The organism is Streptomyces sp. NPDC088252 (assembly GCF_044740965.1).
GTDB lineage: Bacteria > Actinomycetota > Actinomycetes > Streptomycetales > Streptomycetaceae > Streptomyces.
Window position 1 is genome coordinate 81,430 of record NZ_JBIURS010000004.1, and the last position, 57,671, is coordinate 139,100.

The following is a 57,671-nucleotide window of genomic DNA, read 5'->3' on the forward strand; positions in this document are numbered from 1 at the left end:
CTGAGCTGAGCTGCAGCGGAGGGTAGGGGTCGCCCGAGGAACGAAGGCGACACCTGCCCGCAGCGGAAGCGAAGCGAACGCGACCACAAGACCGAGCGGCTGAGCTGAGCTGCAGCGGAGGGTAGGGGTCGCCCGAGGAACGAAGGCGACACCTGCCCGCAGCGGAAGCGAAGCGAACGCGACCACAAGACCGAACGCACTCCGGCGCAACCACGAGATCGAGTGGCTGAGCAGTGGCCGGTTCCGAGCCCCGACCGTGACCGAATCTCCCCCAGGATGTGACCTATCTCCTGGGGGAGACTCATTCCCGCAGGTCACACCCGTAACAGGGTTAAACCCCAGGCCCAAAGACCTGTCCAATTCGTGACGTAATGCACTGACACCGGGCGCAGGTAGAGGACAAGCTGAGGTAGGAAGTCGGGGGATCGATTGAAACCGGGAGTATGTCAGTGAGCGCCATGTCTCTTGCCCTGTTGCTGACCACCGCTGCCGCCACGGCCGTGGGCGCCGCTGCTCTGCACGCTGCTCACGGGCTGCGCAAGCAGATCACGGCCCTTCGGACGGAGCTGGCCGTGGCCCGCGCCCACGATGTCGCCGTGCCCGCGCAGAGCCGCAACGACGTCACCCCGGCCGCCGAGATACGCGCGGCCGTCGCCGAGGCGCTCGCCGAGGAGCGGGAACGTGAGCTCGCCGAGGCCCGCGCCTTCTGGGCCTCCCAGGAAGCGCGCGATGCCGCCGATGCCCCGTCCCTGCTGGGTGGTCTGACCGGGATCGGTGAGGACGCGCCGTTCTTCCTGCCGCGCCAGGCCGATTTCGCGGGCCTGGAGGCCATGGACTTCGACGCCACCGAGGCGCTCGAAGAGCTGACGGAACTGACCGAGCTGGCGGACGTGACCGAACTGCCCGAGACGGCGGAGTTCGCCGAGGACTCCCCCGAGCTGGCCGCGGCCCGTCGCCGCCACCCCTCGCACCCCGACTTCGTACCGGTGCAGACCCCGGTCGTCACCGACCACGAGCGCACCGTGAACCGTCTGGAGGAGCTCGCCGACAGTGGCACGGAACTCGCGGATGTGCGCCCCGGCCCGCTCGGCACCCTCGATGTCTATGTCTTCGCCGACGGCACCACGCTCTGTATGACCCCCGGCCACCGCGAGACGGCCGAGCGGCTGGCCGAGGCACTGCTCGCGGGCGAGCACCCCGTTCTGCTGGGCGGCTCCGGTGTCTCCGGCGCGTACGCCCTGACGTTCTCCTGCGGCGAGGACAACGTCTACATCCTCGCCGACCGCGTCATCGCCTCGTTCTAGACCCCGGATCCTCCGGGCGGAGCGGCTCTCGCCTGCCGCCGCCTCCGGGCCACCGCCTGCCCGCCGCTACGCGAACGCCCGCGCAGCCGCCTCCACCACGAATTGCACGGCCTCGTCCAGCTCAGCCGACGGGGCCGTTTCCAGTGCCACCGCCAAGTCACGGCCCGCTACCGCGAGCTGGTCGCCGATCGCAAAGATCCCGGCGTCCGGCATGATCCGCGGTTCCCGGTCCGGCGCCTCGATGCGCTGGGCCCGCACAGCCAGCTCTCTGGCCGTGGCCAGCCCCTCGGCAGCCGCTCCACGCTGCAGCCGGCTCTGCGGGGCGGCGCGCAGCCGGTCGGCGAATCGGTCCACGGCGGTGATCAGCGGGGTCGTATCGAGCACTCCGCGACCCTACGCGCCCTTGCGGGACGGTTGCCAACGGGCCGACGCTCGGGCACGGCGTCGGGAAGGACCGGCCACGCGCCATGCGTCGGGGCGCCGATGTTCCGCTGCAGAGACGCGGAACGGCCCGCAGGCGGTGAGCCTGCGGGCCGTTCCGTATCGCGTCGCGGATCCGTACGTCAGTCGTCGCCGCTGAGGATGGAGAGCAGGCGCAGCATCTCCAGGTAGATCCACACCAGGGTCATGGTGAGGCCGAAGGCCGCCAGCCAGGACTCCTCGCGCGGAGCGCCGTACGCGATGCCGTCCTCGACCTGCTTGAAGTCCAGGGCCAGGAAGCACGCACCGAGCACGATCCCGATGACGCCGAAGAGGATGCCGAGGCCACCACTGCGGAAGCCCAGGCCGTCACCGCCGCCGAAGACGGCGAACAGCAGGTTGACCACCATCAGGAGCATGAAGCCCATGGCGGCGGCCATCACGAAGCCGTAGAAGCGGCGCGTGACGCGGATCCAGCGCATCTTGTACGCGAGCAGCACACCGGCGAAGACACACATGGTGCCCAGCACCGCCTGCATCACGACGCCCGGTCCGATGTACGTGCTGACCGCGCTGGAGATCACTCCGAGGAAGACACCCTCGAAGGCCGCGTACGAGACGATCAGCGCCGGGGACGGCCTGCGCTTGAAGGACTGGACGAGCGACAGGACGAACGCCACCAGGGCGGCGCCGATCGCGATGCCGTAGGACTTGCCGAGATTGGCCTCGTCGACCGGCAGCAGGGCCCAGGCGAGCGCGGCACCGAGCACCACGGTGCCCAGCGTGATCGCCGTGCGCGTGACGACGTCGTCGATCGTCATGGCACCGGAACGCGCCGGTGCCTGCGGAACGCCGTACTGGGTGTCCTGCTGGGCGTAGGGGTTGGTGGCGTACGGGTTGGCGGCGGTGCCCTGCGCGTACGGGTTGGCACCCGCGACGGGGGCCCCGGCCTGCGGCGCCGCGTTGAAGCCCGCATATCCGTTGTCGCGGCTGAAGCCCCGTCGCGAGAAGACCGGGTTGCTGCTCCTCATCTCACTCCTCCATGGCCACCCTGCGTGGCCTTCCCACAAGAGTAATAGGTAGGCAAAGGAATCAGACTAGTGCTTGGGGAGGATCTTTGCGGAAGCCGAACGGCACGAGGACGGGTGCGAGCCGACGGCCGACGCCCGCCGGATCCGGCCGGGTGGGTGGCCGCGGTGCGACCGGGACGGGAAGGGACCACACGCGTCCCGGGTCATTCCCACTGGTCGGACCTTGCGCGCTGGGTGGTGCCCGGAACCGGACTCGAACCGGTACGCCCCCGAGGGGCAGCGAGGTTTAAGCTCGCCGTGTCTGCATTCCACCATCCGGGCCTGGCGCGCGGCTCCGCGTTGGCACATGACCCTATCCGGGCGCTTCCTCCGATCAGCCGATCGGTGGCGCGATGTTGTCTTATTTTATTGACCGTTTGAGGGGTCGTCAGCACTCGCGGAAGGCCATCGTCACATGCCTGGGCGGGGTAACGAGCACCAAGACCGGTATTCCGGATTGACGTAAAGTCGCCGCACTCGGACGGCGCATTCGCCAGGCACGCGCCAGTGTTCGCCATGGGTGCACCACCCGGCCGGACGACGGTGCCTGCGGCGCACTGCGAACGGGGGCCGGCGACGGCCCCTCCCAAGGTCCGGGAACCCCTCGTCCGTGACGCGGAACACGACGCTGTCCCGGCAGCGGGTTGACGGGTGTACGGCGCCGGGCGAGGCGGCCGGAGGGAGTCGCGGGGCCCTCGGCCGGACGGATGGACCTCTCAGGGTCGGTGTCATACCGAAGGAGGACACCGGAACCCTTCGGTGCGACTCAAGACGGCCCCGGGAACGGGCACGGGGACTGACGATCCGCGGCGATACGGCGGTGACGATGGAGGGGTTCCGCACTCAAGCGGACGCAACCGAACGTACCCCCGGACGAAGCCCTCGGCCGGAGCCCGAATCAGGAGATTCCCGTGACCACTTCCACCGCACACCGCGTCACCACGGTGGCTGCCCGCGCCACGGATCTGTCGAAGGTCTACGGCGAGGGCGAGACCAGGGTGACGGCTCTGGACCGGGTCTCCGTGGACTTCCCGCGCGGCGAGTTCACCGCGATCATGGGCCCGTCCGGCTCAGGCAAGTCCACGCTGATGCACTGCGTGGCCGGCCTCGACAGCTTCAGCAGCGGTTCGGTGCGGATCGGCGAGACGGAGCTGGGCTCCCTCAAGGACAAGCAGCTCACCCAGCTCCGCCGGGACAAGATCGGCTTCATCTTCCAGGCGTTCAACCTGCTGCCGACACTGACGGCCGAGGAGAACATCACGCTCCCCATGGACATCGCGGGCCGCAAGCCCGACGCGGAGTGGGTGCGCAAGGTCATCGACATGGTGGGCCTCTCCGACCGGCTGACCCACCGTCCGACCGAGCTCTCCGGCGGCCAGCAGCAGCGCGTCGCGGTGGCCCGCGCCCTGGCCTCGCAGCCGGAGATCATCTTCGGTGACGAGCCGACCGGGAACCTGGACTCCCGCTCCGGCGCCGAGGTCCTCGGCTTCCTGCGCAACTCGGTGCGCGAGCTGGGGCAGACCGTGGTGATGGTGACCCACGACCCGGCGGCCGCCTCCTACGCGGACCGGGTCATCTTCCTCGCGGACGGCAGGATCGTCGACCAGATGATGCACCCCACCGCGGACGGTGTCCTCGACCGGATGAAGGCGTTCGACGCCAAGGGCCGTACCAGCTGACGCCCGCCCTTCCCCGCGCTCCTCGCCTGCATCCCTCCCCATCCCAGGACTGACAGACATGTTCCGTACCGCCCTGCGCAATGTGCTCGCGCACAAGGCCAGGCTGCTGATGACCGTGCTCGCCGTGATGCTCGGCGTGGCCTTCGTATCCGGCACCCTGGTCTTCACCGACACCCTCGGCAACGCCTTCCGCAACCAGTCGGCGAAGAGCTACGACGACGTCGCCGTAGCCGTCACCACCTACGCCGATCAGCGCGACGAGAAGACGTCCGGCATCACCACCGCCACCCTGAAGAAGATCCAGGGCCTGGACGGTGTGGACACCGCCACCGGCCGGGTCCGCGGCTTCGCCGGGGTCGCCGACCCCGACGGCAAGCTGATCGGCAACGGCTGGTCGAACACCGGCAGCAACTTCTCCCCCGGCAGGAACGGCAAGGACTCCGCGTACACCTTCGTCGACGGCAGGGGTCCGGACGCGGCCGACCGGATCGCGCTCGACGAGCAGACCGCGAAGAAGGGCAAGTACCACGTCGGTGACACGGTCCGGGTCGCCACGAACGGGCCGGTGAAGGAGTTCACCCTCGCCGGTGTCTTCACCACCGAGGACGGCACGGTCAACGCGGGCGGCAGCCTGGTCCTCTTCGACACCCCGGTCGCCCAGAAGCTCTACCTGAGGCCCGGCGAGTTCCAGGACGTCGACATCGCCGCCGCGGCCGGTGCCTCCGACGAGAAGCTGCTGGCCGACGTGAAGCCGTTGCTGCCCAAGAACGCCGAGGCCAAGACCGGCAAGGCGCTCGCCGACGAGCAGGCCAAGCAGATCCAGAAGGGGCTGAGCGGCCTCAACGGCATGCTGCTCGCCTTCGCGGCCATCGCGCTCTTCGTCGGTGTCTTCCTGATCGCCAACACCTTCACCATGCTGGTGGCCCAGCGCACCAAGGAACTGGCACTGATGCGCGCCGTCGGCGCCTCCCGCCGCCAGGTCAAGCGCTCCGTGCTCCTGGAAGCGGCCGTGGTCGGCGCGATCGCCTCGGTCATCGGGTTCGTGCTCGGCCTCGGACTCGCCACCGGTCTGCGCTCCGTGATGAGCCAGTTCGGCGGGAAGATCCCGGCCGGACCGCTGATCGTCTCGCCCACCGCGGTCGCGGCGGCGTTCGGCGTCGGCGTACTGATCACCGTCCTGGCCGCCTGGCTGCCCGCCCGCCGGGCCGCGAAGATCCCGCCGGTGGCCGCGATGAACAGCGTGCACGCGACGGCGACGGTCAAGTCCCTGGTACTGCGCAACTCGGTCGGTGGTGCGCTCACCCTGCTCGGCGGCGCCGGCATCGTGGCAGGTGCGGCGGACGGTTCGGGCGGACGGACGATCATCGGGGTCGGTGCGTTCTTCGCGCTGGTCGGTGTCATCGTGCTGATCCCGCTGCTGTCGCGGCCGGTCATCGCGCTGGTCCGCCCGCTGCTGAAGCGGCTGTTCGGGGTCTCCGGCAAGCTGGCCGCGCAGAACGCGGTCCGCAACCCGCGGCGTACCGGCGCCACCGCCTCCGCGCTGGCGATCGGCCTCACCCTGGTCACCGGCATCTCCGTGCTCGGCGTCACCCTCGGCCAGGCGGTCGACCGGATGACGACGGACAACATCAAGGCCGACTACATGGTGTCGATGGCGAGCGGTGGCTCGCTCGACACGTCGGCGCTCAAGGCTCTGGAGAAGGCCGACGGGGTCTCGGCGGTCTCCCCCCGGCAGGACGCCTGGCTGAGGGTCGGCGAAGACCACCTCGGAGCATCCGGGGTCACCCCCGACGCCCTGTCGAAGCTCTTCGTCATCAAGACGGTCTCCGGCTCGATCGACTCCCTCGGCAACGGTGAGATCGCCGTGTCCGAGGACACCGCGAAGTCGAACCACTGGAAGACCGGGGACACCCTCCCGGTCGTGTTCGACGACGACAAGAAGGAGAAGGTGAAGGTCGGCGCGGTCTACGAGGACAACGAGTTCCTCTCCTCGGCCCTGGTGTCGACCGACCTCCTGGCCTCGCACACCACGCACGCCGATATCCGCGAGGTCTGGCTGAAGATGGACGGCGGCGAGTCCGCCGCCAACGAGAAGGCCCTGGTCAAGGCGCTGGGCGACAACCCGGCGATGAGCATCATCGATCGTCAGGGCATCCGCGACATGTTCGGCGGCTTCATCAACACCGCCCTGAACATCATGTACGGCCTGCTGGCGATGGCCCTGATCATCGCGGTGCTCGGGGTCGTCAACACGCTGGCCATGTCGGTCTTCGAACGCCAGCAGGAGATCGGCATGCTGCGGGCGATCGGCCTGGACCGGCGCCGGGTGAAGCGCATGATCCGCCTGGAGGCCGTGGTCATCTCGCTCTTCGGCGCGGTGGTCGGCGTGGCGCTCGGTGTGTTCCTCGGCTGGGCGATCGGCGAGACCCTGAAGTCCGATGTCCCGGACTACGCCCTGGTTCTCCCGTGGGACCGGATCGGAATCTTCCTGGTGCTCGCCGCGCTGGTGGGCGTGCTGGCCTCGCTCTGGCCGGCCCGCAGCGCCGCGAAGCTGAACATGCTGACGGCGATCAAGACCGAGTAGTCGCCGGACGGCACCGGAGGGCACGGCCGAGGGCCGGTACCCGCAGCACGGAGCTGCGGGTACCGGCCCTCGGTGCGTCCCGTGCGGAGCCGGTTCTCCCCGTGCCGACGCGGGTGCCGGGGCACGTGCGGTACGGGTGTCAGCCGGTCGCCGGAGCCGTCCACTCACGGGCCCGCAGCGGCATGCGGGAGGCCCCGCCCGCCGCCGGGCGCACCACGAGGATCTGGTTGACACCGATCTTGTTGTGCTCGAAGGAGAGGGCGGAGGCGGCCATGTAGAGCCGCCAGACCCTGGCCCGTCCGGGCGAGGTCATCCGGACCGCGCGGTCCCAGTGCTTCTCCAGATTGGCGACCCAGCGCCGCAGGGTCAGTGCGTAGTGTTCGCGGATCGACTCGACGTCACGGGTTTCGAAGCCGGCTTCTTCGAGGGTGGTCACGGTCCGTCCCACCGGGGCCAGTTCGCCGTCCGGGAAGACATAGGCGTCGATGAACTCGTCCACGTGGTACGCGGACTCGTCCCTCTCGGGGCGGCGGGCGATCTGGTGGTTGAGCAGCCGGCCGCCGGGCTTGAGCAGTGCGTAGAGGTCGTCGGCGTATTCGCGGAAACGGACGGAGCCGACGTGCTCCGCCATGCCGATGGACGAGATGGCTTCGTACGGGCCGTCCCTGACGTCCCGGTAGTCCTGGACCCGGATCTCGATCCGGTCGGTGAGGCCCTCTTCCGCGATGCGCTTGCGGGCATAGGCGGCCTGCTCGACGGAGAGGGTGACTCCGGTGACCCGGGCGCCGTAGGCGCGGGCCGCGTGGATGGCCATGGAGCCCCAGCCGCAGCCGACGTCGAGGAGCCGGTCGCCCTCCTTCAGCCCGAGCTTGCGGCAGACGAGGTCGAGCTTGTCGCGCTGGGCGTCCTCAAGGCTTCCGTCGTCCTCCCAGTAGGCGCAGGAGTAGACCATGGACGGACCGAGGACCAGTTCGTAGAAGTCATTGCCCACGTCGTAGTGGTGGCTGATGGCCTCCTTGTCGCGGCGCTTGGTGTGGAGGGTGCCGGTGCGGCGGCGCACCTCCTCGGGCGGCGGCGCGGGCGGGAGCCAGGGGCCCGCGAGCTGCAACAGCCCCGTGGCGAAGGCCCGCACCTTCGGGTCACGGACCGGGTGGACGCCGGGCGTGGCCTTTGCGCCGCGGTCCCAGATCAGCGAGGCCAGCAGATCCAGAGCCTCGTACAGGTCGCCCTCGATGCCCAGCTCACCCGCCACCCAGGCACGTGCCAGGCCCAGTTCGCCCGGCTTCCAGAGCAGCCTGCGCAGCGCGCGGCGGTTCCGGATCACAAGAACGGGGGCACCGGGCGGTCCGGTTTCGCTGCCGTCCCAGGCCCGGATACGGACCGGCAGCTTTTCTCCCAGCAACTCCTCGGCGAGAGCGGTCAGCCGCAATGCGGCGTCTGCCATGGCGCACACCTCCGTGATGGTGTTCCCAATGTGCCCAAACATGCCCAAACATGCCTGCAACCACGCCGGGCACCCACGACGCCACGGCGAGGTACACCCTCCTCAACAGTCCACGGAACGCGGGCCATCCCGCTATGGCGCAACGGAACGGCAAAATACTTGCAGATCACATGTATTTGATGGTGCGTCGCCTCGCGCTCCGCGCACGGCGCCCAGCCGCGCGGCGGCCGAGTACGCCGAAGGGGCCGTCCGCACCACGGATGGCGGACGGCCCCTTCGGGCGCTGTGCACGTACTGCGCGGGCGAGTGGGACCCGCGCGCGGACCGAGATCCTTCGTCCGGATCAGGCCGGAGCCCGGCCCGGTCCGGACAAGAGGCCCTAGGCCTTGGCCTTCTCGCCCTCGGCCTTGGCGGCGGCCGGTGCCGGGGCCGGCTTGGCGGCCTCGTAGAACTCCTCGCGCGGCGTCTCCATGGCGCCGAGCGAGACGACCTCGCGCTTGAGGAACATCGCAAGGGTCCAGTCCGCGAAGATCCGGATCTTACGGTTCCAGGTCGGCATCGCCATGCCGTGGTAGCCACGGTGCATGTACCAGGCGAGACGGCCCTTGAGCTTGATCTTCATCTTGCCCATGACGATCATCGCCACGCCCTTGTGCAGCCCCAGACCGGCGACCGCACCCTTGTTGGCGTGGCTGTATTCCTTCTGCGGGAAGCCGCGCATCCCGGAGATGACGTTGTCGCCGAGGACCTTGGCCTGCCGCAGCGCGTGCTGGGCGTTCGGCGGGCACCAGGCGTTCGGGTTGCCGGCCCTGCGGCCGACCATGTCCGGGACCTGGGCGTTGTCGCCCGCGGCCCAGATGTAGTCGGTGCCCTGCACCTGGAGCTTCTCGGAGGTGTCCACGTGACCGCGCGGACCGAGCGGCAGACCGAAACGGGCCAGCGCCGGGTTCGGCTTCACACCGGCCGTCCACACGATCGTGTTGGAGTCGACCTCCAGGCCGTTCTTCAGCACGACGTGACCGTCGACGCAGGAGTCCATGGAGGTCGAGAGGAAGACCTCGACGCCACGGGACTCCAGGTGCTCCCGGCCCCAGGTGCCCAGCTTCGGGCCGACCTCGGGAAGGATCTTGTCTGCGGCGTCGACGAGGATGAAGCGCATGTCCTCGCGCTTCACGTTCGTGTAGTACTTCGCCGCGTCGCGGGCCATGTCCTCGACCTCGCCGATGGTCTCCGCACCGGCGAATCCACCGCCCACGAAGACGAACGTCAACGCCCTGCGGCGGACGTCCTCGTCGGTCGTCGAGTCGGCCTTGTCCAGCTGCTCGAGGACGTGGTTGCGCAGGCCGATGGCCTCCTCGATGCCCTTCATGCCGATGCCCTGCTCGGCGAGGCCGGGGATCGGGAAGGTGCGGGAGACCGCGCCCATCGCGATGACCAGGTAGTCGAAGGGCAGCTCGTAGGCCTCGCCGACGAGCGGCGCGACCGTGGCGACCTTGCGGTCCTGATCGATGGTCGTGACGCGACCGGTGAGCACCTCGGCCTTCGGCAGTACGCGTCGCAGCGGGACGACGACATGCCGAGGCGAGATGCTGCCGGCGGCGGCTTCGGGGAGGAAGGGCTGGTAGGTCATGTACGACCGGGGGTCGACGACCGTGACGGTCGCCTCGCCGTAGCGCATCTTCTTCAGAATGCGCCGAGCTGCGTACAGGCCTACGTACCCACCGCCTACTACGAGGATCCTGGGACGCTCCGTGGTGCTCATGCCATCGAGTATCCACCCCCCTCGGGGGGTGGGTTCGTGAGCCCCTTCACAAGGTATGACCGACCCTCTGCTACACTGCGCCGCCCACGTGACCGAGGTCATGGCGCCGACAGGGAACCGCGACCCGGGGGCGAACGTTGTTCACCGCCTGTGAGCTGGCCCTTGACCCCCGGAGCGGGGTGAACCACCGCCCCGATTCACACTCCGGCAACGCGCCCGGAACGGCCCCGTATCGACACGGAACGACCCCGCAGGCGACCCTGAGTGCCCATACGGACCAGAACCGCCTTCCGCAGGGCCGAATTCCTTGTGAAGAAGTTCACGAACTTCGTCGCGACATGTCTCGCGAGGTGCCCCCCGAGTGGCCCATGAAGACTCAAAAGTGCAGGCCGGAGTGCGCATGAGCATCTCTCGGGGCCCCGGAGGGCCCGCCGCGGCCCCTGAGGGCTGCCGTAACCCCTGAGGGGTGTCCCGTAATCCCTCAGGCGATCGACCAGCCGATTCCGTCGAGGATGTCGTGCTCGCTGACGACGATCTCCCGGGCCCCGGTCCGCTCCATCACGGCCAGCAGGATCAGCGCCCCGGAGGTGATCACATCGACCCGCCCCGGATGCATCGCACCGATCTCGGCGCGCTCGGCGTGGGTGGAGGCGAGGAGCCGTGCGGTGATCCCCTGAACCTGTTCGAGGGTGATCCGGGAGTGGTGGATCGCCTCGGAGTCGTACTCCTCAAGCCCCTGGGCGATCGCGGCGACCGTGGTGACCGTCCCGGCGAGACCGACGAGAGTGGCGGCCCCGGTCAGCGGAACGCTCTCCTCCGCGAGATCGAGGGCCGCATCGACGTCGGCGCGGATCGCGGCGATCCGGTCGGGGGCCGGCGGATCGCTCACGACACCGTCGTGCACGAGGTGCCGCTCGGTCATGCGGACGCAGCCGATGTCCACTGAGCGCGCGGCCCGCACGTGATCGTCGCCCAGGACGAACTCGGTGGAGCCGCCGCCGATGTCCACGACGAGATACGGCTTCGCGAGGTGATCGCGGCCCGCGAGCTCCTTGGTGGCGCCGGTGAAGGAGAACTCCGCCTCCTGGTCGCCGCTGATCACCTCGGGCTCGACGCCCAGGATGTCCAGCACACCACGGACGAAGTCCTCCCTGTTCTCCGCGTCGCGGGAGGCGGAGGTGGCGACGAAACGGATCTGCTGCGCCCCGTGCTCCTCGATCACCGCCGCGTACCGGCGGCAGGCGGCGAACGTGCGTTCCAGGGCCTCGGGCGCGAGCCTGCCGGTGCGGTCGACGCCCTGGCCGAGGCGGACGATCTCCATCCGCCGGTCGAGCTCGACGAGCTCGCCGGTGGCCGGGTCGGCGTCGGCGACGAGCAGTCGGATGGAGTTGGTACCGCAGTCGATGGCGGCCACGCGGGTCATGAAGTACTCCCGGATCAAGCCCCTACGACGATCGAGGAGCGGGGTCAGGGGCAGAGCCCCCATTCAAGCCCCTCCGACGATCGAGGGGCGGGTCCGGGGGCAGAGCCCCCGGAGGGGGAACGGTCAGTCCTCGTCCGGCACGCCGCACGGCGAAACGCACGGCCCCTTGCGCCACCACTCGGGCAGCATCGCGATCGCCTCGTCGCCCAGCGGGTTCACTCCGGGCCCGGCGGCCAGCGAGTGCCCGACCAGCACGTGCAGGCACTTCACCCGGTCCGGCATGCCGCCGGCGCTCGGGAAGCCCTCAAGGACCTCGATGGCGTCACGCCGGGCGATGTAGTCCTCGTGCGCGGCCCGGTACGCGGCGGCCAGCTCCGGGTCCGTGGCGAGGCGCTCGGTCATCTCCTTCATGACGCCGTTCGCCTCCAGCGTGCCGATCGCGGACGCGGCACGCGGGCACGTCAGGTAGTACGTCGTCGGGAACGGCGTACCGTCCTCCAGCCGGGGCTGCGTCTCGACCACGTCCGGATTGCCGCAGGGGCAGCGGTGCGCGATCGCGCGCAGCCCGCGCGGCGGGCGGCCCAGCTGCTGCTGGAACGCGGCGATGTCCGCCTCGGTGGGCGCGGTGGACTCGGTCTGCGGAGGGGGGGTTTCCATGCCTGCCTAGGTTCTGATCGGGCTGCTCGAACTGCGGTTCTGCAGAGGGGATGAAGGGAGTCAGTCGCGGTCGGCGCTGTCCACGCCGTCCCAGAGGTTGGAGTGCCACGGCCGGCCGGAATCGTCCGTCTCGCCGTTGCGCTCCTTGACCGCGTCGGGGTCGATCACCGTATAACCGGTCTCTCCGGGGAGAAGGTAGTGCAGGTGCTTGCGGGCCAGCTGCCTGATGTACGCGTCGTCCTGGAGGCGCGCCTTCTCGTCGCGCAGCTCCTCGGTGCGGGCTCGGGCCTCCTGCGCCCGGCGCTCCTGGTCGGCGATCTCGTCGCGCTGCGACACGTACTGCCGCATCGGGTAGGCGAGCGCGACCACCAGGGAGCAGACGACGAGGGCGAGGAAGGCCGCCCGGCCGGTGAGCCGGGAGCGACGGGCCTGACGGCGGTTCTGCGACCGGTAGACGCGGGCGGCGGTCTGCTCACCGAGCAGCCGCAGTCGGGTCGCGGTGGAGAACCGGTCCCGGTCCTTCGCGGCCATGTCTCCGCCTCCCCATTACGCACGTCCGTCCCCGCACACGGTACGGGACCGAGTGCGGGGACGGACGGAGGCCGGTGCCTTCGGCCCGTGAGGGCCTGCGGTCAGCCCTTGCCGCGCCTGACGATTCGCGGAGCGTCGCGCTCACCGGTTCGCGGAGCGCTGTGCCGATCAGTTCGCGGAGTGCTGCCCCGGTCAGCTCTCGGAGCGGAACCGCGGGAACGCCGAGCGGCCCGCGTACACCGCGGCGTCGTCGAGGATCTCCTCGATGCGCAGCAGCTGGTTGTACTTGGCGACGCGGTCCGAGCGGGCCGGGGCGCCGGTCTTGATCTGACCGCAGTTCACCGCGACGGCGAGGTCGGCGATGGTGACGTCCTCGGTCTCGCCGGAGCGGTGGGACATCATGCACTTGAAGCCGTTGCGCTGGGCCAGCTCGACGGCGTCCAGCGTCTCGGTCAGCGAACCGATCTGGTTGACCTTGACGAGCAGGGCGTTGGCGGAGCCCTCCTCGATGCCGCGGGCCAGACGCTCCGGGTTGGTGACGAACAGGTCGTCGCCGACGATCTGCACCTTGGCGCCGAGCTTGTCGGTGATGACCTTCCAACCGGCCCAGTCGTCCTCGTACAGCGGGTCCTCGATGGAGACCAGCGGGTACGCGGAGACGAGCTCCTCGTAGTACTCGGTCATCTCGGCGGCGGAGCGGGACTTGCCCTCGAACTCGTACTTGCCGTCCTTGTAGAACTCCGAGGCGGCGACGTCGAGCGCGAGCGCGATGTCCTTGCCCGGGACGTAGCCGGCTTCCTTGATGGCCTCGACGATCAGGTCCAGGGCGGCGCGGTTCGACTCCAGGTTCGGCGCGAAGCCGCCCTCGTCACCGAGACCGGTCGAAAGACCCTTGGTCTTCAGGACCTTCTTCAGCGTGTGGTAGACCTCGGCGCCCCAGCGCAGGGCCTCGGAGAAGGACTCCGCGCCGATCGGGGCGATCATGAACTCCTGGATGTCCACGTTGGAGTCGGCGTGCGACCCACCGTTGAGGATGTTCATCATCGGAACGGGCAGCAGGTGTGCGTTCGGGCCGCCGAGGTAGCGGAACAGCGGCAGGTCCGAGGCCTCGGAGGCGGCGTGGGCGACGGCCAGGGAGACACCGAGGATGGCGTTCGCGCCGAGCGAGCCCTTGTTCTCCGTGGCGTCCAGGTCGAACATCGCCTGGTCGATCAACCGCTGCTCGGTCGCGTCGTACCCCACGAGCTCCGGGCCGATCTGCTCGATCACGGCGAGGACGGCCTTCTCCACGCCCTTGCCCTGGTAGCGGTTGGGGTCACCGTCGCGAAGCTCAATGGCCTCGAACGCACCGGTGGAGGCGCCGGACGGCACGGCAGCACGGCCCGTGCTGCCGTCGTCGAGGCCAACCTCGACCTCGACCGTGGGGTTCCCCCGGGAGTCGAGGATTTCCCGGGCTACGACGACGTCGATGGACGGCACGAGGCATCTCCTTCTGGGATATGACACTGGTTGTGCAGGGTCACTTTGGCCTTGCGACAAGAGCCTAACCGGCCCGGCCCGCTCAGTCGGACGACCGCCCGTCCCCTGGGACGAAAAAGGACCCAAGAGCGAGTATTGCGGGGCAAACAGCCAGAATTTTACTGGCCAGTAACTATAGAAGTTGAACGATCACGCACCGCCGGGGCCGCCCCCGGGACCCAGGCCGGCCCCGCCCGTACGGACGCGATACGGGCCCGCCCTCAGGGATGCGATACGGGGACGACGCGCCCCGCCGGGACGGAGCCGCCGCACATACAGAGGTGACGCGCCCCGCAGAAGCAGGGGGCCACACGGAAACCCCGGCCCGGCGCGTACGGGGGAATGCGCGCCGGGCCGGGGTGCTCAGGGAGGAGAGGCCCCGGACTACTTCGTCAGGTGCAGCTGCTGACCCGGGTAGATCAGGTCGGCGTCCTTGACGATGTCCTTGTTCAGCTCGAACAGGTGCTGCCAGCCGCCCTTGACCTTGTGGTCGGCGGCGATCCGGCTCAGGGAGTCGCCGGAGACGACCTTGTACTCGCCGTCGCCCTTCTCGACCTTCTCGCCGGTCGGGGTGGTGACGGTCTTCTTCGACTCGGCCTGCGGGGCGGTGGAGCGGTCCGAGCGGTTGGTGGCGGGGGCCTCGGTGCGCTCGGCCTTCTTCGGCTGGGCCGGCTGCGACTGCCGCTCGGGCGCGGCCGGGGCGCTCTGCTGCTGCGTGGCGCCGGAGTTGGTCTTCGAGGAGGAGCCGGTGTCGACGCCCGGGTCCACACCGTCGTTGCGCAGGTTGCCGGCGCCGGCGCAGCCCCAGGCACCCGGGCCCTGCATGGCGAGGAGCTTCTCGGCGGTGGCGATCTGCTGAGCCTTGGTGGCCAGGTCGGCACGGGGGGCGTACTGCGTACCGCCGGCGGCGGCCCAGCTGGACTGCGAGAACTGCAGCCCGCCGTAGTAGCCGTTGCCGGTGTTGATGGACCAGTTGCCACCGGACTCGCACTGCGCGACGGCGTCCCAGGTCGCGACGGAGGCTGCGGAGGCACCGGTCGCACCCATCAGCGGGACGGCGACGGCGGTACCGGCGACACCGGCGAGCGTGGCGACACGGACGGCCTTGGACGGGCGGCGGTGCTTGCCCTTGCTGGAAAACAGCATGGAACTTCTCCTCACCGACGCCTACGAGGTGAGCTGTCGGGTTCGGGCCAAGTGAGTTGCCCGGTCGCACGTCCTAGCACGCGACTTCACCCCAAGCCGCCCCTGATCCACCTTTCGGCGATCGGGCCGGCGCCTACCTGGGTCCCCCGCTCCTGCCTACGGCGCTTTACGCGTCTGTTCCCTTCGACCGACGGCAGGATTCGGCGTGACGGTCGACGGGGCCCGCGGTGCGAGCGGTTCCGACCGTAAACACAGGCAACCCCCACATTCAACGATGGACACATCGGACAATCAGCCCTTACTTGCATCTGAGGAACCGTCGTTTTCGCAGGTCGGAGGCGATGCGGAAGGGCTCCCCGGGCGCGACACGCCAGTTGACGCAAAGAGACCCATGTCTCACTTACGCATAAGTGGACATAGGTCCCCTAACTACCCCGATTTTTGAGGCTCTATTAGCCGATTTTCAGACTGCCCTCAGTCGGCCTTCACGTCGAGACGGAGGCTCTGGCCAGGGAGGATGAGGTCCGGGTCGGAGCCGACCGTCCCCCTGTTGGCCTCATAGAGTGCGGGCCAGCCGCCGGGAACCTTCTGTGCGTCAGCAATCGCCCAGAGGTTGTCGCCGGAACGGACGGTGTACGCGCCGTCGGCAGCCGCCGCGCCCGCGTCGCGGGCGTCGCCGCCACCGCGGGAGGCATGGCGACCCGACTCGCGGTCGACGCCGCCGTTCGCGTCCGGGCTCCCTTCGGGCGCCGGGGCGCCGCGGTGCTTGCCGCTCACACCATTGGACGAGTCGGACGTACGGGGTGAATCGGACGCATCGTCGGACGGGCCCGAGGACGGGGCGGCCGACTCGGTGGCCGAAGGCTTCGCGGAGTGGCCCTTCCTGCCCGCCGACTTGCCGTGGGCACCCGAGGCGCCAGCCCTGTCCGACGGCGTGGCGGCATCGGACGGGGTGGCCGACTCGCCGTCAGCCGGCTCCGCACCGCTCGTCGGCTCGCCGGAGGGCGCGATCCCCGGGTCGACACCCGGCAGCGCCCCGTCCGCCGCGAGACCGGAGATGACCGCACAGCTGGGCCACGCCCCCGGACCCTTGTCGGCCAGGACCTTCTGGGCCACGGCTATCTGCTGCGCGCGGCTGGCGAGGTCGGCACGCGGGGCGTACGACTCGCCGCCGTACGCCTTCCAGGTCTCCGGCGAGAACTGCAGGCCGCCGTAGAAGCCATTGCCGAGGTCGGCGCTCCACATGCCGCCGCTCTCGCACTCGGCCACCCGGTCCCAGGTCGTGGCGTCGGCCGCGTGCGCACCGGCCGCGCCGAGCAGCGGGATGGCGATGGCCGAGCCGGTCACGCCCGCGGCGACGACGATGGCGGGTGCCTGACGAGGGCGACGGTGTCTGCCGTTCGCGGAGCCCATGGGGTTGCCTTCCGTGTGACTGACGAGTGACTGGTGAGTCGAACGGTGAACCTAGCGGGACTCGAACGCGTGTCACAAGTCGATGCAGCGCAGATCACGTGAAAGTCACAGAGTTGACAGTGTGTCACCTTGCGTCGTGGGGACCCCCGGCTCGAACTCCACCGGCAACGTGCGCAGTCCGCGCATGATGAGCCCGCCACGCCACCGCAAATCGGCAGGTTCCACCGCAAGCCGCAGGTCCGGAAGGCGCCTCAGGAGCGTGGAGAGCGCGGTCTGTCCCTCCAGCCGGGCGAGTGGTGCTCCCAGGCAGTAGTGGATGCCGTGCCCGTATCCGAGGTGCTGATTGTCACGCCGTGCGAGGTCGAGCGTGTCGGGGTTCTCGAAGCGTTCCGGGTCGCGGTCGGCGGCGGCGAGCACGACGAGCACGGGGTCACCGGCCGCGATGTCCTGCCCGCCGAGTGTCAGAGGCTCGGTGGCGAACCGCCAGGTCGCCAGCTCCACCGGGCCGTCGTAGCGCAGCAGTTCCTCGATGCCGGTCTCCAGCAGTTCGCTCTCCCCCGCATCGAGGGAGAGATGCAGCCGCTCACGCTGCACGGGGTTGCGCAGCAGGGCGTACACCCCGTTGCCGATGAGATTGACCGTCGTCTCGAAGCCGGCGAAGAGGAGGATGAAGGCCATGGCCGCGGCCTCGTTCTCGGTGAGGTGCTCGCCGTGGTCGCTGGCCCGGATCAGCCCCGAGATCAGATCGCCCCCCGGGTTCTCCCGCTTGCGGTGGATCAGCTCGGCGAGATAGCCGCGCATCTTCTTCACCGACCTGGCCACCCCGCCGCGCGGACCGCCGCCGTGGCGGATCATCATGCCCGCCCAGTCCCGGAAGTCGTCCTGGTCCTCGCGCGGCACGCCGAGCAGATCGCAGATCGCGTAGATGGGGAGCGGGAACGCGAAGTCGTGGATGAGGTCCGCCTCCCCCTCCGCGATGAAACGGTCGATGAGGCGGTCCGTCAGTTCCTGCACGCGGGGCGCGAACTCGGCGACCCGTCGCGGGGTGAACGCCTTGGAGACGAGACGGCGCAGCCGGGTGTGGTCGGGCGGGTCGATGTTCAGCAGATGCGTCATCAGCTCCGCCTTGCGCTCGCCCGGGATGCCCGTCTTCCCCTTGGCGTGCGCCGGCTCGGCGTGGTGCGCCGGGTTCTTGGAGAGCCGGCCGTCGGCGAGCGCCTGCCGGGCGTCCGCGTACCGGGTCACGAGCCACGCCTCGACGCCGCTGGGCAGCGCGGTGCGGTGCACCGGGCTGTGCTCGCGCAGCCAGGCGTAGGCCGGATACGGATCGGTGGCGAACTCCCAGGTGAAGAGTTCGGGCGCACCGACGGGGCAGACGGCGGGGTGATCGCCGGGGTCACCGGCGGGGCCGTCGACAGGGCGGGAGCCGGGGTGGTCCGCCGGGCCGTCGGCGGGGCGGTCACCGAAATCACCGGCGGGGCCGTCGGCGGGCAGATCGGCGGGGCGGTCGGCGGGGCTGTGGTTCACCCCCCGACGTTATCCGTTGCCCTCCGCCGCTCGGATGGCGTCCCGGTAGGCGCGGCCCGCGGCCCTCAGCGCGGCCTCGGGGTCGATGCCGTCCTGTTCGGCGCGCACGGCGAGCGCGAGGAGCTCGTACCCGATGCCGTCGCCCGTGGGGAGTGCCACGTCGAGCCCCGCGGTACGGACCCGGCCGGCCAGTTTCGCGGCCAGCGCCAGGCCGGGCTGGCCGAGCGGCACTCCGTCGGTGACCGAGTCGCGCCGCTTCTCGGTGGCCTTGGTCCGCAGCCAGTGCGCGTGCACGTCCTGGGGGGTCTCGGCGGTCTCGTCGCCGAAGACGTGCGGGTGGCGGTGGATCAGCTTCTCGACGAGGGTCGCGGCCACGTCGTCGACGGAGAACGGTTCCTCCCCGTCCTCGGCGATCCGGGCGTGGAGGACGACCTGGAGCAGCACGTCCCCGAGCTCCTCGCGCAGCTCGTCGCGGTCGCCGTCCTCGATCGCCTCGACGAGTTCATACGCCTCCTCGATGGCGTACTTGGCGAGGCCCTTGTGGGTCTTCTGCGAGGTCCAGGGGCACTCGATCCGGATCCGGTCCATGATCTGGACCAGATCGAGGAACCTGGCCCCCGGCAGATCGTACGAACCGGGCAGCAGCTCCAGGTCCGGCATCCGCACCCGACCCGATCCCGCGAGCCTCGCGAGCCCGTCGGTCAGCGACGGGCTGCCTTCGCCGCTCGTCAGGACGACGACGCTCCGGCCGCCCGCGCAGGCGTCGACGAGCTCCTGCGCGGTGGGCCCCGAGTGCTCGACGGTGACGCCCGCCTCGCGCAGATACGGCAGCTGCGGATTGTCCGGCTCGGCGCAGAGCACCCGGTCGGCGGCGTGCAGCGTCTGCCAGGCGGGCCAGGACAGAAGACCGGGCGCGACGCGGTGGCTGGCGGTGAGCAGGACGATACGGCCGGGGGCTTCAGCGTTCACCGTTCGAATCTACCCCGGTCGCTCCGGTCGCCATCGTCAGGCGCCGGACTCGGCACCCGCCTCGGCTTCCTTGGTGACCTGGGTGATCCAGGGGGCCTTGTAGTTGGCGAGCTGGGTCTGCTTGTCGTCCCAGGCGCCGTACCGCGGATTCACGTCGACCTTCAGCGCCTTCGACGCCTTGCTCAGCGCGTCACCGACGGCCTTCTGCCCCGCGGGCTGCTGCAGGTCGGCGCCGAGCGCCTGGGCCAGCTTCGTCAGCTGGACCTGCTCGCGCAGGACGGCGTCGATCTGGTCGGGGGCGACCCAGCTCTGCTGGAGCATCGCCGTCCGCAGCTGTGCCTCTCCCCCGGACTGGGCGGCGGCCGCGCTGCGCATCTGCTGGATCTCGTTGCGACTGACGGTCACGCCGGCGTCCCGCGCGGCCCGGTCGAGGACCCGGTCGAAGATCATGCCGTGCAGTTTGGCCCGGCTGAGCTGCCCGGACTTGTCGATGAGCTGGGAGGCGTCCTTCGAATCACGCTGGGCCTCGCGTACCGCCGCCACCTGGCCCTGCAGCGTGGACACCTCGATCCGGTCCCCTCCGACGAGGGCCGCGGCGCCCGGGTGGGCCTGGCTGCCGCAAGCGGTCAGGAGTGGGGCGCCGGCGAGCAGGGCGGCGGAGACGACGAGCGCGGTGCGACGGCGGCGGTGCAAAGGAAACCTCCCGGGGAGAGTTTGTGCATCAGTGCACAAGACCTTGCGTTGATCGATGTTAGGCAGTGGATGTGGTTGGGGCCACTGGTTCGACCAACGATTCGGAAGGAGTTGGGGATGTGGTCCCTCTCCGGGGCCCTGCCCGGGGCGCTCGGCGGCCTCAGGAGACGCGTTCGGCCGCCGGGACGCCGCGGTCCGGGCGCAGCATGATCGTGCGCGAGACGACGAAGGTGATCGGGATGGCCGCCGCGGCCGCGACCAGTGGCGCGTACCGGCTGCTGAACCCGGAGAGGTCGACCAGCAGATAGACGCCGCCCGTCGTGATGACGAAGTTGGCGGCGTTGGTGAGCGGGAAGAGCAGGAATTTCCGCCAGGTCGGCCGGGTCCGGTAGGTGAAGTACGAGTTCAGGAAGAAGGAGCCGGTCATGCTCAGCGCGAACGCGGCCACATGGGCGGCGATGTACGGCAGCCGGCCCAGCAGGACGAGGTAACAGCCGTAGTACGTACCGGTGTTCACGATACCCACCAGGGCGAATCGGGCCATCTGCGCCTTGACCGTCATCGGCGTGCGAACTCCTGGCGTTCCCGTATCGGCTCAGTCGTCGCCGCGGCGTTCGTGGCCTTCACCAGGAAGTGCGGGCGGCGCTTCACCTCGTAGTAGATACGGCCGACGTACTCGCCGACCACTGCGACCATCACCATCTGGACCCCGGCGAGGGCGGTGACCACGACGAGGAGGGTGACATAGCCGGGGGTGTCGACCCCTCTCACCAGCGCGACGCCGACGATCCAGGCGGCATAGGCGAGGGCGACGGACAGCAGCAGCATGCCCAGGTAGAGCGCGGCGCGCAGCGGTTTGTTGTTGAAGGAGAGAAGCCCGTCGAGACCGTAATTGAGGAGCTTTCCGAAGGTCCAGGCGGAACGGCCCTGTTCGCGGACGGCATTCTCGTAGCTGAAGGTCGTGGTGCGGAATCCCACCCAGGCGAAAAGGCCCTTGGAGAACCGGTTGTACTCGGTGAGTTCCAGGACGGCGTCGACCGTACGGCGGGACAGCAGTCTGAAGTCGCCGACGCCGTCGACCAGTTCCACGTCGACCAGCCGGTTGATCAGCCAGTAGTAGGCGCGGGCGCTGACCGTGCGGGTGACGCGGTCGCCCTTGCGGGTGCGGCGGGCGATCACCTGGTCGTAGCCGTCCGCGTGCTCCTGGAGCATCCGGCCCACGAGCTCCGGCGGGTGCTGGAGGTCGGCGTCCATGATGACGACCGCGTCGCCCTCGGCATGCTGGAGACCGGCCAGCATGGCGGCCTCCTTGCCGAAGTTGCGGCTGAAGGAGACGTAGCGGGCCCGAGGATCGGCGGCGGCCAGCTCCTGGAGGATCACCAGGGTCCGGTCCTTGCTGCCGTCGTCGACATAGACCAGTTGGAATTCATGCCCCAGCCGCGTCATTTCTTCCGTGACACGTTCATGGAAGCGTTCGAGGATCTCTTCCTCGTTGAAACAAGGCACCACCAGCGAGATCAGCACGGATGTACACCAACCCGCGCACGTGTCGGAATTTGACGCTCCATATGACTGAGGGGCGTCCATCAAGTGAATTGCCTTACTCCGGCCGCGGTTTATCCGTTCGAGGCTGGCATATTCCTGCGTATGCCGACTTTCCGCCTCCGTTCGTACGCGGGTTCGCTCGCCGCGCTGCTCACCGTCGCCGCCGTCTGCGCGGGTGACGCCTGGGCGCGGAGCTTTCCGTTCGGACCGCGCACCCGGAGCGTCAACGACCTCGGCAATCAGTTCGTGCCGTTCCACTCCCGGCTGTGGGACCTGCTGCACGGGAACGCGGACGGCGGCATCCTGCTCAACTGGTCGTCCGGGTACGGAACCAGCTTCCTGCCGGATCTCGGCACCTATCTGACCAGCCCGTTCGCCCTGCTCGTCGGAGTCTTTCCGCGCGACCGGATCGATCTCGCGGTCTATGTGGTGACGGTCCTGAAGATGGCGTCGGCCGCGGCGCTCATGGCCCTGCTGCTGCTGACGCTGCGCGCTGGGCGCTGGTGGGCGGCGGGGGTGCTGGGCGGTTCGTACGCACTGTGCGGCTGGTCGGTCGTCGAGGCCTCGTACAACCCGATGTGGCTGGACGGACTGGTCGCGCTGCCGCTGCTCTGTCTGGCCGCCGAGTGGGCCAGGACGGGACGGCACCGCATCGCCGCGCCGTTGCTCGTCGCGGTGGTGTGGGCGGCCAACTTCTACACGGCCTACATGGCGACGCTCGGTGCCGCGCTGGTGCTGGCGGTGCGGCTCTTCACGGAGCGGGACGACCGGCGGGCGGTGGTACGGGGACTGGCGCGGGCGGTCTGCACGGTCGGGGTGGGGGTCGGACTGGCGGCGCCCGTCCTGATCCCCGTCTACCTGGGGACGAAGCACGCCTACCCGGGCTGGGACCGCGCGTTCGCGCCCGCCGCCTGGCCCGATGTGCTCGCCCGGCTGCTGCCCGGCACGTACAGCTTCTTCACCCCGGCCCTCTTCCTCGGCACGGGCACCCTGCTCCTGGCCTGTGCGCTGGCCTTCCAGCGGTCCGTGCCCCGGCGCGAGCGGGGGGCGTGGGCGGGGCTGGTGGCGGGGGTGGCGCTGTCGTTGCAGTGGGGGCCGACGCATCTGCTCTGGCATGCCTTCGCCACCCCCAACGGCAGTCCGTACCGGCAGACGTTCGTGCTGGCCGGGCTGGTGGTGATCGCCGCGTGGGTGTCGGTCTCGTACGACTGGCCGGGGTGGCGGGCGCTGCTGGGCGGGGGCACGGTGCTGGTGCTGATCGCGGCCGGGGCCGGCTTCAGCGGCCTGGTCGCCCGGTGGACGTATCCGCTGTTCGCCGCCGGTCTGGTGGCGGCGGCGGTCGCACTCGTGCTGGTCGGGCGCGGCCGGAGGTTCGCGGTGCTCGCCGCCACGCTGCTGATCGGCGCGCAGGCCGGGCAGGCCGCGGCGACCACCGCCTTCGCCGACCGGCAGAAGCTGAACCGGCTCGACCATTACGCGCCCTGGGGCGAGCGGCAGCGCGTACAGGCGGCGGCGGTCGCGGGCGCCGACGACTGGCCGCGCCATCGCACCGACCCCGGCCGGGAACAGACCACGGCGAACGATCCGCTGCTGGTGGGCGGTCAGGGCGCGGCGTACTACAGCAGTCACACGCCCGCCGTGCTGACCCGCACGCTCCGTGCGCTGGGCGGCGGGTGGACGTCGGGCGGCCGGGCCGTGCAGAGCCTCGACAACCCCGTCACGGACGCGATCTTCTCGGTGGGTGCGCGGGTGCGCGGGCCGCGCGATCCCCATCAGGTGTGGAACGCCCCGGACGACCGGCCGGTGACGGTGAGCCGTGAACAGGCGCCGCCCCTGGTGACGGTACGGCCGCCGGGCGGCCCGGTACCGTACGGCCGGTCGCCGTACCGCAACCAGGAGGCACTGCTGGGCTCGACGGTGTACACGGTGCCGAAGGCGGTGCTGCGCGCGGCGAGGGGCGGCGCGGTGGCGGACCGGGGCGCGTACGACTACCGGGTGGGGCGCGGTACCTACACGCTGACCGCCCGATGCCCGGCGGGCTCGCAGGCGTATCTGTGGGCTCCCGACCTGTTCGGCTCGGCACGGCTCGGCAAGGGCCCGGAGGTCGAGTTCAAGGGGCAGTTGCCGGCCCGGCGCGCCGCGATGGAGCGGCTGGGTACGGCGGGCGGAAGCGCGCTGGTGGTGGTCACACTCACCGCCGTACGCCAAGGGACCGTGCCGCACGAGGCGATCGGCTGCCTGGACCGGGCCCGGCTGGCCTCGGCGGTCGCCGGGCTGGAGCGGACGGGAGCGACCGCCGTCCATGTCGCCGCCGACGGCATACGCGCCGAACTGCCGCCCGGCAGCACCGGAACGGTCGTGATCGCCGCGCCCCGGATCGCCGGCTGGAGCTGCCAGGGGCGGCCCGCCGACAGCTACCTGGGTCTGGTCGCCACCCCGGTCCCCGCCCGCGGAGCCTTTGTCGACTGCGCGTTCCGGCCCCCCGGCCTGCGGGCGGGCGCGGTGATCGGCGCGGGCGCGGCGCTCGCCCTGGCGGTGGCCGGGGTGTGGGGGGCGTGGCGGCGAAGGCGAGGGGCGGGCCCCGGGAGCCGGCCGCCCGCTCGTTCGGATCAGAGATCCGCCCTGCGGGTCCCGGACCGTGGAGTCAAAGGGCGGAGCAGCGAAGAGCACGCCGCCCAGGAGTGAACCACCGAGGAATCCCTGGCTCAGGTCACCGGCCGGTGACCGGCACGTCCCAGGACCGGGGTCGGGCGAGCGCCTGCCATTCGTCCCGGAGCAGGGCCAGCACCGCGACGTCGTACCGGCGGCCCCGGTGCAGGCAGGCGGAGCGGCGCACCCCCTCCTGGACGAACCCGGCCCCGGCCAGCACGCCGAGGGCCGCGGTGTTGGTGGTATGGGTGACTGCCTGGACGCGGTGCATGGGCAGTTCACCGAAGGCGAGGTCGACCAGTGCGTCCACGGCGTCCACGCCATGGCCCCGGCCCCGGTGGCCGGGGTCCAGTACCAGCGTGATCTCGGCCGTGCCGTCGACCATGTCCTGGTCCGTCAGGGCGATGTGGCCGATCGGCGTGCCGTCGGGGAGCAGGACGAGGAAGTCGTCGCGGTCGTGCTCGTCGCGGTCGCGGTCGATGCGCTCGCGCACGGCAGAGAGAGAACGCGGCCACATGCCGACCTCATGGGCGGCCACGGGGTCGGCGCGCCAGGCGTGGACCAGCTCCACGTCGTCGACGTCGAGCGGCGCGAAGGCGACGTCCCTGCCCCGCCGGCAGACCTCCCGGGGCGATCCTGCCTCCCCGCCCTCGGGTTCCTCGCCGGCACGCCCGGCCACAGTCTCTGCCACATCCTCGATCACGGGCGGAGGGTACCGGCCGCCGGGACCGGCGGACCAGTCGATTCTGTTCCCGGACGGCCCGCCTCTGTTCCCGGACGGCCCGCCACGGGCGTGACCGCCAAGGAATCTCCGACTCGGGTCACTGGTGCTGCGACCGGAAGGGTTCACCGGCTCGCGAGCGCGGGCACGTGTTCGGGGCCAGTCCGCTGGAGAACGACGCGGTGCTGCGCCGGATGGCCCGTGCGACGCGTGTCGGCCCAAGGGCCCGGCCGGAACCGGTGCCGCTCGTCAGGCCGATGCCCCTGCACGGAGCCGTCGCACGTCCCGCACGAGCGTGTGCACGGTGCCGAGGAAGATCGCGGCTCCGACCCCGATCCAGAGGACTGATGCCCCGGAGCGGTACTCACGAACGGCAAGGACGAGCAACGACGTGCCGACAAGGACGCCGAAGGCCGAAAGCAGAGCGCTGATGCGGTCGGTCACCCGGACATCATCAACGACCGCCCCGGCCCGCGGGAGTGCTCCGGACGAATCGGCCCCTGATCCGGACGAGACACCTCAGCCCACGATCGCGACCGGGGCGTCCCAGGCGTTCCGGTCGATCGTGAGCGTGCCTCCGGTGTGCGTCACCTTCTTGTTGACGGCGTACTGGTGGCCGCGGCGGTGCCCGGTGTACAGCGTCGAGGCGTACGGGAAACCCTTGGTGGTGGAGTACACGTCGTCGTAGCGGGCGTACCAGAGGATCTCCGGCAGGTCCGTGCAGTTCGTGGCGTCGGCGACGACGGCGGCGCTGGAGTTGCTGAAGCCGTAGAAGCCGGACCAGTACCCCTTGGCCTTTACCGTCTTGTCGAACGACCGGATGTAGGCGAGCACCGTGTTCACGCAGGAGGTGTTCTTCGGGTCGAAGTACTCCATGTCGAGGTAGACCGGGCTGCCCGGCTTCATGCCGAGCGCGGCCTCCTTCGCCACCGCGTCGTTGGCGTCGGTGACGCCGAGCGAGGTGGCGTTGGCGGCGGTCATCTTCTCCGGGTTGGCGCTCGTCTGGCACGGCGGCTGCGCGCCGACGTACAGCGGGACCAGCTTCCATCCGGTGGCACTGACGGACTTCACCCAGGAGGCGGTGAGGTTGGGCTGTGCGCAGCCGCGGTTCTTCCCGCCGACGTACACGGCGGCTCCGTGGTAGACGGAGGAGCTGTACCAGCCCTTCATGGTGGTCAGCGACGGTGCGGTGCAGGTGTCGAAGACATGGCCGGTGTAGATCTTCGGAGCGGGCCTGGAGACCGTGGTGGCGGTGGCGGCCTGGGCGACGAACGCGCCACCGGCGAGAACGGCGACGCCTGCCAGGGCCAGGGAGATACGGCGGCGCTTCCTGGACATGCGGTGAGAAGGCACAGAGACCTCGGCAGTGCTCGAAAGAAGTGTGAGGCCGACGGGGCAGGCGGGTCGTCAGCCGCCCCGGCGGCAGATCACGGTCTCACGCCGCGGCCGGTCTTCGACCCCGGCAGCGATCTCCGTGGCAATCCATTGCGGAAACTTGGCGTGTCCATTACCCATTTGACCGCCTGATCGTGACCGTCGGGCCTCCGCCGCGCGTCAGCCGCCCCGCATCTCGGCCTGCCGGTCGAGCCGGCGGCGCAGCTCCACCGGCAGCGGATGGTGCGGTCCGTAGGCCCGCTCCGTGTCGTACAGCAGCCCCTGCAACTGCACGCGCGCCGCCACCTGGTCGCCGACCGCGAGCAGCAGGTGTGCGACGCGGTTGCGGATCTCGAAGGAGCGGGCCGGGTCGCCGCCCGTGGCGTGATGGTTCTCGTAGTACGGGAGGACCGCGCGGTACTCCGCGAGCGCGGCGGCCGGTTCGCCGAGCTGTTCCAGGCACTGGGCCGCGTCGTAGCGGAACTGGAGTGTCTGGGCGTCGGCCGGGCCCGCCTCCGCCGCGCGGTCCTCGGCGAGGCGGCGCAGCTCGGGCAGGGCGCGGCGGTACTGGCCGTCGTCCATCAGCGTCGCCGCGTACTGCTTGCGCAGGATGCGGACGACGGCGGAGTCCGCACCGTGCTGTTCGGCCGCGACCGGGAGGATGGAGCCGAGGATGTCCACGGCCTGGGTGATCCGGCCCTCGCCGAGCAGCTTCTTGACGTCGTCCACGGCGGCGGCGACATCGCGCCGGTCCGTCGCCTGGGCGGGTGGGGCCGAGGGCCGGTCCGGGGCGGTGGCGCGGTCGGGCCACGGGGCGTGCGGGCGCAGGAAGGGACGCGTCGGGTCGAGCGGGCCCGTGGGGACCGCGGTGCCTGGTGAGGGGAGCAGCGGGGCGAGGTGTTCGTACACCTCCTGGGCGTTGGCCGGGCGGTGCTGCGGATCCTTGGCCAACAGCCGCAGCACCAGGGCTTCGAGGGGTTCGGGGATGTCGGGCCGGACCCGGCGGACCGGGAGCGGCGGCTCGTGGAGGTGGCGGTGCAGCACACCTAGAGCGGTCGAACCCGCGAACGGCACGTCCCCGCTGAGGAGTTCGTGGAGGAGCACGCCGAGGGCGTACAGATCGGTGTACGGACCGACGGCGCCGCCCATGGCCTGTTCGGGCGCCATGTAGGCCGGGGAGCCGATCGGTGAACCCGTGTGGGTGAGACGCGTGGTGTCGGTGTCCAGGACCGAGGCGACGCCCAGGTCCAGAACGGTGACCGTGCCGTCGGGACGGACCATCACATTGCGGGGCTTGAGGTCGCGGTGGACGATCGGCACCGCGTGCACCGCGCAGAGGACGGCGCAGAGCTGGGCGGCGACCGCGACGGACCACTGCCAGGGGTACGGGTCGTGCTCGGCGAGATGGTCGGCGAGGTCGGCACCCTCGACGTACTGCATGACGAGGAACAGCTCGTCGCCCTCGCTGCCCGCGTCGTGGACCGAGACCAGGCCCGGGTGGTCGACCTGGGCGGTGACCCGGCACTCGCGGACGAAGCGGCGGCGCAGCTCGCCCGCGGCCTCGCTGTCGATGGGGCCCGTGACGCGGTCGGGGCGGAGCAGCTTCACCGCGACCCGGCGGTCCAGACGCTGGTCGTAGGCCGTCCAGACCTGGCCCATGCCGCCCTGGCCGAGCACGGTCGCCAGCTGGTACCGCCCGCCGATGAGTCGTCCGCTCACCGGCCCTCCTCCTTGCGGAGGTAGTCGCTCAACTCGTCCAGCTCGGCCCGGACCTGGTCGATCCGCTGGTGCCGGTGCGGCGCCTGGGCCGGGGTCGGGGGCCGCGGCGTCGGCGCGTCCGCGGGAGTGGCGGCTGGCGTGGGCGTGGGCGCTTCCGCGGGAGCGGCGGCGGGCGTGGGCGCATCCGTGGGAGCGGGCGCGGGGGCGGGGACAGGTGCGTGCGTGGCCGTGGGGGCGGGCGCGTGCGTGGCCGTGGGGGCGGGCGCGTGCGTGGCCGTGGGGGCGGGGGCGGGCGTGCGCATCGGCATCGTGGTCGCGTACGGGTATCCCGGTGCCGGGGGCGCGTACCCGCCCATGAGGTCTCGCTCCGTGAGCTGTTCGTGGTGCCGGATGTCCCCGACCAGGTAGTACGCCACAGCGGCCACCATCACCAGCAACAGCAGCGGTATGAGCACGTTGTCGATGCCGACGGGCTCATCGCTGCCGTCCCTGCCGATGATCATCAGGGACACGAGGACGAACACGAAACCGGCCCCGGCCAGCCACCAGTCGGACGTCCGGCGGCGCACGATCGCGAGACGGAGCAGCGGGCTCCACAGCAGCATGCCGAACGAGCACACCGTGAGCACGACGAACAGCACGCGCACCGAGACGATCCAGGCCCGGCTGGGAACCCGGCGCGGCGGCGTCGGCGGATGACCGGGGGCGTACATGGCTGCTCCTGGAGACCTCGTCGTGGAACGTCCGCGCACACGCTCCGTGTACGCAGCTCCGAGCGTAAAGGGCGACACCGGCAACCGGCCCCGGGTTGTACCGAACCGTTGTGGCTCGGGTCACTTCGGCGGGACCGTGCCGTCCGCCAGCCCGTCGTACATCCCCTGGATCAGCTGCCCGCCGAGCCGGCCGGCCAGCCGGAGCGCGTCCTCGAACGCGGCCAGGGCGCGGAACCGTTCCCCGTATCTCCGCTGTTCCGCGAGTGGCAGCCGGGGCAGTTGGAGACGGCGGGCGTCCAGCCGGGTGGCGGTGGAGGCGTAGCTGCTGGCCTGGCGGTTGTTGGCGGTGCCGCGCAGGAAGCCGGCGAGGAACCACGGGTCGAGGGCGGCAGGGTCGGGACGCAGCAGCTGGAGGTTGCGGCCCAGCGCGGCCCCCGCGGTGGCGTCGTCGATGACGCGGACGACGGCGCCGCCGCCGAGCACGGGGACGACGACATCGCCCGTCTCGACGAGGACCGGCTCCTCGGGGGGCCCGTCGGCGGGCAGGCTTCCCGAAGGGGCGGTGGAGCCGAGGACGTCGTGTTCGGTGAGGACGGGGACCGGGCCGGTGCCGGAGCCGCCGGTGCGGAGCTGGAGTGCGCCGGCGCGGGCGAGTTCGCCGACGGTGGTGAGCGGCCAGTGGGCCGGGTCGCGGGGGGGCACGGCCGACGGGGTGAGGGTGCCGGTGAGGCCGAGCGTCTCGATCAGCCGCTCCCGTACCCGGATCAGTTCGGCCGGTCCGCCCGCGGCGGCCGGGGGTGGCAGATGGCGGGCGGGGGCCAGATCCACTTCGTCGTCGAGGAGTTCGATGACGGGGACGGCGCGGCTGACGCCGGGACGGGTCCCGAGCGGGCGGACGGAGCCCGTCCCGTCCGCCCGGCCGGTCCTGTCCTCGCCCGGTCCCGCGCCTGCGCCCGTGTCCTCGCCCTCACCTTCGGCCTCGCCCTCGAACGACTGCCAGGCGGCGAGCACGGCGCTGTGCACCGCCTGCCAGTCGAGCCGGTCGCGCCCGCCGGAGGGGAAGGTGGCGCCGGGGCCCGCGGCCGGGGACTCGGCGGATTCGGCCGTGTCGACGAGCAGCAGTTCCGGCGAGGGGCGCAGGCCGCCGACCGGCTTGCGCAGCACCCAGAGGTGGAGCGGGATGCCGTACGGGGGTGCGGCGCCTGCCGGGAGCGCGATGACGGCGCGCAGGGCGCCGCGGCGCAGCAGATCGGCGCGGATCCGGCGGCCGGAACGGCGCGAGGCGGCGGCCGGGGGCATCAGCAGTACAGCGGTGCCGCCCTCGCGCAGACGGGCCAGCGCGTGCTGGACCCAGGCCAGTTCGGACTCCGTACGGGCCGGGAAGCCGTACTCCCAGCGGGGGTCGTAGGCGAGTTCGTCGTGGCCCCAGTTGCGTTCGTTGAACGGCGGGTGGCAGAGCACGGCGTCGGCGGCGAGCTGCGGGAAGGCGTCGGCGCGCAGGGTGTCACCGGTCCGTACCGCGAGGGCGCAGCCGGTGGCGGAGTCGGTGTGCAGGGCGAGCCGCAGCGCGGTGAGTGCGGCGAGGTCGGGGTCGGTCTCCTGCGCGTACAGGGCGGTCGGGCTGCCGACGGAGCGCAGCAGGGCGCCGGTGCCCGCCGCGGGGTCGAGGACCGTGCGGGCCGGCTGCTTCCCGGCCTGTGCCAGGGCGGCCATGAGTGCGGCGAGTCCGGGCGGGGTGAGTGTGTACTGGCGCGGGTTGGCGTCCAGTTGACGGCCGAGCAGGAACTCGAAGGTCTCCCGGACGCCCTGCTCCGCGGCGAGATCCGCAACCGCCCGGAGCAGCGGCACGGACGGGAGCAGCTCCGCGCGGCCGGGAGCGTGAACAGCCCGTCCGGGTTCCGCGGCCGGTCCGAAGCGGGCGGTGAGCAGATCATCGAGGGCGAGGGACAGCACACCGGCCATCGCCTCGTCCGACACGGCGGCGATCTCCCGCCAGGCGGTGGGGCTGTCCCGCAGGAGCAGCAGGGCGCAGCCCGTGTGGACCAGGGCGGGGACCGGGCCGGCCGGGTGCCCCACGAGCTGCCAGACCCGTTCACGGAGCGGGACCTCCGCGAGTTTGCCCTGGTCGCGCAGCCACTGCTCGACCTCGCGCAGCGCGAAGGACGGGCTCGTCTCGGTGCCGCCGACGGGCTTGGGGAAGTCGGCGTGCCGGCGGCGCCAGTTGCTGACGGCGGCGCGTCCCACGCCCGCGAGCCGGGCGATGCCGGCCGCGGTCACCTCGGTCGAGTTCTCCGGCACTGACTGTCTCCCTGATCCGTCGGCGCTGTGTGGGTGAGCATAGCGACCTCCGCCCGATCGCATCGGTTCACATAGTGACGAAGAACGCCCCAGATAATTTGCGTTGACTCGGTTCACAGGCTCTGCTGTTATTGACCTGTCACCGCATCTCCAGGGATTCGGGCGACCGTTCACACCCCCTTGTCGAAATTCACCGAAGGGCCCAGCCATGTCCGGGTACCCCGAACCGCCGCCGCGGCAGCGGGCGTACACGCCCGCTCGCGCACCGGGCGAGCGTCCGGCGCGCAACGGGCTGGGCACCACGGCGCTCGTCCTCGGCATCACCGGCAGTGTCATGGGCCTGGTCTGGGCGCTCTTCTGGCTCGCGGCGGTGCTCGGCCTCCTCGCTCTCGCCCTCGGCCTGACCGGCCGGGGCCGCGCCGGCCGGGACGAGGCCACCAATCGTGGGGCGACCACCTTCGGAGCCGTGCTCGGGGTGATCGCGCTGACGCTCTCGGGCGTCGGTGCGGTGCTCGTGACCAAGGCTGCCGCCGCGGGCACCACACCGGCGCCTGCCACCGCCCCGTACCTCTCCGCCGATCCGCGCCCGACCCTCCGCTGACACGCCCGCGAAGCCCGCCCACCGCGTTCCCCGCCCCGACCCCCTCCCCACCCGCCTCACCTCACGGAGACCTCCGCCATGCGCCTTCTCGCCCGTACCGCCGTCAACACCTTCTGCGCCCTCACCCTCCTCGGCCTGGCAGCCTGCGGCACCGACACCTCGCCCGCCGAGGCGACCGGCCCCTTCGCGGACATGTCGGGCCCCGAAGTCGCCAACAAGGCGCTCAAGACCACGAAGAAGGCGAAGTCCATGAAGATCGCCGTCGACATGAAGACGGGTGACGGACCGATCTCCGCCCACTTCGCCATGAGCACCTCCGGCGCCTGCACCGGAACGATGTCCATAGGCCCGGCAGGAACCATGGAGGTCCGCAAGACCGGCGACACGCTCTACACGAAGTTCGACGAGGCGATGCTGCGCGAGCAGTCCAAGGGCGAGCCCGCCGCGGACGTCGACGCCGCGGTCGACCTGCTCGCCGGCCACTGGATGAAGTCGAAGGCCTCGGACGCCGACAACAAGGACATGCTCGAATTCTGCGACCTGGGCGCGCTGCTGAAGGACTTCGAGACGAACGACAACGCGGCCCGCAAGAGCGGTGAGACCACCGTCGACGGCCAACGAGCGCTGCGCCTCACCGAGAAGGACAGCGAAGGCACCTACACGATGCTGGTGGCCGCCGAAGGCGCCCCGTACGTGCTCAAGGTCGACTCGAAGGGCGGCAAGGAGCCGATGACGATGAGGCTCTCCGAGTTCGACAAGCCCGTCGTGGTGAAGGAGCCGGCCGCCAAGGACATCGTCGACCCGGACGAGCTGGCCGGCTGACACCCATCACGCACGCCCGGACGCCGGGGGCTGTGCCCTCACGGGCGGCTGCCTCCCGGCGCCCGCGCCCGGGGCCACGACGGATGCCCACGGGACAACCCTCAGACGCGGTGCCGCACCCATACGTTGGGCTCCACGTACACCGCGTACCCGTGAGCCACCGAACACTGCACCGGCACCAGTGCGCCCGGCACCTCCACCGGGCCGTCCTCGTCGAACGGCAGGCCGGTCCAGGACCGCCACCGTGCGAGTGAGCCGGCGACCGTCATCGACACCGGCGCCACCGCCTCGATCACCCCACCGGCCCGCACATGGACGCGCAGCCACGGATCGTACGGAAGTCCGTCTTCCACCCGGGTCCGGCGGGCGTACTCCTCCATCGGGGCCGAGGCGTCCAGGTGCTTGGCGCTCGGCCGCACCGGGGCGACGAGGTCGGCGAACCCGAGCCTTCCGGCGTTCTCCCGCATCGCGGCGACCATCCGTGCCGAGATCCCCTCGCCCTGGCGCCCGTCGGCGACCGCGATCTCGATCGCGCTGACGGTGTCCGGCGTACGTCCGTGCCGCAGGTCCGAGAAGGCCCACAGCAGCACTTGGTCCCAGCCGCCCTCGGGCAGCCCCTCCCGTCCCGGGGCATGCAGCGCGAACGGCACGCTGTACGCCCGTGCGACGACGGCGCCGTCCTCGTCCGTCGCGACGAGGACGTACTCCGGGAAATCGACGGCGATCCTGGGGTAGTTCGCCCAGCCCACCAAGTCCTCCAGGACGAATCCCGGCCAACTGTCCGGCATCCGCCCTGCCGCTCCGGCGAGTTCGGGACGGGCGGCGAGGGTGGTGATGGTCAGGTCCATGCACCCACGCTAGGCAGCGACAGCGTCGGCGCCAAACCGTTTTCCGCACGTCACAGCCTTGGGCACGGACGATTCGGAGCCGGGCACCTGCCTGTCATCCCCCGCACTGCTCCAACATCGCCTGCTTGTCCGCGGCGGTGACCGGAAGCGCGTACTTCAGCGAAACCTGCGCGAACCGGACCGCGTACGAGCAGCGGATCGGCTTGTAGGGCGGCAGCCAGGACGCCGGACCCGAGTCCCGCTTGGCGTTGTTGGCCGGGCCGTCCACCGGAATGAGGTTGAGCGGGTCGTTGGCGATCTGCTGCCGCTTGGTGTCGTTCCAGTGCGCGGCGCCCATCTGCCAGTCGTACGAGAGCGGCATGACGTGGTCGATCTGGACCTTGGTGGCCTGCTGCTTGCGCCACTCGATGGTCGAGCCGGTGTACGGGTCCTTGAGGGTCATCGACACGACCACACAGTCCGAACCGGACCGGAACTTCACGTCCTTGCCGTCCCTGGCGAGGAGGTCGTTACGGGTGTCGCAGCCGTTCCTGGCCAGCGGTATCCCGTCGATCGAGTCCTTCCAGGCGTATCCGAACCTGTCGCGCGCGTACCCGGTCTTCGGACCCCGGCCCTTCGTCGCCACCTTCTCGATGATCTTCCGGCCGGCCGCCCTGTCCGCCCCGGACGCGAGCGGCGCGAGACCGGGCTTCGTGCCGTCGGCGTTGTCGAGCGGGCTGGCCCCGAATCCGGTGGCGGCCTGCCCGCCGCCCCGGGACCCGCCCCCCTCCTGCCCGGTCCCGGAGGCCGACTGCTCGGGATCGCAGCCGGCCAGGGTCAGCACCGCCGCCACACTGAGGGCGGGCAGCATCACTCGGTACGCGCGGGGAGGTATCACTCGAAGCCGTCCTGACGGGGAGAAAGCTGATCCCCGGAATCCTACGGACGCCTTCCCCGGGAGACATGCACATGGCTACCGTTCGGGCCGGATGCGGCCTGAATCACACTGCCCGCCGGGGCCACCTCGGGTTCGCTGCCGGGGGCCACGGCTTGTTCGCCGACGCTTCGATCGTCGCACCCTCACGCCCACGGGATCGTCGTGAGGAACTCCCCCGTCCACGCCAGCGGTCCGCGGCCCACGACCGGCTTGCCGCCGATCCTTCCGATGGTGGGGCGGAGGAGACCAGGATCTGGTGGACGGCAGGTTTTGGAGCTCCCGGACACCTCCACCGGCCACCCATGCTCCCACTCGCACTCGGCCGTGAACTCGTACTGCGCCTCGTACAAATGGCCCGCCTTGACCATGACCGTCGCGCCACGGTCCAGCACCCCGACGGCAACGCCTGCTCGGGGCGCGGGTTACAGCTTGCCGGCCAGCTCGCCGACGACTCCGGGGTCGATGATCACGTCGTCGGCAAGACCGTGTGGCTGGTGTTCAAAACCGCGCCCGCCCCCTCACGACCCCAGGATCGTCGTGAGGAACTCCCCCGTCCACGCCAGCAGTTCGCGGCCCACGACCGGCTTGCCGCCGATCCTGCCGGTGGTGGGGCGGGGGACCAGGATCTGGTGGGCGGCGGGCTTGATGACCGTCTTCGGGTAGAGGCGCTTCAGACGCAGCTCCTGCGATTCGCGCAGCTCGACCGGGGCGAACCGGATGTTCGAGCCCTGGAGGACGATCTCGCCGACGCCGCAGGCGCGGGCCAGCATGCGCAGGCCCGCGACCAGGAGCAGGTTCTCGACCGGCTCGGGGAGCTTGCCGTAACGGTCGGTGAGCTCCTCGCGCACCGCCCTGATGTCGTCCTCCGAACTGGCGGACGCGATGGCGCGGTACGCCTGGAGGCGCAGCCGCTCGCCCGGGGCGTAGTCGTGCGGGACGTGCGCGTCGACCGGGAGCTCGATCTTGACCTCCAGCGGCGGCTCCTCCTCCACGCCGCCTTCGAGGGAGGCCCGGTAGTCGGCCACCGCCTCGCCGACCATGCGTACGTACAGGTCGAAGCCGACGCCCGCGATGTGGCCGGACTGTTCGCCGCCCAGGAGGTTTCCGGCGCCGCGGATTTCGAGGTCCTTCATCGCCACGTACATGCCCGCGCCCATCTCGGTGTGCTGGGCGATCGTGGCCAGGCGCTCGTGAGCCGTCTCGGTGAGCGGCTTCTCCGGGGGGTAGAGGAAGTACGCGTAACCGCGCTCGCGGCCACGGCCCACCCGGCCGCGCAACTGGTGGAGCTGGGAGAGGCCGAAGTTGTCGCCGCGTTCCACGATCAGGGTGTTGGCGTTGGAGATGTCGATGCCGGACTCGACGATCGTGGTGGAGACCAGGACGTCGAACTTCTTCTCCCAGAAGTCCACCACCACCTGTTCCAGGGCCTGTTCGGACATCTGTCCGTGGGCGGTAGCGATCCTCGCCTCGGGGATGATCTCGCGCAGCCGCGCAGCGGCCCGGTCGATGGACTCGACGCGGTTGTGGATGTAGAACGCCTGGCCCTCGCGGAGCAGTTCGCGACGGATGGCCGCGCCGATCTGCTTCTCCTCGTACGGGCCGACGAAGGTGAGGACCGGGTGGCGCTCCTCGGGGGGCGTGGTGATCGTCGACATCTCGCGGATGCCCGTCACGGCCATTTCGAGCGTACGGGGGATCGGCGTCGCGGACATGGTGAGGACGTCCACGTTGGCGCGGAGCTTCTTCAGCTGCTCCTTGTGCTCGACGCCGAAGCGCTGTTCCTCGTCGACGATGACCAGGCCCAGGTCCTTGAACCTCGTCTCGGAGGAGAAGAGGCGGTGGGTGCCGATGACCAGGTCGACGGAACCCTCGCGGAGCCCTTCCAGGGTCGACTTGGACTCGGACTCCGACTGGAAGCGGCTCAGCGCCCTTACGTTGACCGGGAATTGGGAGTAGCGCTCGGTGAACGTGCCGTAGTGCTGCTGGACCAGGAGGGTCGTGGGGACGAGGACGGCGACCTGCTTGCCGTCCTGGACCGCCTTGAAGGCCGCCCGTACCGCGATCTCCGTCTTGCCGTAGCCGACGTCGCCGCAGATCAGCCGGTCCATCGGGACCGACTTCTCCATGTCCTCCTTGACCTCGGCGATGGTGGAGAGCTGGTCGGGCGTCTCCGCGTACGGGAAGGCGTCCTCCAGTTCGCGCTGCCAGGGGGTGTCGGGGCCGAAGACATGGCCGGGCGCCGCCATCCGGGCCGAGTACAGCTTGATCAGGTCGGCGGCGATCTCCTTGACCGCCTTCTTGGCGCGCGCCTTCGTCTTCGTCCAGTCGGCGCCGCCGAGCCGGTGCAGGGTGGGCGCCTCGCCGCCGACGTACTTCGTGACCTGTTCCAGCTGGTCGGTCGGAATGTAGAGGCGGTCGCCGGGCTGGCCCCGCTTGGCGGGGGCGTACTCGACGAGGAGGTACTCACGGGTGGCGCCCTGCACCGTGCGCTGCACCATCTCGATGTAGCGGCCCACACCGTGCTGCTCGTGGACGATGTAGTCGCCGGTCTCCAGCGTCAGCGGGTCGATCGTCTTGCGCCTGCGCGCCGGCATCCGGCCCAGGTCCTTGGTGGCGGTGCGCTGACCCGTGAGGTCCGTCTCGGTCAGGACGGCGAGCTTGAGCGCCGGGTCGACGAAGCCCTGGTCGATGGCGCCGCAGGAGACGTGGACCAGGGACGGGGAGATCTCCGCCAGATCAGGGTCCAGACGGGCCGCGATGCCCTCGCCACCGAGCACCTCGACCGTGCGGGAGGCGAGCCCCTGGCCCTCGGTGACGTACACCGTGCGCCAGCCGTCGGCGAGCCGGCCCTTGGTGTCGGCGAACGCTCGGGCGGTGTCGCCGCGGTACGACTCCGGGGCGTGCATCGCGAGCTTGAGGGTGTCCTCGTCGAGCGCGTCGTCCGCGGCGAACGGGGAGACCGACCACCACATCATCCCCAGCTCGCGGGCCCGGTCACGGATGTCCGCGATGCCCCACAGGGAGGCCGCGCCGACATCGATCGGGGCCTCTCCGCCGCCCGCGGTCGCCGCCCAGGAGGCCTGGAGGAACTCCTGGCTGGTGGCGACGAGGTCGGCCGCCCTGGTGCGGACCCGCTCCGGGTCGCAGACCACCGCCATCGAACCCTTCGGCAGTACGTCGAGCAGCAGCTCCATGTCGTCGACGAGGACCGGGGCGAGGGACTCCATGCCCTCCACCGCGATCCCCTCGGCGATCTTGCCGAGCAGTTCGCCCAGCTCCGGGTGGTTCTCGGCGAGGGCGGCGGCCCGCTCGCGCACCTCGTCGGTCAGCAGCAGCTCGCGGCAGGGCGGCGCCCACAGCCCGTGCTCGGCGATCTCCAGCGACCGCTGGTCGGCGATCTTGAAGTAGCGGATCTCCTCGACGTCGTCGCCCCAGAATTCCACCCGAAGGGGGTGCTCCTCGGTCGGCGGGAAGACGTCCAGGATGCCCCCGCGCACAGCGAATTCGCCGCGCTTCTCGACCAGTTCGACCCGCGAGTACGCGGCTGCCGCGAGCGCGTCGACCGTCTTGCCGAGATCGGCGCTCTGCCCGATCCGCAGCGCCACGGGCTCCAGGTCGCCGAGCCCCCTGACCTGCGGCTGGAGCACGGAACGGACCGGTGCGACGACGACCTTGACCGGGCCGGTCTCCGGGTCGTCCTCCCGCGGATGCGCCAGGCGCCGAAGCACGGCGAGGCGGCGGCCCACGGTGTCGGAGCGGGGCGAGAGGCGCTCGTGCGGCAGGGTCTCCCACGAGGGGAACTCGGCGATCGTGTCCGGCGGCAGCAGGGTGCGCAGGGCCGCCGCCAGGTCCTCCGCCTCCCGGCCGGTCGCGGTGACGGCGAGCACGGTGCGCCCGGTCTCCCGGGCCAGCGCCGCCACGGCGAACGGCCGGGCGGCGGGCGGGCCGACGAGGTCGACATGCATCCGGTGGCCGTCGCCGGCGGCCTTCACCGCTTCGGAGAGTGCCGGGTCACGTACGACGACATCCAGCAGACCGTGCAGGCTCATGAAGGGCTTCCGTCCGGGTAACGAGGGCGAGGTCTGACAGCCGGCTGCTGCCAGGGGGCAACGCGAAGGACCCGACACGTCTCACGGGCCGGGGTCTTTCAAGACTACGACTCCCCTGTGACAGCCGCGTGCGCAATCGCCCCCGGGCGGGAGGCGTGCGGCCTGATTGCGGCGGGTGGCGAAGCGGGGTGCCGTCACCGGGCAGGGGCGGGAACCGGACACCGCGAAGGCGCGGGAATCCGACGCCGGGCAGCCGCCGGCCCTGTTCCGTTTGATGCCGTCCGTCGTGCGTCCGGCACCGCTCGTCGCGGGCCACGCACCGTTCATCTCCGCATTCCACACAGTTCTGTCCGGGCTCCTCACAGAAATGAGCCCAGCGTCTACGCTTTGGCCCAAGATTCCACAAACAGTTGCACGGGCAGTGAGTACGGCAGCCGTCGACCGGCACTCACGGGCGATCCCCGGAAGTGCGCGGCCACGCATGGACCAGGCAGCGGGGGCACACGTGGGCGAGAACGAGATGTCCATATTCGGGGTCGCGGAGGCCGAGGAAGAGGTCTACCGGCACTTCCTGCGCAATCCCGGCACCGCCACCGACGGTCTGCACCTTCTGCTGGGCACCGACCCGCAGACCGCCCGCTCGTGCGTCGACCGGCTCCAGGAACTCGGGCTGCTCCATCCCGAGGGCCCCGACCTGCGTATCTTCCCGACGGATCCGGAGGTCGCGCTGGCCCGGCTGATCGACTTACGTCTGCACGCGCTCCACCAGGAGCTGCAGCGCGTCACCCGCTCCCGCCATGTCATCGACGGTCTACGCGCGGAGCAGGGGGCGCGAAGACCCCCTCCTCCGGGCATCGAGCAGTTGGAGGGGCTCTCCCAGATCCGCAACCGGATCGACGACCTCGCCTTCTTCGCCCGGGACGAGATCCTCTCCGTCGAGCCGTACACCAAGCTGTCGCCCGAGAACATCGCCCGCTCGCGCCCGCTGGACCTGCGATGTCTGCGGCGCGGCGTGCGGATCAGGAATGTCGTCGCACGGGCCGCGCTGCACGATCCGGCGACCGCCGCCTATCTGCGGGAGCTGGCCGATCACGGGGCGGCGATCCGCGTGACGGCGCACACCGCGGAACGACTGCTGGTGTACGACCGCAGAGCCGCACTCGTCCCGCTGGATCCGCGCGACACCTCGCGCGGGGCGCTGCTCGCCCATCGCAGCGGTCTGGTCTCCAACATCATCGCCCTCTTCGAGAAGATCTGGGACCAGGCCGACGATCTCTCCGAGGCGTTCGGCGAGGACAGCGGGGCACCGGGCACCGGTCTGTCGGAGACCGAGCGGCGGGTGCTGGTGTCGATGTGCACCGTGGGCAAGGACGAGGCGGGCGCCCGGGAGCTAGGCGTCTCGGTGCGGACCTACCGGCGGTATGTCGCCGATCTGATGCAGAAGCTCGGCGCGGCGAGCCGCGCCCAGGCGGCGCTGCTGGCACGGGAGCGCGGCTGGATCTGAAAGGTGCGGATCCCGGGCCGGTCCCGGGCCTCGCGCGCGGGTCCGGAGCCAGGTGAGGCGCCCGCGACCGCGCCGCCGCCGTGCCCTCATCGCTCCTCCGCCCAGCCCTCCAGCGCCCGGTCGGCGAGGGCACAGGAGAGGGCACGCCGAACCGTCTGCCGGTCGACGGCGGGGGCCAGGGCGATGCGCAGGGCGATCCGGTCCGGACCCACGGATCTCGGCGTGCAGCTCCAGTGGGCGGGGAGCAGGCTCAGCAGACGTACGACGGTGGTCTCACCGGTCGGGGCGGCGGCGTCCCGGCGGACGGTGACCATGTCCACATGGTCCGGGGCGTGGACGGTCCCCCTGTCGGCGCTGGTCATGGCGTGCCTCCTTCCGGGGCCAGCACATGTCTGGCGGCCGACGCCATCGCGGCGATCCCGGCCGGCAGAGCGGTACGGACGTCCGGCGCGAACTCCGGCGCGTGGTTGGGCGGTACACGCGGTCCGCCGTCCCGGGCGGCGCGCCACTGCCGTACCCCGGTCACGCCGAGCAGCCAGTACACCGTCGCCACCCCCGGGGCGCCGAACCACGAGAAGTCCTCGGTCGCGGTGAGGGGGCCGCAGTCCGCCACCCGCTCCGGCCCGAACAGCGCCTCGTGCGCCCCGCGTACGGACGCGGTGGCGGCGGCGTCCGTCAACAGGGCGGGCGAACGCGCGGTGACGGTGAAGTCCGGCCCCTTCTGGCAGCCGGAGGCCGCACATTCGGCAGCGATGATCCGGCGCGCGGCAGCGGTCATCCGGTCGAGCACCGGCTCGGACAACGCCCGGAGGCACAGGGCGAGTTCGGCCGTCTCCGGGATCACGTTGCCGCGCTCCCCGGCCCGCAGCATGCCGACGCTCAGCACCGCCTGCTCGGCCGGTGCGGTCTCCCGCGAGACGACGGACTGGAGCCGCATGACGACGGCAGCCGCCGCGAGGACCGGGTCGATGGTGAGGTGCGGGGTGCCGGCGTGGCCGCCGCGCCCGTGCAGGGTGACGTCCACCGCCGCGCTGGCCGCCGTCAGCGGGGTCCGGAAGTCCGCGGCGTGCGCGAGGGTGCCGGCGGGGGCCGGCGAGGTGTGCTGGGCGAGGACCACGTCCGGGGTGCCGAACCGTTCGTACAGCCCGTCCGCGAGCATCTCGCGCGCCCCGGTCAGGGTCTCCTCGGCGGGCTGGCCCACCACCAGGACGGTGCCGCTCCATTCGGAGCGCGTCCGGGAGAGTTCGGCCACCGCTCCGGCGACCGCGGCGAGATGGAGGTCGTGTCCGCAGGCGTGCATCACTCCGGGCACGGTGCTGGCGTAGGCGAGGCCGGTGCGCTCGGTGACCGGGAGGGCGTCCAGTTCGGTGCGGAGCATGACGGTCGGTCCGGGCCCGTTGCGCAGGACGCCCACGAGCCCGTGGCCGCCGCCGATCCTCCGGGTGACCGCGCAGCCGCTCGCCTCCAGCCGCGCGGCGAGCCGGTCGGCGGTGCCCCGCTCCGCCCCGGAGAGCTCCGGATGGGCGTGGACGTCGAGGTAGAGCTCGATCGCGGAGCGCAGCACCTCCCGCGGCACGACCGGCGGCGAGGGCCGCGGTGAGGCCGAGGACGGGGCCGGATTCGGGGGCGGGGCCGGATTCGGGGGCGGGGGTTCGGGTGGGGCGGGTTTCTCCTTCATGTCATCTCACCTCGTTCCGCTGGGCGGGTTGGGTCCTCGTCCGTGAGCCTGCGCCGCCCCGGCTTCAGGAATTCGGCGTTCCGCTGTCATGGGGTGCCAGCGATCTGACAGCGAGAGCGCGGCCGATCTGACAGCGGACCCCGCTGCAATGGCATCAGCTCAGGGGAACAGCGCCGGACCCGCCGGCCGGTCCCCGTGACCCAAGGGAGAACACCATGGCCCCGAAGACCGAGCTCGCCACCCTCGCCGACGAGATCCTGGAGCTGGAGTCGGAGACCTTCGAGATCTCGGACTACTCGGACGCCGCGGAGGTCGTGCTCGCCGGCTCGACGTCCTGCTCCTCGACGTCGACCTGCTCCAGCACCACCAGCACCACCTCCTGCTGCGCCTGACCCGGTCGCACGGCACGCACGTCCACAAGCCCTCTTCGCGGAGCGCACGCGAAGGGGGCTTGCGGACGTCGTGCCCGCGCCGGCGAGGTCCGCACGGGTCACGTTCCCGCCGGCCGTCCCGGCCCCGGTCACGTCCGCACCGGCCGTCTCGGCCCCGGTCACGGGAAGGGGTGCGGAACGCGCTTGACCGCGGACTCCGGGAGGTCGTCGGCTCTCCGTCCCGCCGCCCGCAGCGCGGTCCGCAGCCTGGGCATCAGCAGGGCGCGCTGCCGTGTCCAGCCGAAGTCCAGCGGCAGGAAGCCGGGCACGAGGGTGGCAACCGTGTGCAGGCCCATCCGGTGCTGCTCGGGCGTGGTCTGGTCGACCACGATGGCGTCGTGCCCGACGGCGGCGATCCGGTCGCGCAGCAGGTTCAGATCGTCCAGCAGGTCTCCGGTGCGGGGCCGCAGCGGCTCCCAGTCGCCGAAGATGTCGGCCGACGGGCGTACGGCGACGGGGTCCAGGTACTCCTTCGCGTGCTCGGCCATCGCGGGCAGCCCGTAGAGCTGGGCGTGGTCCTTCAGCTGCCGCACACGGGAGAAGTCCTGTGCCATGGCGGTGAGTTCGCTGTGGCGCTCGGCGACCTGGTAGGGCAGGTGCGGAATGTAGGTGAGGACTTCGGACAGGGCCGACTCGATGGTGCTCTCCGGGTCGAATCCGGCGGCGGCGGCGAACGACAACGTCCCGTACCCGCCGTCCCTGCGCACCGCGAGAGCCGTGACGACGGGGACGGCCAGGTCCATCCGGGTGTCGAAGGCATGGACGTCGTAGCCGTGCAGCGCGGCCCGGTCGGCCATCGTGCGGACGGCCGGGGAGCGGCACGCCCCGAGGTCGATCGCGGTGAGGGGGGCCCTGCCGTACCAGGCCAGGAGGAAGGCGTCCCGCTCGATGATCTCAAGGAGCCCGAAGAGGATCGCCTCCTCCAGACTCCCGCCGGTGGCACAGCCGTTGGAGCATTCGAAGACGAAGTTGTCGGCCTCGACCCCGGCGCTGTAGTGGGCGAGCCGGGCGGGCACGAGGACGGGGCGGTCGTCGCGCAGGGAGTGCCCCCACACCCAGGGGATGGGCCGGTCGGGGTCGAACGGGGAGACCATGGGGTCGTTCGCGTAGGTCTCGGGGGCGTAGAGACCGCATGCGGCGGGGTCGAGGGCCCGGTCGGACAGTCGGTTGTAGGAGCCGACCACGGGAGAGGTGCCGCGTCTGCGGGTGGTGCCCGCGTACCGTTCCAGGCCCTCCAGGTGGGCGAGGGTGCGGCTGGTGTCGTAGCTGTTGGCCTGGCCGCTCCAGGTGACGTCGTTGAGGCCGGCGTAGCCGCGTACGAAATGGGTGCCCGCGACCGGTGCCGTGGTGGTGGACGTCGGGTTGATCCAGATGTCGGAGCCGAGGGTGCCGCACACCGGATTGGCGAGCGCCGCGGTCGGCAGGGGGTAGGAGGCGAGGGAGCGCAGCCGGTAGCCGTCCGGGTCGGGTTTGCGGGCGGGACGCAGGACCATGCGGGCCGAGGCGGCGGTGTCCGGGACCTCCTGGACGCAGGAGGGGCAGAGGGGTTCGGGCAGGAGCGGGAACGTCGCGGTGGCGAGGGTCACCAGATCGATCCGGGTGACCCGGGGCAGCGCGCGGTCGGCGGGGGTCGCGTCGGGGACGTCGTGGCCGCCGCTGAGGACGGCACGGTAGACGGCCCAGACGGCGTCGACCGCGTAGTCGGTGAGGACGGGCCAGTGGACGGCGCCGTGCGGTGTGCCGCCGAGTTCCAGTGCCTCGCGCTCCGAGCGGCTGCGCAGCCGCTGCCAGCGCATCGCCAGGCACTGTCCGCAGGCCTTGGTGCCCGGCTCGCCGCCCCAGGGCCCGATCAGCACGGCGCGTGAGGTGAGCTGGACACCGGCGGCGGGGCGGGCGTCCGCGTACGGGTCGGGGCGACCGAAGCCGAGGGTGTCCGCCGCGCCCAGCGGGACGACGAGGGGGGCCGGCAGCGCCGACGGGTCGGGCAGCCGCGCGTGCCGAACGGTCAGTTCGTCCTGGAGCGCGGCTCGGGCCGCTTCCAGCGGGCTCCCGGTCCGCCCGGGTGCGGCGGTGGGCGTCGTCATGACTTGTCGCTCCAGCGGAAGGTCCTGAGCGCGATCGCGCTCAGGACGAGGGCGAAGCCGGCGAGCACCGCGCAGGACAGGCCGATGTCCGAGGCGGTCCCGTTGCCGGTCAGGGCTCCGGAGATCCCGTCGTTGAGGTAGCGCAGCGGCAGTACGCGGGAGAGGTTCTGCATCCAGGACGGCATGGCGTCCAGCGGGAAGAACGAACCGGACAGGAACGCCATGGGGATCATCAGGCAGTTGGCGACGGCGGCGACGGCTTCGGGGGTCTTCGCGTAACTGCCGACGACGACGCCCATCGCGAGGAACGCGGTGATGCCGATGACCAGCACCGGCAGGGCGAGCGGCCAGCGGCCGTCCAGCCGCAGCCCGAACGAGGGCAGCAGGGCGACCGAGACGAAGAGCACGGCCTGCACCGCACCGATGCCCAGCGCCAGGACGTACCGGGAGGCGAGGACGGCGGACACCGGCGTCGGGGTCATCCGGATGAGGCGCAGGATGTCGTCGCGCCGCCACTGCATGAGGACGAACCCGACACCGAACACGGCCGCGTTGCCGACACCCCAGGACAGGACGCCGGGTGCGATGTAGTTGATGTACGGCTTGCCGCTCTCCTCGACCGTCTGCCCGTGGAAGATCAGTCCGAAGACCACCAGGAAGATGAGCGGGAAGGCGAAGGTGAAGAACAGGGTGGTCTTGTCGCGTGTGTAGGCCCGGTATCCGGCCTGGCTCAGCGCCGCGTATGCGCTCATCGGGGTGTCTCCGTATCGCTGGGTGCGAGGGTGGTGGGGGCCTGGGGGTGGTCGGCGGTCCGGCCCGTCACGGTCGGGGGGCTCCGGTCCGCGCCCCGGTGAGCGTCAGGTACACGTCTTCGAGGCTCGCGGTGCGCGTCCGGACGCCCTGGAGACCGGCCAGGGCGTCGATCGCGGCCAGGACCCTGCCCGATTCGAGGGTTTCCAGGACGAGTGCGTCCGGCTCCTCGGTGACGCTGTCGACGCCTTCGACGGCCCGCGCCTGGTCGGCGGTCATGCGGCCCGCGGGGACCAGCAGCCGGGTGGTGGGGGTGGCCGCGGCGATCAGGCGGGCGGGGCTGTCGAGGGCGGCGACGGAGCCGTCGACCATGATGGCGACGCGGTCGCAGAGCGCCTCGGCCTCGTCGAGGTGGTGGGTGGTGTAGATGATGGTGCGGCCCGCGCCCTTGAGGTCGCGCAGCACCTGCCACAGATCGCGCCGCGCCTGCGGGTCGAGGGCCGCGGTCGGCTCGTCCAGGAAGATCAGTTCGGGTTCGTGGACGAGCGCGGAGGCGATGGCGAGCCGCTGGCGCTGGCCGCCGGAGAGGTCGTCCACGCGGGTGTCGCCCTGCTCGGTGAGGCCGACGGAGGCCAGTGCCCGTTCGGCCGCCGCACGGTCCACCCGGTAGAGCGCGGCCATGGTGCGCAGATGTTCGCGGGCGGTGAGACGGACGAAGAACGCCGAGGTCTGGGTCTGTACGCCGAGCCTGGGCAGCAGGGACGTGTCGCGCGGCCAGGGGCTGGTGCCGAGGACGGTCACGGTCCCGGAGTCGGCCCTGCGCTGCCCCTCCATGATCTCCACGAGGGTGGTCTTGCCCGCCCCGTTGGGGCCGAGCAGCCCGAAGAACTCGCCGCGCGGCACGGTGAGGGACACCCCGTCGACGGCCCGCGTACCGCCGTACCGCTTGTGTACGTCGTCGAGGACGACGGCCGCCGGCAGGGGGCCGTCCTCCGGGCCGGCCTGGTTGCCCGGGGAGGTGGACGGGGCGGTGGGGCTCATGGACTTCTCCTTGTCCGCCGCCGGGGGCGGCTCGGACCTTCGGGGCGACGGATCGGCACGCGGTGGGTGATCAGACGGTGAGCAGATGGTGGGCGGCCGCCACGACGGCGGCGAGGATCAGTACGAGCACGAGCACCGAGCCCAGCCCGTAGCCGAGGTACGCGGTCCGGGCGCGGCGTGGGTAGTCGGCCGCCGCCGGGTCGCGGCGGGCGACCAGGCGCAGATACGTGCCGGTCGACGCGGCGAGTCCGGTGGCCCCGCACAACTGGCTCACGATCCGGTAGCCGTCGAGCGGCGGGAACGGGACCAGCATGGCGATCGCCTGTGCGCTGCCGAGGAGCAGCAGGGCGCCGAGCGCGTCGTGCGTGGCCGGGTCGAGCGGGGCGGACATCCACAGGGCGCAGAACGGGAGCAGGAACAGCAGGTTCATCACCGCGCCCGCCAGCGCGGTGTGGATGCGTTGCCAACGGGAGCCCAGATAGAGGTAGTTGCCGACCGTGCAGTACATGATGACCACGGGCAGCCGCCAGCGCAGACCGATTTCGGCCACCGTGCCGCCGTGATGCCGGGCGACGACACCGTGGGCGAGTTCATGCAGGGCGGTACTGAACCAGAGCAGCGTGGCGGCGCCCGTCAGCAGTACGGGATTGGTGAACAACTCCCTTGCGTCGACGAGGAGTTCACCCACGTGCAGGGCGACCACCACCTCCATCGCCACCACCAGCACGAGCAGGGGCACCAGCCACCCCGGAGCCAGCAGGAAGCCGACCGCCCGGTGCAGTCGGGCGGTGGTCGCGTCGGCGTCGGCGACCAGCCGGACACTGCCGCGCAGCACCCCGCGCGCGGGCTCGGCGGGCCCGGCGGGCCGGGCGGCGGGGGCGGCGGATCCCGCGGGTGCGGCAGATCCCGCGGATGCGGCGGATCCCCCGGGGGCGGCGGATCCCCCGGGGGCGGCGGATCCCCCGGGGGCGGCGGATCCCGCGGGTGCGGCCGGTCCGGCGGGGGTACGGGCGTCGGCCCCGGCCAGCAGTCCACGGGTGCCGAGCATCCGCAGGATCTGCTGCCAGCGGGCCCCGTCCAGTCGGCGCCCGTACTCACGGGCGTACTCCTCGCCGATCTCCCGCAGGCTCCGCTCGCCGTCCATCCGGGCGATGAGGAAGTGCTCCTTGGGGCCGACCCGGAAGGAGCTTCCGCTGTCGGTGTCCTTGATCAGGTGCACCGTCGCGGCGCCGTCCAGCAGCGCGTCGCTGAGCAGCACCCGGGGCCGCAGCGCGGGCCGGTACTCGGCGAGGGCGTCGGCGGCGGCGCTCATCCCGGCTCCCGCAGGGCCCGGCCGAGCACGTGCGAGAGGTACGCCTCGTCCCTGATCGTCACGTGCAGTCGGTTGTTGGTCATATGCATGTACGGGGAGAGGAGCAGCGGCAGGGAGGCCGCCGGATCGGTGACCAGTTCGTCGCGCTCGCCGTCCCAGGAGCGGAACGTCAGATCGCCGTCGAGGGTCAGCGCGACGGCCCTGTCGCGGAGTTCGGCGCAGTGCTCGGCCCAGCCGGCGAGGAGGCCGGGCAGCCGCGCCGCGCCGTCCTCCTCCGCCACGGCGGCCCGGACCGCGGCGAAGCGGGCGGCCAGCCCGGCTGCCATCGAGGCGTAGTTGCGGTCGTACTCGTCGCTGCCGATGAACCCCGTGCCGGGGAAGGCGCGGTGCCAGAACTCGTAGTAGCTGTCGAGGTAGTCGGCGAGTTCCTGCCGGTCCGGCAGGAAGGCCGCGGACATCACCATCATCAGCTGGGCGGAAGTACCGAGCAGCACGGTCCGCAGATGGAGGTTCTTCGTCCGAAAGGCGTCGATGACCAGGTCGCTGGAGCGCCTGAAATGCCATTCGGCGAGCTCGATCCCGGCCGGGCCGCCGTACTTGCCGTACTCGGGCTCGTAGCGCTCGTCGCTGCGCGAGTTGTTGGGGCGCAGGTTCATCCGGCCCTGGTCGTCCATGTAATGGCCGCGTTCGGCGCCGGGGAACTCGATGTCGAACAGGGTGTTGTAGAAGTCGTTGAGGAACCCGGAGTCCACCTCGTACAGCGCGGGCCGTTCCGCCAGGAACGCGTCCACGGCCGCCTCGGTGCGGCGTCGCACCTCGGCCTCGGCGTCCGGGGACGAGGGCCGGATCCGCAGCCTCACATGAGGGCCCTCCAGCCAGTAGTTGATGAAGAAGTAGCCGGCGAGCAGACCGTCCGCCTCCAGCTCCGCCACCAGCGGGCGGATGCAATGGGTCAGCATGGGGCGGGGGTTGGCGGCATAGAAGATGTGGGTGGCCTGCCAGGCTCCGGCCCGGCGGGTCTCCGTGGCGGCCGGGGTGGGCGGGGCTGGACTCATGAGTGGTCCCTCCTTCGGACGGGGGTGATGGTCTCCACCGCGAGCTCGGCGACATGGCGGCCCCGGCCGGAGAAGGTGTGCAGCCCGTCCTCGTCGGGCAGCATCTCCCGGAACACGACCCGGGCCCCGTCGCTCCTGATCAGTGCCTCGAACGCGGACAGGGAGAGCGGACTGTCGAAGTCGACGTAGCTCGGCTTGCCGCCGGTCGCCCCGCGTGCGCCGCTGTCGGCGACGGTGGCGAAGACCCGGTCCGGCAGGCCATGGGCGCGGCGGAACGCGTGCCAGCCCAGGAACCAGGCGTCCTCCCCGGCCCCCGGCCCGCGCAGCGGCAGCACGGTCGCGGGCGCGCTCCAACTGCGCCGGCTGAGCACCACACTGCCGTGCCGGACCCTCGGCCTGCGGGTGACTCCGCCGTCCGGGGCCCCCTCGGGGACGCCGCCCCACACATTGAGCGGGGACATGGAGGTGGGCGAGAGAAGGAGCAGGGTGCGGGGCAGTTCGGGCAGCGCCAGCGGGACGAGGTAGCCGAGATAGACGGGCACCACCTCCTTGCCCAGCCGGGTGGAGCGCAGGACGAGCCGGTCCGCGGCCCGGTCGTGGACGAGGTACAGGTCGTCCAGGTGGATGCGGTGGGAGGCGGGCAGGGTGCCGCGCTCGCCGGGGCAGACGATCTCGTACTCGGTGAGCCTGCCGTGCAGATTGAGATTGCTGGTGACGGGCCCGCCGGTGACCTCGGCGAGGACGGCGCCCTCGGGCACGAGACCGGCGGTGGCGGCGAGCAGTTGTTGGTCGAGGCCGTCGAAGAGATGTGTGAACCTGCTGAACGGGAAGGAGACACCCCCGTACGAACGGTTGAGGACGACGAGCGGGTCGGCGGGCCGGTCGACGATCTGCACATGGTGCGCGAGCGGGCTGAACTCCGTCTCCAAGGAGGTCAGTTCACCGGCCACCTCGTCGAGGACGTCCGCGTCGACATGGATCTCGCCGCTGCCGTCGCCCGTCTTCTCCCAGGCCGACCACAGGGCGCGCATCCGTTCCACGAAGGCCTGGCGGGCCGTGTCGAGGGCCTTGAGCTGCGGCAGGGAGAGCCAGTTCTCCTCGGGTACGTAGTTCCCGTCCGCGTCGAACGCGGTGCGCTTCGCGGTGAACGACATGTACTGGTCGAAGAAGTCCTCGTGGAAGTCGTGCACGAGCTTCAGCAGATCGTCGCAGCGTCCGCCCTGCCCGTACCGGGCGAGGAAGAACCCCTTGAACGTGACGCGCTGCGGCAGGGTCAGGTCGAAGGCGGGCAGCACCCGCTCCACCGCTCCGAGCGGCCCGGCCGCCAGCCCCTCCCAGGCGGCTGCGGAGAGTTCGGCGCGCCGTCCGGCCGCCACGTCCTCGTACAGCAGGGTCTGCGGGATCCGCGCCCGGTCCATGCCGAGCTCCGTCACCTGGACGGCCCTCAGCTCGGCGCGCAACTCGGCCATCAGGGCGCGCCGTTCGGCCGGTCCCGCGTCCGCGAACCGTTCGACGCGGGAGGCGGGGGCGTCGAGTCCGGCGGCGAGCCGGTCCGCCCAGGGGCGGTCCAGTCCGCGCAGCGATTTCTGGAAGGCGCGCAGCGGATCGGTGTCGTGGACCTCGGTCCGCAGACAGGGGACCTGCACCATCCCCAGGTCGAGGAGCGCCTGGAGGTAGTGCGCGCACTCGGCCTCCCCGGCTTCCCGGTCCTCGGCCAGCCAGTCGGCCAGTTCCCCGTAACGAAGGGTGCCGCGCTCCTCGAACAGGCCGAGGAGGCGCTCCAGGGTGCCGCTGCGGCGGAGGAAGAACAGCCGGTCCTTCACCGCGTCGAAGGTGACGGCGGTGTCCTCGTCGCCCTGCGTGGTCCAGCGCCGCACATAGCGGACCCGGTCGTCGTCGCGGCCCCAGCCGGAGGCCGGGGCGACCGGCAGATCGGCGCGGCGGACCGGGTCCGCGATCACGGCCTGGGCGAGCCGTCCGACGGCGACGACATTGAGCCGCAGCAGCCCTGCCCATTCCTCGTCGATCCGGACCGCGAGGCCCCGGTCCTCGGCGGACTCGTCGAAGGTCCCGAGGGCGACACCGGTGAACGTGGAGAACGGGCTGGTCTTGCAGGCCGTCCGGTAGAGGTACGAGAGCAGTGAGCGCTCGATCTTGCGCCGCTTCTTGTCCGGCACCGCCCCGGAGTCGCTCCTCGTGTACGCGTCGAGCTGCGCGTCCAGCGCCGGGGAGGCCAGCGGCAGCCCCTTGCGCAGCCGTTCCTCCCCCGCCAGCCGGCGCAGTGCCTCGCGGGCGAGCCCGGTCTCCTCGGCGAGCAGGGCGCGGCCCGCCGCCCGCTGCTCGTCCAGCCGGCGCCGGCCGGTCAGCCAGGCCGCCAGCGCCGTGCCGGTCGCCGCGTCGAGTCCCCGCACCAGCGCCAGCGCGTGGTCGGCGGCCTCGGTCCCCGGCAGCCGGTTGTTGAAGACGTCGCGGCGCAGTCGCAGCAGCGCGCGGCGCAGCGCCTCGTCCTCGCTGCCGCCGATGAGACCGTGGAGCAGGTCGCCGAGCCGTTCGCCGTCGGCGCGCGACCGCTCGGTGGCGTGCAGGACCTCGTCGGCCCAGTGGCGGCTGCGCGGGCAGCGCAGCGCCCGTACGCTCTCGACCGGCAGCCCGGCGACCCGCAGCATGAAGCGGGGGCGGGTGACGGTGGCGGAGGATGGGTGGTCCGGCGTCATGGCGGGTGGTCTCCCCTTCTCGTTCCGGTGGTCTTCCAAGGTGGTCGCGCTCAGAGCCTGTCGGGTGACCTTCGATCGGAGAGCGGACGCGGCGTGGTGCGTGCGATTCCGAGGCGCCGGGATGGCCTCGGATGGGTCTCCCCTGCTCCTTGAGAGCTTGGGGAAGGAGCTACCAGGGCATTTCGGCAACGCATGAGGGGGTCCCCCTGGCCCTCAAGGCCTTGGGGGGAGTGCGTGCCACGCCGTGGCTGCCCGATCAGAGGTCGCCCGGCAGGCTCTCAGGCGATCTCGTACCGGAAGTCGGCCGGGGCGGGCCGCTCGTTGCCGATCATCATGATCAGCAACGGCGCCTCCCCCGTCCCGGCGAGGGAGAGTTCCTCGATGTACGAGATGTTGTCGAAGCCGAGCGCCACCCCGCACCCGATGCCCACGGCGGACGCGGCGGTGTAGGCGGTCTGCGCGATCGCCCCGACGGTGGCGTTGACCAGCCGGTATCCGCGATCCCCGACGGCGTCGAGGACGGCTTCGGTGCGCACGGTGGGCACCAGGACCGCGCCCGCCTGCTCCAGGTTGTAGTTCGACAGGAAGTAGTTCTTCTGCAGGAACTCCCCCGGCCTGCCCGCCTTCACCAGCCGCAGCACGTGCGCGTCGGGGTCGTACTCGTACGCGCCGGGCTCGATCCCCTCGACATGGCCGACGAACGCGTAGAGCTTCGCCAGCCGCTGTCCCCCGGTGTCCCCGCCGAGCCGCGAGCCGGCCACGGAGGCCGCGAGGCAGGCGGCCAGTTGCTCGGCTCCGATCGGGCGCTGGGCGTCGAAGCGGCCGAAGCTGCTGCGGCGGGCGCGCAGGGCGGTGCGTACGTCCGTGCCGAGCGGCGGGGCCGGCGGCAGCGACACCTCCGGGCGGGCCGGATCGGCGGGGTGCGCGGCCGCGGGGGCGAGCACCGCCGGGTCGGGGCGGTCGGTGGCGCGGGCGGCGGTGACGGCCTGCATCCGCCGGAGCGCGTCGAAGGCGAGGACGGTGCGCGAACGCTCACGGTCCCGGTGACGCACGGAGACCGGGGCGGCCAGGGGTGTACGGGCGGCGGCCCCGGCCCAGTCGAGCGGTACGACGGCGAAGACGCCCTCCGCCGCCGTGTCGACACCGAGCAGCCGGCCGAGCCGTTCCTCGTCGAACCAGAGCGCCGGCTGTACGGACAGTCCGCGCGCGCCGGCCCACATCCGCCAGGTCTGCACACACGCGCCGAGGTCCATGGACACGGCGTGGAAGGAGAAGTTGTTGTACTTGAAGGCGTTCTGCCAGTACTTGATGCCGAGGACCAGATACTGATCGGTGTCCGGCCCCGGAGCCCCGTCCCCGAGTGCCGCCCGCACCTCGCCGGAGACGTCCCCGGTCAGCAGCCGCTGCATCGCGTGGTGCCGCGTGGAGTAGTAGTGCACCCCCGGCGGTACGGGACCGCTCGGCCCGGACACCCAGTAGACGCTGACCGGGTAGAGCCCGCCGCCGGACGCCGAGCCCCGCGACCAGTTGGCGAGCGGGTAGTGCGGCAGGGCACCGAGGTCGGTGTTGGTCTGGATGCCCAGGCGGCGGCCGGTCAGCCCGTAGGAGTCGCGGAGCATCCCGGCGAGCAGCGCGAGATCGAACTCCCCGTCCCCGTAGGTCTCCTGATTCTCCTGGGCGAGCCCGCGGTCGAGCGCGGCGTCGGCCGGGTAGTCGCAGTCGGGCAGCGGGAGGCTGTCGACGCCGGGGTAGAACTTGGCCTTGCGCGGGCCGTCCGACCAGTTCGGCACGAAGTCGGCGGGGTCCATCGGGACCCGGCCGCGCTGAAGGATCGCGGCGGCGTATTCATGGGCGTACCCCATGGCGGGCTCCTCGGTCACGGGAAGGGGTGCGGGGCGGGGTTGAGGTCGGCGTCGGTGAGATCGCTCCCGCGCAGCCCGGCCTCGCGCAGGGCGGTGCGCAGCCGGTCCATGCCGAGGGCGCGCTGCCGGGTCCAGCCGAAGTCGATCGGCAGCAGTCCGGGCACGATCACGCCGACCGTGGTCAGACCCAGCTCACGCTGTTCCGGCATGGTCTGGTCGACGACGACCACATCGAATCCGGCGGCGGTGACGGCGTCCACGCACCGGGTCAGGTCGGTGCGCAGATCGTCGGAGACGGGCAGCGCCGAGCCGTCCCCGTACAACTGGTCGAGGGACCGCAGGGGCGGGCGCGGCGCCCCCGGCTCGCCGATCAGGAAGTGCGCGTGGCGGCCCATCTCCGGGACGCCGTAGGCCAGGGGGTGGTCGTGCAGCGCCTCGACCCGGTGGAAGTCGTCCGCCATGGCGCGCAGCCGCTCCAGGTCGCGTTCGGTGCGCCGGCGGAGGTTCACCGCGTCGGTGGCGATCTCGCAGAGCGCGCCGGCCAGGGCCGCCTCCGGGTCCAGTCCGGCACCCGCGCCGAAGCACATCAGGCCCGGGCCGCCGTCCCTCCGCACGGCGACCCCCGTGACGACCGGGACCGGGAAGGAGATCCGGGTGTCGAAGAAGCGGGCCTCGTAGCCGTACATCTCCAGCCGGTCGACCATCTGACGGGTGGCCGGGCGGCGGCTGGTGCGCGGGTCGATCTCCGGCAGGGACGCCTTCCCGTACCAGGCGAGCAGGAACGCGTCGCGCTCGACGACCTCCATCAGCCCGAAGTAGACGGCCTCTTCGAGGCAGCCTCCCGAGGCGCAGCCGTTGGAGCTCTCCTGGACGAAGCGGTTCTCCAGACCGGGGGCGTGGTAGTACGTGAGGACCTCGGGCACCAGGACCGTGCGCCGGTCGCGCAGGGACCAGCCGTGGACCCAGGGGATCGTGCGGTCCGGGGTGAACGGGGTGACGCGCGGGTTGGCCCGGTGGAAGGCGTCGGAGTACAGCCCGCACACCCGCGGGTCGAGCGCGTGCTCGCCACGGGCGCGCAGGGCGTTCAGGGAGTCCCGGGTCCGCACCGCCCTGGACCGGGAGCGCATGCCCGCGTACCGCTCAAGTCCTTCGAGCACACCGATCCGCATGCTCTCGGCGAAGGTGTCGGCGTGGCCGCCCCAGAAGGTCTCGCGCAGATACTCCCCCGAGCGCATGGAGAAGCAGCCGATGGTGGCGGAGGTGGAGGTGGAGGAGACGTCCTGGACGACGGACGGGCCGAGCGAGCCGCACACCGGGTTGGCATACGGCTCGACGGGCAGTGCGTACTCCTCGATGTCCCGGACCCGGAAGCTGCCGGGCCGGTGCTTGGGCGCCGGGCGCAGGGTGAGCGTGGCCGCCCCGGCGGTGTCCGGCTCCCGCACCCCGCAGCGCGGGCACTCGGGGTCGGGGACGAGCGGGTAGTGGCGGACCGTCAGCGTCCGCAGGTCCACCAGGTGCACGGCGGGCAGGGCGCCGGTCTCCGGTCCGGTGCCGCCGAGCCGGGCGGCGACGACCCCCGCGAGGGCGTGCGCGGCGAACGGTGTGAGGTAGGGGGACTCCCCGGCCGCCCGGGTGCCCGAGCCGAGCTCCAGCGCCTCGCGCAGCGCGACGGAACGGACCGCCTGCCAGCGCCGTTCGAGGCAGTGGGCGCAGATCCGCCGGCCGGTGCGTCCGGGCGGCGCGAAGGGGCCGACGACGACGTGCGGACCGTAGAACCGGACGGGCACGGCGGCCTCCGCCACCGGGGTGCCGGTGACCGCCGCCCCGTCCGCGAAGGCGTCGCGCACGCCGAGCGGCGCCACGTCCAGCGGCGGCGGGGTGCCGTGGTGGGTCAGGGCCAGCGCCTCGTGCAGGAGCGCCGCGAGCGTGCGCGCGGACTCCGCCGCCGGGGCACGCTCGCCGCGGACGGGGGTCTCAACGGACATCGGGTCCGCCCCCGCCGTCCACCGTGAGCAGCACCCGGGCGGTACTGATGCCGCCGGTGGCGAGATCGGCCGGGGTGGTGGGCACGTACAGCGCGTCGCGTCCGGCGAGCCGGAGCCGGTCGAGCACCCCGGTGAACGTGGCCGTGGGCCCGGCCGCCGTGACGGGGGCGCCGGTGACCGCGATGCTCCCGGCGGCGAGGTCCCTCACCAGCGGGTCGCCGAGGTCGATGTCCGCGTCCGGGTCCTCGGCGGCGAGTTGTGCCCGGCCGAGCAGATCCCGCAGCGCGGCGCAGGCCGCAGCCCGGCGCGACAGTCCCGCGCCGACCGCCCAACGCCCCGGCGCCCGCTCCCCGTCGGGCTCCCGGGCCAGCACCACCTGGGCCGAGGTGCGCTCCTCCTCCCCCAGGTCCAGCAGTTCCACGGCGAGATCCAGGTTGGCCGCGGACTTCAGCAGGAACACCAGTTCCGGGTCGTCGCCGTCGGCGGAGACCGGGCTCACCACCGCCGTGCCCCGGACCGCCCGCAGCAGTGCGTCGTGCGCCAGCGCCGACAACAGGCCGACCCCCGCGGCCTCCCGCGCGTCCGCACCCGCGCCCGCACCCGCGGCCGTGGCGAGATGGAGCCGGTCCCGGTTGTGCGCTCCGAAGGTGCGTACGGCCGCGGCCGGCACCCGGACCGGTTCCTTGCCGATCAGCGAGGTCGCGACGGTCCAGGCGTCCGGCAAGGCGCCGGTCCCGCCGCCGGTGGTCAGCGTGTCGGGGCCCAGGATCCGGTCGGCCGGCACCGCCGCGGCCCGGTCCAGGGGCACCACGTGCTCCACGTACGCCGCGGCGGCCGCGTACAGCGCCCGCATCCGCGCGCCCGCCAGATGGTGCACGTCGAAGGCGGCGATCCTGCGCCGCGCCCCGGTGCCGAGCGCCACCTCGACCCGGCTGAGCTTCAGCGGGGTCTGGGTCAGCCCCTCGTCGTCGTAGCGGGTGAAGATCCCGGTGTGCGGGCGCACCAGCGCCCCGCTGATCCGGTTCAGGTCCTCGACCATGGCCTCCGCGTCACGGGCGGTCTCCACGGTCGGGGTGACGGGCAGTGCCAGGCCCTCCGGCAGCGCGGGCGCCGGTTCGCGCGCGTCCAGGGCGGCGCAGCGACCGCAGCGGGGGTGCGGCCGCACCGGCTCGGACATCACGTCCAGCGAGGCCAGGTCCTGGACGAGGACCTGCCCCGCGGTCTCGGCGGGCAGCGCACCGGTGGTGAGGCGGAAGATCTCGTAGCCGAGGAGGTTGCCCACCATCGCGGCGACCGGGCCGGACAGTTCGTCCCCGGACACCGGGGTGGCACCCGCGGCCTCGCCCCAGAGCGCGGCGGCCTCCCCGGCCGACACATTGCCGCCCAGCCGCAGCAGGGCGCAGGACCAGCAGCCGGTGGCGGTCGCGGTGGAGAGCGGGCCGACGACGAGCCGCTCGCCGAACAGCCAGGCGGGGATCAGGGTCCGGCCCTCGGGCACGCCGGCGGCGAGCAGCCGGTGGGTGCGCGCCCCGGCCCCGGCCCCGGTCACCACGACGACGTCGTAGCCGTCGAGGGCCGCCCAGTCGGCCCCGGGACCGGCGGCGATCCGCTCCGCCCGTGCGGCGCCCCGGGCCGCCTCGGCCGTGACCTCGCCGAACTCCGTGGTCGTGCCGATCCGCACGCACCCGTTCCGCAGCAGGCTCAGCGCGCACCACCGGGCGATCTCGTCGTCGCCGAGCACCGCGACGCGGGTGGCGCGGAAGCGGGCGAAGCGCTCCGGCGCACCGTTGACGTAGTGGTCGACATAGGCGATCTGGGCCGCGAACCGCTGCGCCACCTCGTCCGGTACCGGCCCGGCCCCGGTGCCGGACTCGGGCACGTCGCGGGCGAACCCCCGCTCGTACAGCGTCCTGACCAGCTCCGCCGCCATCGCCCGCTGCCCCGGCCCGAAGCCCGCGCAGAGGTCGGCGAGCCGGTGGTGGCCGGCCAGGTGCGGGACGACGAGGGAGGCGAAGCGGTAGGCGGTGCGTCCGGCCAGGTGGAACCCGCCGTCGGCGTTGTGGAAGAGCACCCCGCCGGGGGTCTCGGTGAACAGCACGTCCCGGCGGATGCGCGGCCGGGTCGCGGCGAGCGTCTCGAACGTCCCGGTCACTGCGGTTTCGGCACTCTCGGCACTCTCGGCCATGGGGTCACACCTTCTCTGTGCGGCGGATGCGTTCCTGGTCGGTTCTTCGTACGTAGACGCGGAGCAGTTCATGGATGCGGTACGGGCCCGGCGGGCCGTCCTCCAGCAGTCCGGCGTCGGCCAGCCGCTCCAGGGCCGCCTCGGTGACGGCCGGGACGTCCTCGGCCGTGAAGGCGGACCCGGGTGCTGCCGCGACCCGCAGGAACGCCTCGGACAGCCGCGGGTCGAGCCGGTTCAGCGCGCCGTCCAGGAGGGCCGTCACGGACAGGCCCGGGGTGTCGGTGAGGGTGAGCCGGGCGAGCGGGTCCTGGCCCAGCCAGCCGACGGCATCGCCGAGCCGCAGTGCGGGGCGGGTCAGCAGACGGGCCGTCAGGATGCGCAGGGCGAGCGGGAAGTGCCCGCACAGCGCGGTGAGCCGGTGCGCGGCGTCCGGCTCCGCCTCGACCCGTTCGGCGCCGAGCACGGACAGCAGCAGCGCGTACGACTCCGCCCCGGTGAACGCGGAGAGCCGGTGCACCCACCCGCCGTGCGTGGCGACGAGCCCGGCGAGCCCCATCCGGCTGGTGACGATCACGGCTCCCCGCGCCTGTGCGACGAGGGGCAGCAGCGGGCGCACCTGGTCGGCGTCGCGCACGTCGTCGAGCACGAGCAGGGTGCGCCCGTCCGCCTGTCCGG

General features: G+C 71.6%; 44 protein-coding genes, 1 tRNA gene and 1 riboswitch (1 of these 46 running past the window's edge). Of the genes, 8 read left to right on the forward strand and 37 right to left on the reverse strand.

Annotated elements, in window-relative coordinates; translation table 11 throughout:
* Positions 1-473 precede the first annotated feature (473 nt).
* Positions 474-1,304 carry a hypothetical protein gene (locus tag ACIOHC_RS10010; RefSeq protein WP_351076781.1) on the forward strand — a complete coding sequence of 277 codons (831 nt, stop codon included), beginning with the start codon at positions 474-476 and terminating at the stop codon, positions 1,302-1,304.
* A gap of 66 nt (positions 1,305-1,370) precedes the next feature.
* On the opposite strand, the gene ACIOHC_RS10015 is transcribed toward ACIOHC_RS10010, so the two are convergent.
* The 3 genes from ACIOHC_RS10015 to ACIOHC_RS10025 all read right to left on the reverse strand — a co-directional run bounded on the left by ACIOHC_RS10015 (position 1,371) and on the right by ACIOHC_RS10025 (position 3,076).
* On the reverse strand, positions 1,371-1,688 hold the full coding sequence (locus tag ACIOHC_RS10015) for a hypothetical protein (protein ID WP_351076734.1): 318 nt from the start codon (positions 1,686-1,688) through the stop codon (positions 1,371-1,373).
* A gap of 179 nt (positions 1,689-1,867) precedes the next feature.
* Entirely contained in the window at positions 1,868-2,755 is an 888-nt protein-coding gene (locus ACIOHC_RS10020; protein WP_351076731.1) for a Bax inhibitor-1/YccA family protein, read from the reverse strand.
* A gap of 235 nt (positions 2,756-2,990) precedes the next feature.
* Positions 2,991-3,076, reverse strand: a tRNA-Leu gene (locus tag ACIOHC_RS10025).
* A gap of 629 nt (positions 3,077-3,705) precedes the next feature.
* On the opposite strand from ACIOHC_RS10025, the gene ACIOHC_RS10030 reads away from it, so the two are divergent.
* On the forward strand, positions 3,706-4,473 hold the full coding sequence (locus ACIOHC_RS10030; RefSeq protein ID WP_351076728.1) for an ABC transporter ATP-binding protein: 768 nt from the start codon (positions 3,706-3,708) through the stop codon (positions 4,471-4,473).
* Positions 4,474-4,531: 58 nt separating this feature from the next.
* Positions 4,532-7,057 (forward strand): FtsX-like permease family protein, encoded by a 2,526-nt coding sequence (locus ACIOHC_RS10035; protein ID WP_365692663.1) that lies wholly within the window; start codon positions 4,532-4,534, stop codon positions 7,055-7,057.
* Between the two features lie 139 nt (positions 7,058-7,196).
* Here the strand turns inward: ACIOHC_RS10035 and ACIOHC_RS10040 are convergent, their stop codons facing one another.
* From ACIOHC_RS10040 to ACIOHC_RS10100, 13 genes are all read right to left on the reverse strand, one after another.
* Positions 7,197-8,501, reverse strand: a complete 1,305-nt coding sequence (locus tag ACIOHC_RS10040) for a class I SAM-dependent methyltransferase (RefSeq protein ID WP_401842253.1) — start codon at positions 8,499-8,501, stop codon at positions 7,197-7,199.
* A gap of 379 nt (positions 8,502-8,880) precedes the next feature.
* Positions 8,881-10,263, reverse strand: coding sequence for an NAD(P)/FAD-dependent oxidoreductase (locus tag ACIOHC_RS10045; protein WP_351076721.1), 1,383 nt, complete (start codon positions 10,261-10,263; stop codon positions 8,881-8,883).
* 481 nt (positions 10,264-10,744) lie between these two features.
* On the reverse strand, positions 10,745-11,686 hold the full coding sequence (locus ACIOHC_RS10050) for an exopolyphosphatase (RefSeq protein WP_401842256.1): 942 nt from the start codon (positions 11,684-11,686) through the stop codon (positions 10,745-10,747).
* Positions 11,687-11,809: 123 nt separating this feature from the next.
* Positions 11,810-12,343 (reverse strand): DUF501 domain-containing protein, encoded by a 534-nt coding sequence (locus ACIOHC_RS10055; RefSeq protein ID WP_351076718.1) that lies wholly within the window; start codon positions 12,341-12,343, stop codon positions 11,810-11,812.
* A 60-nt stretch (positions 12,344-12,403) separates the two neighbouring features.
* Positions 12,404-12,874, reverse strand: a complete 471-nt coding sequence (locus tag ACIOHC_RS10060; protein WP_351076716.1) for a septum formation initiator family protein — start codon at positions 12,872-12,874, stop codon at positions 12,404-12,406.
* A gap of 192 nt (positions 12,875-13,066) precedes the next feature.
* Positions 13,067-14,353: a phosphopyruvate hydratase gene (gene eno / locus ACIOHC_RS10065; RefSeq protein ID WP_351076713.1), complete on the reverse strand. Its 1,287-nt coding sequence runs from the start codon at positions 14,351-14,353 to the stop codon at positions 13,067-13,069.
* Between the two features lie 423 nt (positions 14,354-14,776).
* Entirely contained in the window at positions 14,777-15,538 is a 762-nt protein-coding gene (locus ACIOHC_RS10070) for a transglycosylase family protein (RefSeq protein WP_351076711.1), read from the reverse strand.
* A gap of 3 nt (positions 15,539-15,541) precedes the next feature.
* Positions 15,542-15,712, reverse strand: a riboswitch (cyclic di-AMP (ydaO/yuaA leader).
* 300 nt (positions 15,713-16,012) lie between these two features.
* Positions 16,013-16,951: a transglycosylase family protein gene (locus tag ACIOHC_RS10075; RefSeq protein ID WP_401842260.1), complete on the reverse strand. Its 939-nt coding sequence runs from the start codon at positions 16,949-16,951 to the stop codon at positions 16,013-16,015.
* A 105-nt stretch (positions 16,952-17,056) separates the two neighbouring features.
* On the reverse strand, positions 17,057-18,445 hold the full coding sequence (locus ACIOHC_RS10080) for a cytochrome P450 (RefSeq protein WP_401842632.1): 1,389 nt from the start codon (positions 18,443-18,445) through the stop codon (positions 17,057-17,059).
* A 42-nt stretch (positions 18,446-18,487) separates the two neighbouring features.
* Complete coding sequence (locus tag ACIOHC_RS10085) at positions 18,488-19,447, reverse strand: nucleoside triphosphate pyrophosphohydrolase (RefSeq protein WP_365692670.1); 960 nt, start codon at positions 19,445-19,447, stop codon at positions 18,488-18,490.
* Between the two features lie 36 nt (positions 19,448-19,483).
* Positions 19,484-20,140, reverse strand: coding sequence for a SurA N-terminal domain-containing protein (locus ACIOHC_RS10090; RefSeq protein WP_351076703.1), 657 nt, complete (start codon positions 20,138-20,140; stop codon positions 19,484-19,486).
* A 160-nt stretch (positions 20,141-20,300) separates the two neighbouring features.
* A complete protein-coding gene (locus ACIOHC_RS10095) occupies positions 20,301-20,702 on the reverse strand; it encodes a GtrA family protein (protein WP_351076701.1) in 402 nt (133 codons plus the stop codon).
* A complete protein-coding gene (locus tag ACIOHC_RS10100; RefSeq protein ID WP_351076698.1) occupies positions 20,699-21,664 on the reverse strand; it encodes a glycosyltransferase family 2 protein in 966 nt (321 codons plus the stop codon). Before ACIOHC_RS10100 ends, ACIOHC_RS10095 begins: the two co-directional genes overlap by 4 nt.
* A 123-nt stretch (positions 21,665-21,787) precedes the next feature.
* Here ACIOHC_RS10100 and ACIOHC_RS10105 point away from each other — a divergent pair, with 123 nt between their 5' ends.
* Complete coding sequence (locus tag ACIOHC_RS10105; RefSeq protein ID WP_401842264.1) at positions 21,788-24,370, forward strand: YfhO family protein; 2,583 nt, start codon at positions 21,788-21,790, stop codon at positions 24,368-24,370.
* Positions 24,371-24,395: 25 nt separating this feature from the next.
* Here the strand turns inward: ACIOHC_RS10105 and ACIOHC_RS10110 are convergent, their stop codons facing one another.
* The 6 genes from ACIOHC_RS10110 to ACIOHC_RS10135 all read right to left on the reverse strand — a co-directional run bounded on the left by ACIOHC_RS10110 (position 24,396) and on the right by ACIOHC_RS10135 (position 31,159).
* On the reverse strand, positions 24,396-25,037 hold the full coding sequence (locus ACIOHC_RS10110; RefSeq protein WP_365692678.1) for a GNAT family protein: 642 nt from the start codon (positions 25,035-25,037) through the stop codon (positions 24,396-24,398).
* A gap of 267 nt (positions 25,038-25,304) precedes the next feature.
* Entirely contained in the window at positions 25,305-25,499 is a 195-nt protein-coding gene (locus ACIOHC_RS10115; protein ID WP_351076689.1) for a hypothetical protein, read from the reverse strand.
* Between the two features lie 75 nt (positions 25,500-25,574).
* Complete coding sequence (locus ACIOHC_RS10120; RefSeq protein WP_401842268.1) at positions 25,575-26,393, reverse strand: glycoside hydrolase domain-containing protein; 819 nt, start codon at positions 26,391-26,393, stop codon at positions 25,575-25,577.
* A 216-nt stretch (positions 26,394-26,609) separates the two neighbouring features.
* Entirely contained in the window at positions 26,610-28,148 is a 1,539-nt protein-coding gene (locus tag ACIOHC_RS10125; protein ID WP_365692683.1) for a serine/threonine-protein kinase, read from the reverse strand.
* Entirely contained in the window at positions 28,145-28,861 is a 717-nt protein-coding gene (locus tag ACIOHC_RS10130) for a hypothetical protein (protein ID WP_401842271.1), read from the reverse strand. The genes ACIOHC_RS10125 and ACIOHC_RS10130 overlap by 4 nt, the downstream gene beginning before the upstream one ends.
* Positions 28,862-28,981: 120 nt before the next feature.
* Positions 28,982-31,159 (reverse strand): N-6 DNA methylase, encoded by a 2,178-nt coding sequence (locus tag ACIOHC_RS10135; RefSeq protein ID WP_401842272.1) that lies wholly within the window; start codon positions 31,157-31,159, stop codon positions 28,982-28,984.
* A 208-nt stretch (positions 31,160-31,367) separates the two neighbouring features.
* Here ACIOHC_RS10135 and ACIOHC_RS10140 point away from each other — a divergent pair, with 208 nt between their 5' ends.
* Both ACIOHC_RS10140 and ACIOHC_RS10145 read left to right on the forward strand, forming a co-directional pair.
* Positions 31,368-31,760: a hypothetical protein gene (locus ACIOHC_RS10140; RefSeq protein WP_401842274.1), complete on the forward strand. Its 393-nt coding sequence runs from the start codon at positions 31,368-31,370 to the stop codon at positions 31,758-31,760.
* A gap of 78 nt (positions 31,761-31,838) precedes the next feature.
* Entirely contained in the window at positions 31,839-32,582 is a 744-nt protein-coding gene (locus ACIOHC_RS10145) for a hypothetical protein (RefSeq protein WP_351076671.1), read from the forward strand.
* A gap of 101 nt (positions 32,583-32,683) precedes the next feature.
* On the opposite strand, the gene ACIOHC_RS10150 is transcribed toward ACIOHC_RS10145, so the two are convergent.
* The 3 genes from ACIOHC_RS10150 to mfd all read right to left on the reverse strand — a co-directional run bounded on the left by ACIOHC_RS10150 (position 32,684) and on the right by mfd (position 38,395).
* Entirely contained in the window at positions 32,684-33,430 is a 747-nt protein-coding gene (locus ACIOHC_RS10150; protein ID WP_351076668.1) for an N-acetyltransferase, read from the reverse strand.
* A 94-nt stretch (positions 33,431-33,524) separates the two neighbouring features.
* A complete protein-coding gene (locus ACIOHC_RS10155) occupies positions 33,525-34,307 on the reverse strand; it encodes an HNH endonuclease family protein (RefSeq protein ID WP_389636625.1) in 783 nt (260 codons plus the stop codon).
* Between the two features lie 557 nt (positions 34,308-34,864).
* Positions 34,865-38,395, reverse strand: a complete 3,531-nt coding sequence (gene mfd, locus ACIOHC_RS10160; protein ID WP_351076662.1) for a transcription-repair coupling factor — start codon at positions 38,393-38,395, stop codon at positions 34,865-34,867.
* Between the two features lie 505 nt (positions 38,396-38,900).
* Between mfd and ACIOHC_RS10165 the strand changes: the two genes are divergently transcribed.
* Positions 38,901-39,899, forward strand: a complete 999-nt coding sequence (locus ACIOHC_RS10165) for a LuxR C-terminal-related transcriptional regulator (protein ID WP_351076777.1) — start codon at positions 38,901-38,903, stop codon at positions 39,897-39,899.
* Between the two features lie 86 nt (positions 39,900-39,985).
* Here ACIOHC_RS10165 and ACIOHC_RS10170 read toward each other — a convergent pair whose 3' ends face one another.
* Positions 39,986-40,261 (reverse strand): hypothetical protein, encoded by a 276-nt coding sequence (locus tag ACIOHC_RS10170; protein WP_351076659.1) that lies wholly within the window; start codon positions 40,259-40,261, stop codon positions 39,986-39,988.
* Positions 40,258-41,577, reverse strand: a complete 1,320-nt coding sequence (locus ACIOHC_RS10175; RefSeq protein WP_389636624.1) for an amidohydrolase — start codon at positions 41,575-41,577, stop codon at positions 40,258-40,260. Before ACIOHC_RS10175 ends, ACIOHC_RS10170 begins: the two co-directional genes overlap by 4 nt.
* Positions 41,578-41,792: 215 nt before the next feature.
* Between ACIOHC_RS10175 and ACIOHC_RS10180 the strand changes: the two genes are divergently transcribed.
* Positions 41,793-41,969 carry a thiazolylpeptide-type bacteriocin gene (locus ACIOHC_RS10180; RefSeq protein ID WP_073790073.1) on the forward strand — a complete coding sequence of 59 codons (177 nt, stop codon included), beginning with the start codon at positions 41,793-41,795 and terminating at the stop codon, positions 41,967-41,969.
* A 158-nt stretch (positions 41,970-42,127) separates the two neighbouring features.
* Here the strand turns inward: ACIOHC_RS10180 and ACIOHC_RS10185 are convergent, their stop codons facing one another.
* From ACIOHC_RS10185 to ACIOHC_RS10230, 10 genes are all read right to left on the reverse strand, one after another.
* The gene (locus tag ACIOHC_RS10185) at positions 42,128-44,092 is read right to left on the reverse strand and encodes a TOMM precursor leader peptide-binding protein (protein WP_351076651.1); all 1,965 of its coding nucleotides are present in this window, start codon (positions 44,090-44,092) and stop codon (positions 42,128-42,130) included.
* Positions 44,089-44,844, reverse strand: a complete 756-nt coding sequence (locus ACIOHC_RS10190) for an ABC transporter permease (RefSeq protein ID WP_351076648.1) — start codon at positions 44,842-44,844, stop codon at positions 44,089-44,091. The genes ACIOHC_RS10185 and ACIOHC_RS10190 overlap by 4 nt, the downstream gene beginning before the upstream one ends.
* Positions 44,845-44,911: 67 nt before the next feature.
* Positions 44,912-45,883: an ABC transporter ATP-binding protein gene (locus ACIOHC_RS10195; protein WP_351076645.1), complete on the reverse strand. Its 972-nt coding sequence runs from the start codon at positions 45,881-45,883 to the stop codon at positions 44,912-44,914.
* A 70-nt stretch (positions 45,884-45,953) separates the two neighbouring features.
* Positions 45,954-47,195, reverse strand: coding sequence for a M50 family metallopeptidase (locus ACIOHC_RS10200; protein WP_401842279.1), 1,242 nt, complete (start codon positions 47,193-47,195; stop codon positions 45,954-45,956).
* Entirely contained in the window at positions 47,192-48,250 is a 1,059-nt protein-coding gene (locus tag ACIOHC_RS10205; protein ID WP_401842282.1) for a lantibiotic dehydratase C-terminal domain-containing protein, read from the reverse strand. Before ACIOHC_RS10205 ends, ACIOHC_RS10200 begins: the two co-directional genes overlap by 4 nt.
* Positions 48,247-50,964 (reverse strand): lantibiotic dehydratase, encoded by a 2,718-nt coding sequence (locus tag ACIOHC_RS10210; RefSeq protein ID WP_365690836.1) that lies wholly within the window; start codon positions 50,962-50,964, stop codon positions 48,247-48,249. Before ACIOHC_RS10210 ends, ACIOHC_RS10205 begins: the two co-directional genes overlap by 4 nt.
* Before the next feature lie 278 nt (positions 50,965-51,242).
* Entirely contained in the window at positions 51,243-52,826 is a 1,584-nt protein-coding gene (locus tag ACIOHC_RS10215) for a nitroreductase family protein (protein WP_365690834.1), read from the reverse strand.
* Positions 52,827-52,840: 14 nt separating this feature from the next.
* A complete protein-coding gene (locus ACIOHC_RS10220; protein ID WP_351076633.1) occupies positions 52,841-54,811 on the reverse strand; it encodes a TOMM precursor leader peptide-binding protein in 1,971 nt (656 codons plus the stop codon).
* Positions 54,801-56,996 (reverse strand): TOMM precursor leader peptide-binding protein, encoded by a 2,196-nt coding sequence (locus tag ACIOHC_RS10225; protein ID WP_351076631.1) that lies wholly within the window; start codon positions 56,994-56,996, stop codon positions 54,801-54,803. The genes ACIOHC_RS10220 and ACIOHC_RS10225 overlap by 11 nt, the downstream gene beginning before the upstream one ends.
* A gap of 4 nt (positions 56,997-57,000) precedes the next feature.
* Positions 57,001-57,671: the 3' end of a BTAD domain-containing putative transcriptional regulator gene (locus ACIOHC_RS10230; RefSeq protein WP_351076628.1), read on the reverse strand. It continues 1,225 nt past the right edge of the window; only the last 671 of its 1,896 coding nucleotides appear in the window; its start codon lies off the right edge, out of view; its stop codon occupies positions 57,001-57,003.

What these genes read in the sequence shown, in the direction of transcription:
- ACIOHC_RS10195 (WP_351076645.1), bottom strand. Translation starts at nt 45,883, where the DNA reads ATGAGCCCCACCGCCCCGTCCACCTCCCCGGGCAACCAGGCCGGCCCG.
- ACIOHC_RS10150 (WP_351076668.1), bottom strand. Translation starts at nt 33,430, where the DNA reads ATGGACCTGACCATCACCACCCTCGCCGCCCGTCCCGAACTCGCCGGA.
- ACIOHC_RS10055 (WP_351076718.1), bottom strand. Translation starts at nt 12,343, where the DNA reads ATGGAAACCCCCCCTCCGCAGACCGAGTCCACCGCGCCCACCGAGGCG.
- ACIOHC_RS10060 (WP_351076716.1), bottom strand. Translation starts at nt 12,874, where the DNA reads ATGGCCGCGAAGGACCGGGACCGGTTCTCCACCGCGACCCGACTGCGG.
- ACIOHC_RS10070 (WP_351076711.1), bottom strand. Translation starts at nt 15,538, where the DNA reads ATGCTGTTTTCCAGCAAGGGCAAGCACCGCCGCCCGTCCAAGGCCGTC.
- ACIOHC_RS10035 (WP_365692663.1), top strand. Translation starts at nt 4,532, where the DNA reads ATGTTCCGTACCGCCCTGCGCAATGTGCTCGCGCACAAGGCCAGGCTG.
- ACIOHC_RS10130 (WP_401842271.1), bottom strand. Translation starts at nt 28,861, where the DNA reads ATGTACGCCCCCGGTCATCCGCCGACGCCGCCGCGCCGGGTTCCCAGC.
- ACIOHC_RS10040 (WP_401842253.1), bottom strand. Translation starts at nt 8,501, where the DNA reads ATGGCAGACGCCGCATTGCGGCTGACCGCTCTCGCCGAGGAGTTGCTG.
- ACIOHC_RS10170 (WP_351076659.1), bottom strand. Translation starts at nt 40,261, where the DNA reads ATGACCAGCGCCGACAGGGGGACCGTCCACGCCCCGGACCATGTGGAC.
- ACIOHC_RS10050 (WP_401842256.1), bottom strand. Translation starts at nt 11,686, where the DNA reads ATGACCCGCGTGGCCGCCATCGACTGCGGTACCAACTCCATCCGACTG.
- ACIOHC_RS10210 (WP_365690836.1), bottom strand. Translation starts at nt 50,964, where the DNA reads ATGACGCCGGACCACCCATCCTCCGCCACCGTCACCCGCCCCCGCTTC.
- ACIOHC_RS10105 (WP_401842264.1), top strand. Translation starts at nt 21,788, where the DNA reads ATGCCGACTTTCCGCCTCCGTTCGTACGCGGGTTCGCTCGCCGCGCTG.
- ACIOHC_RS10215 (WP_365690834.1), bottom strand. Translation starts at nt 52,826, where the DNA reads ATGGGGTACGCCCATGAATACGCCGCCGCGATCCTTCAGCGCGGCCGG.
- ACIOHC_RS10205 (WP_401842282.1), bottom strand. Translation starts at nt 48,250, where the DNA reads ATGAGTCCAGCCCCGCCCACCCCGGCCGCCACGGAGACCCGCCGGGCC.
- ACIOHC_RS10140 (WP_401842274.1), top strand. Translation starts at nt 31,368, where the DNA reads ATGTCCGGGTACCCCGAACCGCCGCCGCGGCAGCGGGCGTACACGCCC.
- ACIOHC_RS10200 (WP_401842279.1), bottom strand. Translation starts at nt 47,195, where the DNA reads ATGAGCGCCGCCGCCGACGCCCTCGCCGAGTACCGGCCCGCGCTGCGG.
- ACIOHC_RS10180 (WP_073790073.1), top strand. Translation starts at nt 41,793, where the DNA reads ATGGCCCCGAAGACCGAGCTCGCCACCCTCGCCGACGAGATCCTGGAG.
- ACIOHC_RS10190 (WP_351076648.1), bottom strand. Translation starts at nt 44,844, where the DNA reads ATGAGCGCATACGCGGCGCTGAGCCAGGCCGGATACCGGGCCTACACA.
- ACIOHC_RS10120 (WP_401842268.1), bottom strand. Translation starts at nt 26,393, where the DNA reads ATGTCCAGGAAGCGCCGCCGTATCTCCCTGGCCCTGGCAGGCGTCGCC.
- ACIOHC_RS10175 (WP_389636624.1), bottom strand. Translation starts at nt 41,577, where the DNA reads ATGAAGGAGAAACCCGCCCCACCCGAACCCCCGCCCCCGAATCCGGCC.
- ACIOHC_RS10075 (WP_401842260.1), bottom strand. Translation starts at nt 16,951, where the DNA reads ATGGGCTCCGCGAACGGCAGACACCGTCGCCCTCGTCAGGCACCCGCC.
- ACIOHC_RS10220 (WP_351076633.1), bottom strand. Translation starts at nt 54,811, where the DNA reads ATGTCCGTTGAGACCCCCGTCCGCGGCGAGCGTGCCCCGGCGGCGGAG.
- ACIOHC_RS10045 (WP_351076721.1), bottom strand. Translation starts at nt 10,263, where the DNA reads ATGAGCACCACGGAGCGTCCCAGGATCCTCGTAGTAGGCGGTGGGTAC.
- ACIOHC_RS10095 (WP_351076701.1), bottom strand. Translation starts at nt 20,702, where the DNA reads ATGACGGTCAAGGCGCAGATGGCCCGATTCGCCCTGGTGGGTATCGTG.
- ACIOHC_RS10225 (WP_351076631.1), bottom strand. Translation starts at nt 56,996, where the DNA reads ATGGCCGAGAGTGCCGAGAGTGCCGAAACCGCAGTGACCGGGACGTTC.
- ACIOHC_RS10185 (WP_351076651.1), bottom strand. Translation starts at nt 44,092, where the DNA reads ATGACGACGCCCACCGCCGCACCCGGGCGGACCGGGAGCCCGCTGGAA.
- mfd (WP_351076662.1), bottom strand. Translation starts at nt 38,395, where the DNA reads ATGAGCCTGCACGGTCTGCTGGATGTCGTCGTACGTGACCCGGCACTC.
- ACIOHC_RS10145 (WP_351076671.1), top strand. Translation starts at nt 31,839, where the DNA reads ATGCGCCTTCTCGCCCGTACCGCCGTCAACACCTTCTGCGCCCTCACC.
- ACIOHC_RS10020 (WP_351076731.1), bottom strand. Translation starts at nt 2,755, where the DNA reads ATGAGGAGCAGCAACCCGGTCTTCTCGCGACGGGGCTTCAGCCGCGAC.